Here is a 52441-nt window from a genome sequence, read left to right as displayed (position 1 = left end):
TTTCAAATTTTGGAGCGGGAAACGAGACTCGAACTCGCGACCCCGACCTTGGCAAGGTCGTGCTCTACCAACTGAGCTATTCCCGCAAATCTGTACTGCTTTTGTTGCTGTCGTAACGTGTAATTCTCTGTCGTTACGGGAGGCGCATTATACGAGAAATCCGTTTAGCTGCAACCCCCCTCAAAGCGATTTTTTTGAAATTCAGTTCAAGTGCTTATTTAATCGGCAAGCTGAACAATTTAGCGACAAAAACCCGGCCACGCAAGGCGCCGGATCGCAAAATCAGAGCTTAATAAAGTTTTCGCGATAGTACGCCAGCTCCGCAACAGACTCACGGATGTCGTCCATCGCCTGGTGCGTCCCCTGCTTTGTGAAGCCGTCGAGAATTTCCGGTTTCCATCGGCGGGCCAGCTCTTTCAGGGTGCTCACATCCAGATAGCGGTAGTGGAAGTAGGACTCCAGCTCCGGCATGTACTTAAACAGGAAACGACGATCCTGACCGATGCTGTTGCCACAGATAGGCGATTTTCCTGCCGGCACCCACTGCTTCAGAAATTCAAGCGTCGCCAGCTCCGCTTCGCGGTCGCCCAGGGTGCTGGCCTTCACGCGTTCCACCAGCCCGCTGCCGGTATGGGTACGCACGTTCCACTCATCCATCAGCGCAAGCTGGTCATCGGACTGGTGAACGGCAATCGTTGGGCCTTCCGCCAGAATATTGAGATTGGCATCGGTGACCAGTGTGGCGATCTCAATAATGCGATCGCGCTCGGGATCCAGGCCGGTCATCTCCAGATCGATCCAAATCAGGTTGTTTTCGTCCGCGCTCATGTTATTTTCCACCCTTCTCGCATAACCGGCAGTAGCAGGTTAACTAGTATTAATTAGAGTGTATCATAGAGGTTTTGCCCGCTACGGGCGACCAGGAGCCAGCGCGATTGAGTAAAAATAAACTCTCCAAAGGGCAGCAGCGCCGCGTGAATGCAAATCACCAGCGCCGTCTTAAAACCACTACGGAGAAGCCCGATTACGACGACAACCTGTTTGGCGAAGCGACAGAAGGCGTTGTGATTAGCCGCTTCGGCATGCACGCCGATGTCGAATCCGCCGACGGGGATATCCACCGTTGCAATATCCGTCGCACCATCCGTTCCCTGGTGACCGGTGACCGCGTGGTCTGGCGTCCAGGTAAAGAGGCGGCGGAAGGGGTAACGGTTAAAGGCATCGTAGAAGCCGTGCATGAACGCACGTCGGTTCTGACCCGTCCAGATTTCTACGACGGCGTGAAGCCCATTGCCGCCAACATTAACCAGATCGTGATCGTTTCGGCGATTTTGCCTGAGCTTTCGCTCAATATTATTGACCGTTATCTGGTGGCCTGCGAAACGCTACAGGTTGAGCCGCTCATCGTGCTGAATAAAATCGATCTGCTGGATGACGAGGCCATGGCCTTTGTAAATGAGCAGATGGATATTTACCGCAACATTGGCTATCGCGTGTTGATGGTTTCCAGCCGCACCAAAGATGGCCTGAAGCCGTTAGAAGATGCGCTGACCGACCGCATCAGCATCTTTGCGGGGCAGTCCGGCGTAGGTAAATCGAGCCTGCTTAACAACCTGCTCGGCCTTCAGCAGGAGATCCTGACCAACGATGTGTCTGACGTCTCGGGCCTGGGCCAGCACACCACCACCGCCTCACGTCTCTATCACTTCCCGCACGGTGGCGACGTAATTGACTCCCCGGGCGTGCGTGAATTTGGTCTCTGGCACCTCGAGCCGGAACAAATCTTTAACGGATTTGTCGAATTCCATGACTATTTAGGCGCTTGCAAATACCGCGACTGTAAACATGACAACGATCCGGGCTGCGCTATCCGCGAAGCGGTAGAGAACGGAGAAATTGCGGAAACCCGTTTCGAAAATTACCACCGTATTCTCGAAAGCATGGACCAGGTAAAAACGCGTAAAAACTTTTCTGATTCTGATAACTGACAACTAAGCTAAGCGTCGCTAAAATCGTCCCCTTTTTTCAGGTTCCGGCAGCGTAATGCCGGATCAGGAACGACAAAACAATGGCCTGGAGGCTACCTTGTTAAACTCATTTAAACTTTCGCTTCAATACATTCTGCCGAAACTGTGGCTCACTCGCCTGGCGGGCTGGGGCGCGAGCAAACGAGCGGGCTGGCTGACCAAACTGGTCATCGACCTGTTCGTGAAATACTACAAGGTCGACATGAAAGAAGCGCAGAAGCCGGATACGGCAAGCTACCGCACCTTCAACGAATTTTTTGTGCGTCCGCTGCGCGACGAAGTGCGCCCGCTGAATACCGACCCGAACGTGCTGGTGATGCCAGCGGACGGCGTGATCAGCCAGCTGGGTAAAATTGAAGACGACAAAATTTTGCAGGCGAAAGGCCATAACTACAGCCTTGAAGCGCTGCTGGCCGGTAACTACATAATGGCCGATCTGTTCCGTAACGGGACTTTCGCGACCACCTATCTCTCCCCACGCGACTACCACCGCGTGCATATGCCGTGTAACGGTATTCTGCGCGAGATGATCTACGTGCCGGGGGATCTGTTCTCCGTAAACCACCTGACGGCGCAAAACGTTCCTAACCTGTTTGCCCGTAACGAGCGCGTCATCTGCCTGTTTGATACTGAATTTGGCCCAATGGCGCAGATTCTGGTGGGTGCTACCATTGTAGGCAGCATCGAAACCGTCTGGGCGGGCACCATTACGCCGCCGCGCGAAGGCGTGATCAAGCGCTGGACCTGGCCTGCCGGCGAAGAAGAAGGTTCTGTGGCCCTGCTGAAAGGTCAGGAAATGGGCCGCTTCAAGCTGGGCTCAACGGTCATCAACCTGTTCGCACCGGGCAAAGTTAACCTGGTCGACGAGCTGGAAAGCCTGTCCGTGACCAAACTCGGCCAGCCTCTGGCAGTATCGACGGAGGTCTTTGTGACGCCAGAGGTTGCGCCTGCCCCGTTGCCGGAAGAAGAGATCAAAGCCGAGCACGACGCCAGCCCGCTGGTTGACGACAAAAAAGACGAAGGCTAACAACAGAAGGATCGCTGACGTGCGCCCGATTATCGTATTACTGATGGCCTGGTGCCTCAGCATGGGGGCGTACGCAGCGACGGCCCCCGACGCCAAACAGATAACCCAGGAGCTGGAGCAGGCAAAAGCGGCGAAACCCGCTCAGCCGGAGACCGTTGAGTCACTCCAGTCTGCACTGAACGCGCTTGAGGAACGAAAGGGTTCCCTTGAGCGCGCGCAGCAGTATCAGCAGGTTATCGACAACTTCCCCAAACTCTCTCAGACCCTGCGCTCGCAGCTAAACAACCTGCGCGATGAACCACGCCAGGTCCCCGCGGGGATGACGTCCGAGGCGCTTAATCAGGAGATCCTGCAAGTCAGCAGCCAGCTGCTGGAAAAAAGCCGTCTGGCGCAGCAGGAGCAGGAACGGGCGCGTGAAATTGCCGATTCCCTCAGCCAGCTTCCACAGCAGCAAACCGATGCCCGCCGTCAGTTAAATGAGGTGGAACGTCGCATCGGGACGCAGACAGGCAGCACACCGCAGAATCAGGCGCAAAATCTTGGGTTGCAGGCGGAATCCGCCAGACTAAAAGCGCTGGTTGATGAACTGGAGCTGGCGCAGCTTTCCGCTAACAACCGCCAGGAGCTGTCGCGGATGCGTTCTGAGCTGGCGCAGAAGCAGAGCCAGCAGCTGGATGCATATCTCCAGGCGCTGAGAAATCAACTCAACAGCCAGCGTCAGCGTGAAGCTGAACGTGCGCTGGAAAGCACCGAGTTACTGGCCGAAAACAGTGCTAACCTGCCCGACAGCATCGTCGCCCAATTTAAGGTTAACCGCGAGCTTTCTGCCGCGCTGAATCAGCAGGCGCAGCGCATGGATTTGGTGGCCTCGCAGCAGCGTCAGGCCACCAATCAAACCCTCCAGGTTCGTCAGGCGCTTAACACGCTGCGTGAACAGTCCCAGTGGCTTGGCTCGTCTAACCTGTTGGGCGAAGCGTTACGCGCGCAGGTGGCTCGTCTGCCAGAGATGCCAAAACCGCAGCAGCTTGATACGGAGATGGCGCAGCTGCGCGTTCAGCGTCTTCATTATGAAGATCTCCTCAACAAGCAGCCGCAAATCCGCCAGATCCGTCAGGCTGACGGACAGCCGCTCACCGGCGAGCAAAGTCGTATTCTGGAAGCGCAGCTGCGCACCCAGCGCGAACTGCTCAATTCCCTGTTGCAGGGAGGCGATACGCTGATCCTTGAGCTGACCAAGCTGAAAGTCTCGAATAGCCAGCTGGAGGATGCGCTGAAAGAGGTCAACGAAGCCACTCACCGTTACCTTTTCTGGACGTCCGACGTGCGGCCGATGACCTTCGCCTGGCCGATTGAGATTGTGCAGGATCTGCGCCGCCTCATTTCATTGGACACCTTCAGCCAGCTGGGCCTCGCCAGCGTAATGATGATAACCAGCAAGGAGACCATCTTCCCGCTGCTGGGGGCGCTGATTCTGGTGGGCTTCAGTATTTATTCCCGTCGTCACTTCACCCGTTTCCTTGAGCGCTCCAGCGCCCGAGTGGGAAAAGTAACCCAGGATCACTTCTGGCTGACGTTGCGTACGGTGTTCTGGTCAATTCTGGTCGCGTCTCCGCTGCCGGTGCTGTGGATGACGCTCGGATACGGCCTGCGTGAAGCCTGGCCCTACCCGCTTGCCGTCGCGATTGGCGATGGCGTGACCGCCACCGTTCCGCTGCTGTGGGTGGTGATGATTTGCGCCACGTTTGCGCGGCCAAATGGTCTGTTCATCGCTCACTTTGGCTGGCCGCGTAATCGCGTTGCGCGGGCGATGCGTTACTACCTGATGAGTATCGGGCTGATTGTGCCGCTGATTATGGCGTTGATCATGTTCGATAATCTCAATGACCGGGAGTTCTCCGGCTCGCTGGGACGGCTGTGCTTTATGCTGATCTGCGGAGCGTTAGCGGTAGTGACGCTCAGCCTGAAACGCGCCGGGATCCCGCTCTATCTCGACAAGACCGGCAGCGGCGATAACATGTTTAACCGTCTGCTGTGGAACCTGCTGCTCAGCGCGCCGCTGGCGGCGATGCTGGCGGCAGCGGTCGGTTATCTCGCCACGGCGCAGGCGCTGCTCGCCCGACTGGAAACGTCGGTGGCTATCTGGTTCCTGCTGCTGGTGGTCTACCATGTTATTCGCCGCGGCATGCTGATCCAGCGTCGTCGTCTGGCGTTTGACCGTGCCAAACACCGTCGCGCAGAAATTCTGGCCCAGCGCGCTCGGGGTGAAGAAGAGCCGAACCACGTCAACAGCACCGAAGGGACCACAGACGCCGATGACGTCGAACTGGATCTGGATGCGATCAGTACCCAGTCCCTGCGGCTGGTACGCTCAATTCTGATGCTGGTTGCCCTGCTGTCGGTGATCTTCCTGTGGTCGGAAATCCACTCCGCGTTTGGCTTCCTGGAGAACATCTCTTTATGGGATGTGACGTCCACGGTGCAGGGGGTCGAAAGCCTGGAGCCCATCACCTTAGGGGCCGTGCTGATTGCGATTCTGGTGCTGATCATCACCACGCAGCTGATCCGTAACTTCCCTGCCCTGCTGGAGCTGGCGCTGTTGCAGCATCTGGATTTAACCCCCGGCACGGGCTATGCGATCACCACTATCACCAAGTATTTAATCATGCTGTTTGGTGGGCTGGTTGGCTTCTCGATGATTGGTATCGAATGGTCAAAACTGCAATGGCTGGTTGCCGCCCTGACCGTAGGCCTGGGTTTTGGTTTACAGGAGATTTTTGCCAACTTCGTTTCTGGTCTGATCATTCTGTTTGAAAAGCCGATTCGAATTGGCGATACGGTGACCATCCGCGATCTCACCGGCAGCGTCACCAGGATCAACACCCGCGCCACCACCATCAGCGACTGGGACCGTAAAGAGATCATCGTCCCGAACAAGGCGTTTATCACCGAGCAGTTTATCAACTGGTCGCTGTCCGACTCCGTCACGCGTGTGGTGCTGACCGTCCCCGCTCCGTCGGATGCCAACAGCGAAGAGGTAACGCAGATCCTCTATACGGCTGCTGAACGCTGTTCGCTGGTAATCGACAACCCGCCGCCGGAAGTGTTCCTGGTTGATTTGCAGCAGGGGATCCAGATTTTCGAGCTGCGTATCTACGCCGCCGAGATGGGACACCGTATGCCGCTGCGCCATGAGATCCACCAGTTGATTCTGGCTGGCTTCCGCGAGCACGGTATTGATATGCCGTTCCCACCGTTCCAGATGCGTCTGGAAACGCTGGACGGACGTAAGACGGGAAGAACGTTGACGTCAGCGGCGCGTACGCGCCCGGCGGGAAGTTTGTAATCCTTTCCCCCTCCCCGTCGGGAGGGGGTCAATCCTTTACGCCACTTCTGCTACACAGGCCGTCGAGCGACGACGGTAATGCTCATAAATCCCCATTGCCAGCAGCGAGAAGAAGATCGGTCCGCCAACCATCCACAGCGTGCTGTTCCAGTCATTTGCCTCAACCACGGGCTGAATGACGGTAAAGATGTTGGCGAACGCGACGACCAGCACCACAACAGTGGTCGCCAGCAGCGTCGCCGCGCGGGTTTTGAAGATCACAAACGGCCGCTCCAGATCCCGCTTCGCCTTAAAGAACGGGAACGCCAGGGTCAGGAACAGATACGGAAGCGTCATCGATACGTTCGCCATCAGGGTCAGCTTGTTATAGAACGCCGACGCGGTATCACCGCCGAAGGACACCAGCAGAATGAACACGCACACCAGCAGGCACTGCATCCACATCGCGTTGGCAGGCATACCGGCAGCGTTCAGCTGCGTCATACGTGCGGGCCACAGCGCCTTTGGCGTCCCCTGAATAATCGCTTTCAGCGGCGAGTAGATCAGCGTGAAGAATGCGCCAGTATAGGCGAGGAACATCGACAAGCCGGTAATCCGCGCAAACCAGATCCCCAGGGTGGCCGACGTTTCCGGCGCGAGATCCATGGCGTTGCCCAGCGTCACCCCCAGGCTTTTCATCAGCACGTAGGTAATGTTGCCGAGGTTGGTGGTGTTATTACTTAACATCTGCTGCCAGTTGGTGCTGACGCCCCAGAGGAAAATCGCCAGTGAGTAGCCAATGGAAATGACGATGGCGGCAAAGATAATGCCTTTAGCGAAGTTCTTTTCCGGATTTTCGGTTTTGTCGACCAGCCCGCCCACGGCTTCAATTCCACCGTAAGCAAAGATGGCAAACACCACGAAGGAGAGCATGGCCAGCCCGGACTGGTAACCCGGATTAGGCGATGAAACGAAGTTGACTTCCTGTGCGAAATGCCCGCCGTTCAGGCACAGAATGGCGATGCTGACCAGCAGCAGCACCAGGTTCAGGCACATCACGGAAATACCGCCAACGGCAGTGATACGGGCAATTTTGTTGATGCCTTTCGAGGCCACCAGGGTGACCACCACCATCCAGCACACTGCCAGAATACCGACCACCTGCGTGGAGCTCAGCCCCGCCAGAGACCAGACCTGCGTTTTATCCGCACCGAAGAGAAACGTTGAGAACGGCACCCAAACCTTGGCCGCCGTGCTGACCATCCAGACGACGTAGGATGAAAACCACATGAACGTACCGATAAACGCGTAACGCGGACCGACGCTGTTGTTCATCCACGAATAGATGCCGCCCTCTTCTTTCCGGTACGCCGAGCCCATCTCCGCCATCATCAGCGCAAACGGGATAAAGAAGAACAGAGCGGAAACGATATAAAACGGCGTCGCGCTGTAGCCCATCAGATAAAACGCGGACGGGCTATTGGCAAAGCCAAAGACTGACGTAAAAATCATCAGAATGAGCCCGGTAAGGGTCATTTTTTTGAGTGAGTGAGACATATAACCATCCGAAACGGAATTAAACTGCGCGGATGGTAGCAGATGACCAGACAAACAATGTGGCTATCCGAGTCAAATTAAGAAAAAGACCCGTATAGAGAGAAATGAGCAGTTTTTAATGTGGCAGAGTTAAATGACCGAGTAGGCCGGGTAAGCGCAGCGCCACCCGGCATTTTTTCAGGCGCGATCGACCGTAAAGGCAATCACATCGCCCAGGTGCTCGGCACCCAGCGCCAGCATGACCAGGCGATCCACACCCAGCGCCACGCCGGAGCAGTCCGGCAGACCGGCTTTAAGCGCTTCCAACAGATGAGTATCAATCGGCTGCTGCGGCAGACCGCGCGCGTTGCGCTTGCGGTTATCCTGCTCGAAACGCTGCTGCTGTTCGCGCGCGTCGGTCAGCTCGTGGAAACCGTTCGCCAGCTCGATGCCTTTGAAATACACCTCAAAACGCTCCGCCACGCGGTGATCTTCGGTGCTGATCTGCGCCAGTGAGGCCTGGCTGGCCGGGAAGTGATAGACAAACGTCGGACGATCTTTGCCAATCTGCGGTTCAACACCAAAGGTGAACAGCAGTTGCAGCAGCGTGTCGCGATCCTCTTCGTTATCCGCCACGTTGCTCAGATCCAGTTTTGCCGCCACTTCACGCAGCTGTGTTTTATCAGCCGACAGTGGATCGATTTCCAGATGGCGCTGGAAGGCCTGCTGATAGGAGAGCGTTTCAGCTTCCGCGCAATCCAGCACCTGTTGCAGCAGATCGTCAACTTCGTTCATCAGACGATACATGTCGTAGTGCGGGCGGTACCACTCCAGCATGGTGAATTCCGGATTATGGTGTCGGCCCATCTCTTCATTACGGAAGCTACGGCACAGCTGATAGACCGGACCACACCCGGCCGCCAGCAGACGCTTCATATGGTATTCCGGGCTGGTCATCAGATACAGATTCATGCCCTGAGAGTGGCCTGGGCCAACAAAACGGGTTTCAAACGGGACCAGATGAATATCCGTGACCGTCGCCTGACTCATGCACGGCGTTTCCACCTCCAGGACGCCGCGATCGGCAAAGAAACGGCGGATCTCCGCCATAATTGCTGCGCGCTTTAGCAGGTTTGGAATGGATGCGCTCGGCTGCCAGGTGGCCGTTTCGCTCATGAGTTATTTCTCCGTTTTCAGACAAGGGCACGAAGTCTACTCGTAAGCCGGGGCAGAGACAAATTTTGCACAGTAAAAGTCCTTTTTCATTGCACAGAGAAATACTGTGACGCCATTCATTAATCACGATGATAAATCACCGCACAGAACAGCAAAAAAATCGAACACGTCAAATTTCCCTCACTTCTACGCGGTTATACTGTTTTACCCATAAAGGAGCAGTGGAATCGCTTCCGCAATCGCCCGTTCGGGCAGGTGAACGTCCTTTAGTTCATCCCGTTGCGGGAAAACAAAAATCTGGAGGAATGTCGTGCAAACTTTTCAAGCCGATCTTGCCGTAATAGGCGCTGGCGGGGCTGGATTACGCGCTGCAATTGCTGCGGCACAAGCCAATCCGAACGCTAAAATCGCATTGATTTCAAAAGTCTATCCGATGCGCAGCCACACGGTAGCCGCAGAAGGAGGATCCGCCGCCGTCGCGCAGGATCATGACAGCTTCGAATACCATTTCCACGACACGGTTGCAGGGGGCGACTGGCTTTGCGAACAGGATGTCGTTGATTACTTCGTGCACCATTGCCCAACGGAAATGACCCAGCTGGAACAGTGGGGATGCCCGTGGAGCCGCCGTCCGGACGGGAGCGTCAACGTCCGCCGCTTCGGTGGCATGAAGATCGAACGCACCTGGTTTGCCGCCGATAAGACCGGCTTCCACATGCTGCACACCCTGTTCCAGACCTCCCTCCAGTTCCCACAAATCCAGCGCTTTGACGAACATTTCGTTCTCGACATTCTGGTCGACGACGGTCATGCGCGCGGACTGGTGGCGATGAACATGATGGAAGGCACGCTTGTCCAGATCCGCGCTAAGGCGGTGGTGATGGCAACGGGCGGTGCGGGTCGCGTATACCGCTACAACACCAACGGCGGCATCGTCACCGGTGACGGTATGGGCATGGCACTCAGCCACGGCGTCCCGCTGCGTGATATGGAGTTCGTCCAGTATCACCCAACCGGCCTGCCGGGCTCCGGCATACTGATGACGGAAGGCTGCCGCGGTGAAGGCGGTATTCTGGTCAACAAAAACGGCTATCGCTATTTGCAGGATTACGGCATGGGTCCGGAAACCCCGCTTGGCGAGCCGAAAAACAAATACATGGAACTCGGCCCACGCGACAAAGTTTCTCAGGCTTTCTGGCACGAGTGGCGCAAAGGCAACACCATCTCAACGCCGCGCGGCGACGTGGTGCATCTCGACCTGCGTCATCTCGGCGAGAAGAAACTGCTGGAGCGTCTGCCGTTTATCTGCGAGCTGGCGAAAGCCTATGTGGGCGTCGATCCGGTGAAAGAGCCGATCCCGGTGCGTCCAACCGCGCACTACACCATGGGCGGTATCGAAACCGACCAGCAGTGCGAAACCCGCATCGAAGGGCTGTTTGCGGTGGGCGAGTGTTCCTCCGTCGGTCTGCACGGCGCAAACCGTCTGGGCTCGAACTCGCTGGCTGAGCTGGTGGTCTTTGGTCGCATGGCGGGCGAACGTGCGATGGAGCGTGCCGCAACGGCAGGTGAAGCTAACAGCGCGGCGCTGGATGCGCAGGTTGCAGACGTCGAAAAACGCCTGAAAGACCTGGTGAACCAGGAAGGTAACGAAAACTGGTCGAAGATCCGCGACGAAATGGGGCTGTCGATGGAAGAAGGCTGCGGGATCTACCGTACGCCAGAGCTGATGCAGAAAACCGTCGACAAGCTGGCTGAGTTGCAGGAGCGCTTCAAACGCGTGCGCATCACCGACACCTCCAGCGTCTTCAATACCGATCTGCTTTATACCATTGAACTGGGCCACGGCCTGAACGTCGCAGAATGTATGGCCCATTCCGCCCTGGCGCGTAAAGAGTCCCGCGGCGCGCACCAGCGCCTGGATGAGGGCTGCACCGAACGTGACGACGTCAATTTCCTTAAACACACTCTCGCCTGGCGCGATGCGGATGGCACTACGCGACTGGACTACAGCGACGTGAAAATCACCACGCTGCCACCGGCGAAACGCGTGTACGGTGCAGAAGCAGAAGCCGCCGATAAGAAGGAGAAGGCGAATGGCTGAGATGCAAAAACTGAAAATTGAAGTGGTGCGCTACAATCCGGAAGTGGACGCCGCGCCGCACAGCGCTTTCTATGAAGTCCCTTACGACGAGCAAACCTCCCTGCTGGATGCGCTCGGCTATATCAAAGATAACCTGGCCCCAGACCTGAGCTACCGCTGGTCCTGCCGCATGGCAATTTGCGGCTCCTGCGGCATGATGGTCAACAAGGTGCCAAAGCTGGCGTGTAAAACCTTCCTGCGTGATTACACCAAAGGTATCAAGGTTGAAGCGCTGGGCAACTTCCCGATTGAGCGCGATCTGGTGGTCGACATGACCCACTTTATCGAAAGCCTCGAAGCGATTAAGCCGTACATCATCGGCAACCCGCGCACGCCGGATCAGGGGCCAAACACCCAGACGCCCGCGCAGATGGCGAAATACCATCAGTTCTCCGGCTGCATCAACTGCGGCCTGTGCTACGCCGCCTGTCCGCAGTTTGGCCTGAACCCTGAGTTTATCGGCCCGGCCGCCATTACCCTGGCGCACCGTTATAACGAAGACAGCCGGGACCACGGCAAAAAAGAACGTATGGCCCAGTTGAACAGCCAGAACGGGGTCTGGACCTGCACGTTTGTCGGTTACTGCTCCGAAGTCTGTCCGAAGCATGTCGACCCGGCCGCCGCCATTCAGCAGGGAAAGGTGGAAAGCTCGAAAGACTTTCTTATCGCTACCCTGAAACCACGCTAAGGAGTGCATGATGACGACTAAACGCAAAGCCTACGTGCGACCAATGCCGTCCACCTGGTGGAAAAAACTGCCGTTTTATCGCTTCTATATGCTGCGTGAAGGCACGGCTGTTCCCGCGGTCTGGTTCAGCCTCGAACTGCTGTACGGGGTTTATGCCCTCAAGCACGGCCCGGAAGCCTGGGCCAGTTTTGTGGGCTTCCTGCAAAACCCAATCATCGTTGTGCTGAACCTGATTGTGCTCGCCGCCGCGCTGCTTCATACCAAAACCTGGTTTGAACTGGCGCCAAAAGCAGCGAACATCATTGTAAAAGGCGAAAAAATGGGGCCAGAGCCGGTCATTAAAGGGCTCTGGGCAGTGACGGCAGTTGTCTCTGTGGTCATTCTGTTTGTCGCACTGTTCTGGTAAGGAGACTACTGTGATCAATCCAAATCCAAAACGTTCAGACGAGCCGGTCTTCTGGGGGCTGTTTGGCGCAGGCGGCATGTGGAGCGCCATTATTGCCCCGGTCATTATCCTGCTGGTCGGGATAATGCTGCCGCTGGGGCTGTTCCCGGGCGATGCGCTGAGCTATGAGCGCGTACTGGCCTTTGCGAGCAGCTTTATTGGCCGCGTGTTCATCTTCCTGATGATCGTCCTGCCGCTGTGGTGTGGTCTGCACCGTATCCACCATGCGATGCACGATCTGAAAATCCATGTGCCAAGCGGTAAATGGGTCTTCTACGGTCTGGCGACCATTCTGACGGTCGTCACGTTGATTGCCGTGGTCACCATCTGACTGAACAGGCCCGCCATCCGGCGGGCTTTTTACTTTTTCATCTTCTCCACCAGCCACCGGGAAAATTCGCGCATGGCTGGCGTTTCTGCCCGGGACTGCAATCGGGTCAGCCAGTAGCTGCCAAGCTCAATCTGCGTCGCAAAGGGCTGCACAATGCGCTCGCTGGCTAACAGATGGGTAAACATATCGACAGGCGCAATAGCAATACCCACCCCTGCCTGAGCGGCCTCCAGCATGGTCACGGACGAATCAAATACCATCACGCGGTGCGTTGGCGAAGGGGGATGCTCGCCGGCCGCCTGCATCCACGCGGTCCACTCGTCGCGTCGGTAGGAGCGCAGCAGCGTAAACCTGAGGATGTCGGCCGGACTGTGCAGACTGGCGGCAATATCAGGCGTACACAGCGGCGCGAGCGGCGCATGACAAAGAAATTCAGCCTCGGTACCGTGCCACGCCCCGCCACCGTAGCGGATCGTATAGTCAAGCCCTTCGGCAGCCGGATCAACGCGGTTGTTATGGGTGGAAAGCTGAAGATCGATGTGTGGGTAGCCACGGCGAAAATCCTCCAGCTGCGAGAATAAGACCCCGGTGGCAAACGTACCCACCACGCCGATTTTCAGCTTCTCCTGCGCACGATGGTTAGCGAAGCGATCCAGCATTCCGGCTATACGATCGAACGAATCATTCAGCACCGGCAGTAAATTTTCGCCCTCGGTAGTCAACATCAGCCCGCGCGACACGCGAACGAACAGCTGACAGTTCAGGTGCTGCTCCAGCGTTTTCACATGCTGGCTAATAGCCGAATGCGTCACGTTCAGTTCAATGGCCGCATGCGTAAAGCTGAGATGTCTTGCGGCGGCCTCAAAAGCCCGAAGCGAATTGAGGGGGAGATAGCTTCGCGTCATGGTCGCTTCCGTTAGAAAAATTAACAGCTAATGCTAAATTTAACCGTTTGTCAGGCACAGTCAAATCCAACAGACTACGCCTGTCTGACGGGCCCGGACATCCCCTTGACTCGCTATTACGGAAGATTACTGATGATGAAAAAATCCCTTTGCTGCGCCCTGCTGCTCGGCATCTCTTGCTCTGCTCTCGCCACGCCAGTGTCAGAAAAACAGCTGGCGGAGGTGGTCGCGAATACGGTTACCCCGCTGATGAAAGCCCAGTCTGTTCCAGGCATGGCGGTGGCCGTTATTTATCAGGGAAAACCGCACTATTACACGTTTGGCAAGGCCGATATCGCGGCGAATAAACCCGTTACGCCTCAGACCCTGTTCGAGCTGGGTTCTATAAGTAAAACCTTCACCGGCGTTTTAGGTGGGGATGCCATTGCTCGCGGTGAAATTTCGCTGGACGATCCGGTGACCAGATACTGGCCACAGCTGACGGGCAAGCAGTGGCAGGGTATTCGTATGCTGGATCTCGCCACCTACACCGCTGGCGGCCTGCCGCTACAGGTACCGGATGAGGTCACGGATAACGCCTCCCTGCTGCGCTTTTATCAAAACTGGCAGCCGCAGTGGAAGCCTGGCACAACGCGTCTTTACGCCAACGCCAGCATCGGTCTTTTTGGTGCGCTGGCGGTCAAACCTTCTGGCATGCCCTATGAGCAGGCCATGACGACGCGGGTCCTTAAGCCGCTCAAGCTGGACCATACCTGGATTAACGTGCCGAAAGCGGAAGAGGCGCATTACGCCTGGGGCTATCGTGACGGTAAAGCGGTGCGCGTTTCGCCGGGTATGCTGGATGCACAAGCCTATGGCGTGAAAACCAACGTGCAGGATATGGCGAACTGGGTCATGGCAAACATGGCGCCGGAGAAGGTTGCTGATGCCTCACTTAAGCAGGGCATCGCGCTGGCGCAGTCGCGCTACTGGCGTATCGGGTCAATGTATCAGGGTCTGGGCTGGGAGATGCTCAACTGGCCCGTGGAGGCCAACACGGTGGTCGAGGGCAGCGACAGTAAGGTAGCGCTGGCACCGTTGCCCGTGGCAGAAGTGAATCCACCGGCTCCCCCGGTCAAAGCGTCCTGGGTCCATAAAACGGGCTCTACTGGCGGGTTTGGCAGCTACGTGGCCTTTATTCCTGAAAAGCAGATCGGTATTGTGATGCTCGCGAATACAAGCTATCCGAACCCGGCACGCGTTGAGGCGGCATACCATATCCTCGAGGCGCTACAGTAAAACATTGCCGGGTGGCGCTGCGCTTACCCGGCCTATACAACGCGTGAACTTTGTAGGCCGGGTAAGGCGAAGCCGCCACCCGGCAAAACACCCTACACAATCTCCCGCATTTTCCCTGCTGTCATCTACACTTAACAAAAAACAGTAAGGAAACTCCTATGCGCATTCTGCCTGTTATTGCCGCAGTAACAGCCGCGTTTTTAGTGGTTGCTTGCAGTTCCCCTACTCCTCCGCCTGGCGTCACGGTAGTCAGTAATTTCGACGCACAGCGCTTCCTCGGCAACTGGTATGAAATCGCCCGAATGGACCATCAGTTCGAACGGGGCTTAGAAAAAGTCACGGTCAGCTACAGCGCGATGGATGACGGCGGGATCCGGGTCATTAACCGCGGCTATAACCCGGATCGCCAGATGTGGCAGCAGTCAGTTGGTCAGGCCTATTTCACCGGCGCGTCTAACCGCGCGGCCATGAAAGTCTCTTTCATCGGCCCATTCTACGGCGGGTATAACGTCATTGCGCTGGACAGAGAGTACCGCCATGCGCTGGTGTGTGGGCCGGATCGCAACTATCTGTGGCTCCTCTCCCGCACGCCAACGATCTCGACGGAAATGAAACAGCAGATGCTGGACATAGCGACCCGGCAAGGGTTTGACGTGACGAAATTAATCTGGGTAAAACAGCTGCATTAGTGCGTACTGAGTTTTAACCCGATGATACCCGCGACGATTAACGCGAGGCTGGCGATGCGCGCCAGACTCGCAGACTCCCCCAGCAGCAGAATGCCGGTAATGGCAGCCCCTACCGCGCCAATTCCAGTCCAGACAGCGTAAGCCGTTCCGACTGGCAAGGTTCGCATCGCCCATGACAGCATGACGATACTGACAATCATTGCGGCGATAGTGATGACGCTGGGCGTCAGGCGGGTAAAACCGTGGGTATATTTCAGGCCAATTGCCCATACCACTTCGAGCAAACCGGCAATAACAAGAACGATCCAGGACATATCAGGCTCCTTAACTTAACGACAAGTTGGGGCCGTCCCCGATGAATGAAGCGCTTACGGGTCGTCCCGCAAGGCTGAGGTTGCGCCTTATATTTTGGTTAGCATGGAATTTTTTTTCAAACTTTTTCTGCTGAACACGTTAAGGCAAGAAATAGCCTCAGTAAGGCACGGAGTTCAGGCATTTATGACTCATCCGACTTCTCTATGATGATAGGCTTTCTGATGGCAGGAAGCCAAACCACTAGCCGACTGCGAAAATTATATGTTCAAAATTCTTTTGATTGACCGTTGTCACTTCACCCGCACGGGATTTGAAGCCTGGCTCAATCATTCAGACCTGTTTTCGGGTCATTTCGTCGTAACCGGGGTAAATAATCTTTTCCTCGCCAGAGAGCATATCCTGCAATGGAAACCTGCGCTGGTCATCGCTGATTTATCGGGCTTCCGGCAGGATTTACACCATTTTCAGCAGCTGTCTTCCCTGCTTATTGCCAGCGAAACATTGCCTTTTATTATGCTGCAATCGGGGCAGGAGCAGGAGATGACAGATTATCTTGCGCAGTTCCCGATATGGTCTTCACTCTCCAAAAATACCGATCTGGAAAAACTGGCGGCGGTGATAAACGACGCGCTAACGACATGCGTAAGCGCGGAGCTTCCGGAAATGGCGGCACCGTTACTGACGCGTCAGGAAGAGAGAGTACTGACCCTGTGGATGGATGGTGCGAGCAACCAGAAAATTGCCAGCAATCTGCGCATTAACGGAAAAACGGTGTATACGTACAAACGCAATATCCGCATGAAGCTGCATATGGATACGCGTTACTCCCCGTTTTTATCGCTACAGGAAGTGGAAAATTGACGGTACGGTGAAGTTAGCTGCCGTACCGTCGCTTTCATTAGTTCTGAGCTTTAGTTGCTGCGCCAGAAATCGCGTTACCACCGTCGGAGATATCTTCCCCTACGCCACGGGTGGTGTTACATGCAGTCAGTACCGAAGAAAGCACCAGAACAGAAAAGATCGCTGCAATTGTTTTCTTAACCATAATATCTTCCTTTTATAGCCAAAGTTATTTTGTGTATAGCAACTTAAGAATAGACAAGATCTTGTCGTTTGACGGAAAAGGAAGAATTTTTAGGAAAATTAGACGGAATTAGCTGGCCGCATGGGAAATGATATGGCCGAGATCCTGAATATCTTCGCCCACGCCACGCGCGGTGTTGCAACCGGAGAGAATTGTGCTGGAGAACGCTAACAGAAGCAGAATTTTAACGGTACGTTTCATCTTCCCTGCCTGCAAAATCAGGCGCAGCGGGCGCTGCGCCTTTAATCATGACGTAAATTACTTCACGCGGGATACGTATTCGCCGGAGCGGGTATCCACTTTGATCACTTCACCGATCTGTACGAACAGTGGCACTTTAACCACCGCGCCGGTAGACAGGGTGGCAGGCTTGCCGCCAGTACCTGCGGTATCACCTTTCAGACCTGGATCGGTTTCAACGATTTCCAGCTCAACGAAGTTCGGAGGCGTAACCGCGATAGGCTGACCGTTCCACAGAGTAACGATGCACTCAGCCTGATCCAGCAGCCACTTGGCGTTGTCGCCAATCGCTTTCGCGTCCGCAGACAGCTGCTCGAAGGTTTCGTTGTTCATGAAGTGCCAGAACTCACCGTCGTTGTACAGGTAAGTCAGGTTCATATCGACAACATCAGCGCCTTCAGCGGAGTCAGTAGATTTGAAGGTTTTCTCAACACGGGTACCGGTCAGCAGGCGGCGCAGCTTAACGCGTGCGAATGCCTGGCCTTTACCTGGTTTAACGAATTCGCTGGCTTCAACCGCGTACGGTTCGCCGTCCATCATGATTTTAAGACCAGCACGAAAATCGTTGCTATAGTACGTTGCCATAAGGCCCTCTAAATTTGTTAACTGGTAGCTAAGCCACAAAATGGCGCATATTGTAACCCTAAACACCCCGTCCAGAGAAGATTGGTTATCGCAACTTGCCGATGTAATCACCAGTCCTGATGAATTGCTGCGTCTTTTAGACCTCGAACAGCACGAAGCGTTGCGTGCAGGTCGTGAGGCGAAGCGCCTTTTCGCCCTGCGCGTTCCCCGCGCGTTTGTTGCCCGAATGGAAAAGGGTAACCCTGATGATCCATTATTAAAACAGACGCTTACCTCTCAGGATGAGTTTATTACCGCCCCCGGATACAGCACCGATCCGCTGGAAGAGCAAAACAGTGTCGTACCGGGTTTGCTGCATAAATACCGTAATCGCGCCCTGCTGCTGGTTAAGGGTGGTTGCGCGGTAAATTGCCGCTATTGCTTCCGTCGCCACTTCCCGTACGCCGAAAATCAGGGCAATAAACGCAACTGGCAGGTGGCACTGGACTACATCGCGGCGCACCCGGAGCTGGATGAAATCATCTTTTCCGGCGGCGACCCGCTGATGGCAAAAGATCATGAGCTGGACTGGCTGCTGACTCAGCTTGAGACCATCCCGCACATTAAGCGTCTGCGCATTCACAGCCGTTTACCGATCGTCATCCCGGCGCGTATCACCGACGCCCTGGTCACGCGCCTGGATCAGTCCCGTTTGCAGGTGCTGCTGGTGAACCATATCAACCACGCGAATGAAATTGACGCGGACTTTCGTGCGGCGATGGCGCGTATGCGAAAGGCAGGCGTGACGCTGCTCAACCAGAGCGTATTACTGCGCGGCGTGAACGACAGCGCCCGCGTGCTGGCCGATCTCAGCAATGCCTTATTTGATGCGGGCGTAATGCCCTATTACCTGCATGTTCTGGATCGCGTCCAGGGCGCGGCGCACTTCATGGTGACAGATGAAGAGGCCCGGAAGATTATGCGCGAGCTGTTAACGCTGGTTTCGGGTTATATGGTGCCGAAGCTGGCACGTGAGATTGGCGGAGAGCCGAGTAAGACGCCGCTGGATTTGCAGCTGCGGCAGCAGTAAAAAGGCAGGTGGCGCTACGCTTACCTGCCCTGGAGATAAAGCGGCAGCGCCATCAAAAAGTTATATCAGTTCGGGCACTTATAGACCTGGCCGTTCATCTGGCTGGCGGTTGGCACAAAGCTGGACAGCATCCCCTGCGTCGGGCTGCTCACCCCGTAAATGACGTTGCCGCCCATTGCCGCAGCCTGATTACGCAGGGCATTGGCCGCACCGCGCATAGAGCCGCCCTCTTCGCCGTGCTGCCCCGACATCCAGTTGCTTTGCTCGCCAGTGGCGGTGCCTAACAGCTGGCATTCGCTGCCCGGCTTATCTTCCACAAAGCGAACGCTCTGGCCCGCTGCCGTCAGCTCATTGCTGGTGCTACAACCCGCCAGCAGCAATGCTGCACCTACAATCCCTGCACAGACTTTTATGCGCATGTTATTCCTCGTTTTCAATAAGCTGGACAGTAGTTGTCCGCGTGTAAACCTTATACTAAAAAGATGACCAAAAGAAAAATGCTGAGCATTTCTGCGAGCCAGATTCCGCTCGCACTCCTCCGACATCTTAAATGAATTCTGATAATAACCTTTGGGATATCGTGTTTTAGCCCCCGATCGTTTTTAGTGATGCGACGTACAACTTTTGTACGCGACTCAAAAAAGGGGGTTTCATGAGTGCATCATCCTCAGGAGAGGAAAAAGTAACCTGGGTGGGCTATCTGGCGTTCGTGCTCACCATCGTATTTTTCTCAGGTTTTTTCGCCAAAAGTACCGAATGGTGGCGCGTGCTGGATTTCACCGTGCTGAACGGCAGCTTTGGACCGGTGAACGGCGCGCTGACGTTTCGCGGCGAGGGCGGCACAGGAGCGAAAGACGGTTTTTTATTTGCCCTTGAACTGGCGCCCTCGGTCATTTTATCGCTCGGGATCATTGCCGTTACCGAGGGGCTGGGCGGGCTGCGCGCCGCACAACAGCTCATGACGCCCATTCTGCGCCCGCTGCTCGGCGTGCCGGGCATCTGCTCTCTGGCGCTTATCGCCAACCTGCAAAATACCGATGCAGCCGCAGGGATGACCAAAGAGTTGACTGACGAAGGGGCGATTACTGACCATGAACGCGCCATTTTCGCCACCTTCCAGACCAGCGGTAGCGCCATTATTACCAACTATTTTTCTTCCGGTGCCGCACTCTTTACCTTTATTACCGTCCCGGTGATCACGCCGCTTGCCGTCATTCTGGTGTTCAAATTTGTTGGCGCGAACTTCCTGCGACTGTGGATCGCCCACATGGAAGTTCGCCGCGTTCAGGAGGAAAAATGATCGCCCAGCCGCGTAAAAATATCATGGACCTGTTTATTGATGGCGCCCGCCGCGGCTTTACCATCGCCACCACCAGCCTGCTGCCGAACGTGGTCATGGCGTTTGTCATCATTCAGGCGCTCAAGGTAACCGGCCTGCTGGATATTGTCGGCAGGGTATGCGAGCCCATCATGGCCCTGTGGGGGCTTCCGGGTGCGGCGGCAACGGTTCTTCTGGCCTCGGTAATGAGCATGGGCGGCGGTGTGGGGGTCTGCGCCAGTCTGGTCGCTGCCGGCACGCTCAACGGTCACGATGCCACCATCCTGCTGCCCGCCATCTATCTGATGGGTAATCCGGTGCAAAACACGGGCCGTTGCCTTGGCACCGCAGGCGTCAACCCGAAGTATTATCCGCACATCATCACTATCTGCGTCATTAACGCCCTGCTCTCAATGTGGGTGATGCAGCTACTCTTCTGAGGAGATAAAAATGGATTTTTCAGTGCTGGAACCGCACCTTTTCCGCAATGCGCAGCTTTACGCTCCCGAGGATCTTGGGCATTGCGATCTGCTGATTGCCGGAGGAAAAATCGTCGCAGTCGAAAAAGCGGGCCACGCCACAACGAGGCCAGACTGTCCTGAAAGCGATCTCGCCGGAGCGGTGGTTTGTCCGGGGTTTATCGATCAGCATGTACACCTGATTGGCGGCGGCGGTGAAGCCGGTCCCCACACCCGGACGCCAGAGGTGCGATTGTCTGCGCTGGTGGCGGCTGGCATCACCTCCGTTGTTGGCCTGCTGGGCACCGACGGCGTGACCCGCCATCCCGAGTCGCTGCTGGCGAAAACGCGGGCGCTTGAGCATGAAGGGATCAGCGCGTGGATGCTGACAGGCGCGTATGGCCTGCCTTCTCCGACGATTACCGACAGTATCGAAAAGGATGTGGCGCTGATTGATAAAATCATTGGCGTGAAATGCGCGATTTCCGACCATCGCTCTTCCGCTCCGGCAGATGACCAGCTCGCGAATATAGCCGCCCAGTCACGCGTCGGCGGGCTGCTGGGTGCCAAAGCGGGGATATCCGTGTTTCACCTCGGCAACAGCCCGAAACTGCTGGAGCCGCTGCTTAACATCCTGAATAACGCCGACGTGCCCCGCACGAAGCTGCTGCCAACTCACGTCAACCGCGCCCAGGCACTGTTCCACGCCGCACTGGACTATGCCCGCGAAGGGGGGTACATCGACATCACCACCAGCATCAGCGAGCCTGTTGATGCCGCCACCGCTATCGCGACGGCCCGTGAAGCACAGGTGCCGTTTAACCGGCTCACGCTCAGCTCGGATGGCAACGGCAGCCAGCCGAATTTTGACGCAAATGGTAATCTTGTTGGCATTGGCGTGGCGGGATTTGAATCCCTGCTTGAGACGCTACAGCAGCTGGTCGGCCGGTATCACCTGCCGCTGGAGGAGGCGCTTCTGCCGTTTACGCGTAACGTGGCGGAATTTCTCGGCCTGGAGCATAAAGGGCGGATCGCGCCCGGATGCGATGCCGACGTCCTGGTGCTGACCGATGATCTGAAGATCCGCGAGGTCTGGGCGAAAGGCCGCCAGATGGTGAGTGGAGGCGTTGTGTGCGTGAAAGGCACGTTTGAGTAGAAGACAATAAAAAACCCCGGGCATTGCTGCCCGGGGTTCGTTCTGAGAGGTTCAGAACAACATGATTACATCATGCCGCCCATGCCACCCATGCCGCCCATACCACCAGCAGCACCTAAGTCAGGCGCGTCGCCTTTAGGCAGGTCGGTCACCATGCACTCGGTCGTGATCATCAGACCAGCTACAGATGCCGCGTATTGCAGTGCAGAACGGGTCACTTTAGTTGGATCCAGGATACCGAAGTCGATCATGTTGCCGTATTCTTCAGTTGCCGCGTTGTAACCGTAGTTACCTTCACCCGCTTTCACGTTGTTCGCAACCACAGACGGCTCTTCACCGGCGTTGGACACGATCTGACGCAGAGGAGCTTCCATCGCGCGCAGCGCAACTTTGATACCCACGTTCTGGTCTTCGTTCTGAGCAGTCAGGCCAGCCAGTTTAGCGGCTACACGCACCAGCGCGACACCACCACCAGCAACCACGCCTTCTTCTACCGCAGCACGGGTCGCGTGCAGGGCGTCGTCAACGCGTGCTTTCTTCTCTTTCATTTCAACTTCGGTAGCCGCACCGACTTTGATTACCGCTACGCCGCCTGCCAGTTTCGCTACGCGCTCCTGGAGTTTTTCACGGTCGTAATCGGAAGTTGCTTCTTCGATCTGCTTACGGATCTGACCAACACGGCCCTGAATAGCAGCTTCTTCACCCACACCGTCGATGATGGTGGTGGTGTCTTTGTTGATCACAACGCGTTTCGCCTGGCCCAGGTCTTCCAGGGTCGCTTTTTCCAGCTCCATACCGATCTCTTCGGAGATCACGGTACCGCCAGTCAGGGTAGCGATATCCTGAAGCATCGCTTTACGACGATCGCCGAAGCCAGGTGCTTTAACCGCTGCCACTTTCACGATGCCACGCATGGTGTTAACCACCAGAGTCGCCAGCGCTTCGCCTTCAACGTCTTCAGCAATGATTACCAGCGGCTTGCCTGCTTTCGCAACGGCTTCCAGCACTGGCAGCATTTCGCGGATGTTGGAGATTTTCTTGTCAGCCAGCAGGATGAACGGGCTTTCCAGCTCAACAGCGCCAGTTTCTGGCTTGTTGATGAAGTATGGAGACAGGTAACCGCGGTCGAACTGCATACCTTCAACCACGTCCAGTTCGTCTTCCAGACCAGTACCGTCTTCAACGGTGATCACGCCTTCTTTACCGACTTTATCCATCGCTTCAGCGATCAGTTTACCTACGGTTTCGTCGGAGTTAGCGGAGATAGTACCAACCTGAGCAATGGCTTTAGAGTCAGAGCACGGTACGGACAGCGCTTTCAGTTCTTCAACAGCAGAGGCGACAGCTTTGTCGATACCACGTTTCAGATCCATTGGGTTCATGCCCGCAGCAACGGCTTTCAGGCCTTCGGTGATGATCGCCTGCGCCAGTACGGTCGCGGTGGTGGTACCGTCACCGGCAGCGTCGTTCGCTTTAGAGGCAACTTCTTTCACCATCTGTGCGCCCATGTTTTCGAACTTGTCTTCCAGCTCGATTTCACGTGCAACAGAAACACCATCTTTGGTGATGGTTGGCGCGCCGAAGGATTTGTCCAGCACTACGTTACGGCCTTTCGGGCCCAGAGTGACTTTCACTGCGTCTGCCAGTACGTTTACGCCGCGGAGCATTTTTACACGAGCGTCGTTACCGAATTTTACGTCTTTAGCTGCCATGTTCTTATTTCCTCAAATTCGTACAGTTTCGTGCGTTAATTACGCTTCAACAATTGCCAGAATGTCGCTCTCGGACATGATCAACACTTCTTCATTGTCGATCTTCTCGGATTTCACGCCGTAGCCATCGTTGAAAATGACGATGTCACCAACTTTAACGTCCAGTGGCTGCACAGTTCCGTTTTCCAGGATGCGGCCCTTACCGACAGCGATGATTTCGCCACGCGTTGATTTTGCTGCTGCTGAACCGGTCAGAACGATGCCGCCAGCAGACTTGGTTTCAACTTCTTTACGTTTGACGATCACACGATCATGTAACGGACGAATACTCATTGATAGCTCTCCTTTGAGAAAGTCATTATCAGTTATGGATGACGCCGGTCCGCATGCGGTTTTCCGGCTAGTGCCCTGAGAGATGGGGATAGCTTTTTACCCCTTCAAGGGGTAATCGAAAAAAAATTTGCGAAAGTGTTACCATCCACTCTCTTTTGATGGTGGCGGGACGAGGTAAATGAGTGGACTCAGGCAGGAGTTGGGGCTGGCGCAGGGCATTGGCTTACTCTCAACGTCTTTATTAGGCACGGGGGTATTTGCGGTTCCCGCGCTGGCGGCGTTGGTTGCCGGCAATAACAGTCTTTGGGCATGGCCGGTGCTGATCGTGCTGGTGTTTCCGGTGGCGATTGTCTTTGCCATACTCGGGCGGCACTTCCCGAGCGCAGGCGGCGTAGCGCATTTTGTCGGCATGGCGTTTGGGCCGCGGATGGAGCGCGTCACCGGCCGGCTATTTTTGTCGGTGATACCCGTTGGCCTTCCGGCAGCCCTGCATATCGCAACCGGCTTCGGACAGGCGCTGTTTGGCTGGCACGATGAACAGCTGCTGCTGGCTGAACTCGGTACGCTGGCGATTGTCTGGTGGGTAGGCTCACGCGGGGCCAGCTCCAGCGCCAATCTGCAAACGCTGGTCGCCGTGTTAATTGTCGCGCTGATCGTCGCCATCTGGTTTGCGGGTGACATTACGGTGGCGGATATTCCTTTCCCCGCGATTAACGACATCGACCACGCACAGCTTTTCGCTGCACTATCCGTTATGTTCTGGTGTTTCGTCGGTCTGGAGGCGTTCGCTCATCTGGCATCCGAGTTTAAACAGCCCGAGCGTGATTTCCCCCGCGCCCTGATGATTGGCCTGCTGCTGGCGGGTACCGTGTACTGGGCCTGTACCGTACTGGTGCTGCACTTCAACGCGTTCGGTGAAGAGAAAGCCGCCGCCGCGTCGCTGCCGGGCATCGTGGTGCAGCTGTTTGGCGTTAAGGCCCTGTGGGTAGCCTGCGTGATTGGCTATCTCGCCTGCTTTGCCAGCCTCAACATCTATATTCAGAGCTTCGCCCGGCTGGTGTGGTCTCAGGCACTTTATAAACCGGATAGCCCCCTCTCACGCCTGTCAAAGCGTCAGCTTCCGGTGAATGCGCTGAATACCGTACTGGGCTGCTGCGTGGTGAGTTCCCTGGCCATTTATCTCCTCGACATCAACCTTGACGCGCTGATTGTCTACGCCAACGGTATTTTCATCATGATCTACCTGCTGTGCATGCTGGCGGGCTGTCGGCTACTGAAAGGACGCTTTAAGGCGCTGGCGGCTGTCGGGTGTGTCCTGTGCCTGATGCTGCTGGCGATGGTGGGATGGAAGAGTGTGTACGCCATCGTCATGCTGGCGGGGCTGTGGGTGTTTTTACCGAAGCGGCAAAAGCCGCAGGCCCGGTGAGCGAGCGCCACCGGGCCACAAACTCACCGATCGTCTTTATGATCTAATCGGTCGCGCTGCTCATCCTTACGCTGATATTCCCCTTCAAAGGTATCCCCCGGGCCGGTGCTGAAACCACCGCCTGGCATACGGCTGAAACGCAGGTGCGGCAGCAGCTTCATGGTCAGATGCTTCTGCACCGGCGGCAACAGCAACAGCAGGCCGAGGAAGTCGGTGAAGAAACCAGGCAGGATCAGCAGCAGGCCAGCAATAATCAGCGACACGCTTTTGATCATCTCGGCTGCCGGGCTTTCGCCTGCGGCCATCTTCTGCTGCATTAACAGGAAATTTTTGAAACCCTGATTGCGCACCAGCGACATGCCGATGACGGAGGTGAAGATCACCAGAATCAGCGTCAGCAGGACGCCCAGCACATGGGCAACCTGGATGAAAATCGAAATCTCAATGTAAACATAAAGAAAGAAAGCAATAAATGGTATCCAGCGCACTGGCATCTCCTGTGTGGCAGGTGCCTTCCGGCCCCTGACTGAATGTGTTCGCGAAGCGCGTAGATAAGAAATGGTGACGGTTAGCCAAAATTCAATCGGTTTGCACGGATATTTTTTCTGGAAATATTAAAGCGGTGACATATTTCACAGATTAATAATTATCATGAAATCGGGTCGATAATAAGTGATCCAGCTTACGGCAATTCGCTATCATCAGCATATGATCTCGAACATCTGGCCGATTGAGGGAATAATCGTCGGTCATAAAATATTCAAAACCACATATATACTGTGTGTTTAGTACAATCCATCGGCAGCTTGAAAAGAAGGTTCACATGTTAAACAACATTCGTATCGAAGAAGATTTGTTGGGTACCAGGGAAGTTCCAGCGGATGCCTACTATGGTGTTCACACTCTGAGAGCGATTGAAAACTTCTACATCAGCAACAGCAAAATCAGCGACATCCCTGAATTTGTGCGTGGCATGGTGATGGTAAAAAAAGCCGCGGCTCTGGCGAACAAAGAGCTGCAAACCATTCCTAAAAGCGCTGCAAATGCGATTATCGCCGCGTGCGATGAGGTGCTGAACAACGGTAAATGCATGGATCAGTTCCCGGTTGACGTCTATCAGGGCGGCGCGGGCACCTCCGTCAACATGAACACCAACGAAGTTCTGGCAAACATCGGCCTGGAGCTGATGGGTCATCAGAAAGGTGAATACCAGTACCTGAACCCGAACGACCACGTTAACAAATGTCAGTCCACCAACGACGCCTACCCAACCGGCTTCCGCATCGCGGTGTATGCCTCTATCGTCAAACTGGTCGACGCGATTAATCAGCTGGGCGATGGCTTCCAGCGTAAAGCCGTTGAGTTCCAGGATATCCTGAAAATGGGCCGTACCCAGTTGCAGGACGCGGTGCCAATGACCCTCGGACAGGAATTCCACGCGTTTAACGTGCTGCTGAATGAAGAGACGAAAAACCTGCTGCGCACGTCCGAACTGTTGCTGGAAGTTAACCTGGGCGCAACCGCCATCGGTACACGCCTGAACACGCCAGATGGCTATCAGCAGCTGGCAGTACAGAAGCTGGCTGAAGTGTCCAACCTGCCGGTTGTGCCTGCGGAAGACCTGATTGAAGCCACCTCAGACTGCGGCGCCTATGTGATGGTACACAGCGCCCTGAAACGTCTGGCGGTGAAACTGTCCAAAATCTGTAACGACCTGCGCCTGCTCTCCTCCGGTCCGCGCGCTGGCCTGAATGAAATCAACCTGCCAGAGTTGCAGGCGGGTTCATCCATCATGCCAGCTAAAGTGAACCCGGTGGTGCCAGAGGTGGTGAACCAGGTGTGCTTCAAGGTTATTGGTAACGATACGACCGTCACCATGGCCTCCGAAGCCGGTCAGCTCCAGCTGAACGTGATGGAGCCGGTGATTGGCCAGGCAATGTTTGAATCTATCCATATTCTGACCAACGCCTGCTACAACCTGCTGGAAAAATGCATCAACGGCATCACCGCGAATAAAGAAGTGTGTGAAGGCTACGTCTATAACTCCATCGGCATCGTCACCTACCTCAACCCGTTCATCGGCCACCACAACGGCGATATCGTCGGGAAGATTTGTGCCGAAACCGGTAAGAGCGTGCGTGAGGTTGTTCTCGAGCGAGGATTGTTGACCGAAGCCGAACTGGACGATATCTTCTCCGCCCAGAACCTGATGCACCCGGCATATAAAGCGAAACGATATACCGATGAAAGCGAACAGTAACCGTTCAGGCTAAGCTTCCGAAAGGCACGTCACTTGTGACGTGCCTTTTTTCTTTATGGGCGTTACCAAAACACAACAATTCAATATCAACTTGTTAATGAGCAAGGCAGGTCTTTATGTTTGGAGCAGAACTCGTCATCGTCCTGTTGGCGATTTATTTGGGCGCACGACTCGGGGGTATCGGCATCGGTTTTGCCGGCGGTCTCGGGGTGCTTGTACTTACCCTGATCTTTCAGATTAAACCCGGCGCAATCCCTTTTGACGTTATCGAAATCATCATGGCGGTTATTGCTGCTATCGCGGCTATGCAGGTCGCAGGCGGTATGGACTACCTGGTGAGCCTGGCGGAGCGAATGCTGCGTCGCCATCCGAAATACATCACCTTCCTTGCCCCACTGGTGACCTGGTTTATGACCATTCTCGCCGGTACCGGCCATACCGCTTTCTCCACGCTGCCGGTAATCACCGAAGTGGCGAAAGAGCAGGGTATTCGCCCGTCTCGCCCTCTTTCTATTGCCGTGGTCGCCTCCCAGATTGCGATTACCGCCTCGCCTATTTCCGCGGCGGTAGTCTTCTTCGCGGGTATCCTTGAGCCGATGGGCGTAAGCTACCTGACGCTGCTGGCAATCTGTATTCCGGTCACGCTGATTGCGGTAATGATCACTGCCGTACTGTGTAACTTCCTTGGCGCCGAGCTGAAAGACGATCCGGTTTACCAGGAGCGTCTGGCAAAAGGTGAAGTGAGCCTGCGCGGTAGTCAGGTCTTCGAGCTGAAGCCGCATGCAAAACGCTCCGTGCTGCTGTTCCTGATTGGTATCGTCGCCGTGATGTTCTACGCGACCGCCATCAGCGATACGGTAGGTCTGATCCAGAACCCGGTTCTGCCGCGTAACGAAGCCATTGTGGTATTTATGCTGACCATCGCGACGCTGATCAGCATCACCTGTAAAATCGACACCAGCGAAGTGCTGAACGCCAGCACCTTCAAATCCGGCATGAGCGCCTGCGTGTGCGTGCTGGGCGTGGCGTGGCTCGGTGATACCTTTGTGAAAGCGCACATTAGCGATATCCAGACCGTTGCAGGCGACCTGCTGCACAACTATCCGTGGCTGCTGGCGGTAGTGCTGTTCTTTGCCGCGACGCTGCTGTACTCCCAGGCTGCGACTACCAAAGCGCTGATGCCTGCGGCACTGATGCTGGGCGTAACGCCGCTGACGGCGATTGCCTCTTTTGCAGCAGTTTCCGCCCTGTTCGTTCTGCCCACCTACCCAACCCTGCTGGCCGCGGTTGAGATGGATGACACCGGCTCAACCCGTATTGGTAAATACGTGTTTAACCACGCGTTCCTCATCCCGGGCGTGGTGGCGATTACGCTCTGCGTGATCCTCGGCTTTATCATCGGCGGCATTGTGCTGTAAACGATTAGCCGTTGTAAAAATAGTTAAAAACGGGCCGCTCTGCGGCCCGTTTCATTAATGACCAACCGCCTTGCGTGATATAGTGAAGACTTTCGTGATGAGGAGGTCGACTTGTGAACACGCCTGATGCTGTTGTTGTACTGTGCACCGCCCCTGATGAAGCTTCTGCCCAGGATCTGGCCGCCAAAGTGCTGGCCGAAAAACTGGCTGCCTGTGTCACACTTCTTCCCGGTGCCACCTCCCTTTATTACTGGGAAGGTAAGCTGGAGCAAGAGTACGAAGTCCAGATGTTGCTCAAAACCAACCTGACAAACCAGCAGGCGCTCCTCGACTGCCTCAAGTCTCATCATCCATACCAAACCCCGGAGCTGCTGGTTCTGCCAGTGGTCCACGGCGATAACGATTATCTCTCATGGCTCAACGCTTCATTACGCTGATCCTGCTGCTGTGCAGCACGTCAGCTTTTGCCGGATTGTTTGACGCACCCGGCCGTTCGAACTTTATTCCTGCCGACCAGGCGTTCGTTTTCGACTTTCAGCAAAACCAGCACGATCTCAGTCTCACCTGGCAGGTGAAAGAGGGTTACTACCTCTATCGCAAGCAGGTCAGCATCACGCCGGCAAAGGCGAACGTCGGCGCATTGCAGATGCCCGCTGGCGAGTGGCACGAGGACGAGTTCTACGGTAAGAGTGAAATTTATCGTCAGCGCTTAAGCGTGCCCGTCACGGTGAATCAGGCGGATAAAGGCGCCACATTAACGGTCACCTATCAGGGCTGCGCCGATGCTGGATTCTGTTACCCACCTGAAACAAAGGTCGTTCCGCTTAGCGAAGTGAAAGCGGCGGCCTCCCCTCACCCCTCAGGGGAAATGGCCAGTGTGAGGGGTGAAGGCGTAGCCGCTTCAGACCTTCCGTTCTCAGCGCTTTGGGCATTATTGATTGGTATCGGCATCGCCTTTACGCCCTGCGTGCTGCCCATGTACCCGCTTATCTCTGGCATCGTGCTGGGCGGTAAACAACGCCTTTCCACTGCCCGCGCGCTGGTACTGGCCTTTATCTATGTGCAGGGCATGGCGTTAACCTATACGGCGCTCGGCCTCGTGGTCGCTGCTGCCGGATTGCAGTTCCAGGCCGCCCTTCAGCACCCTTATGTGCTTATCGGTCTGTCAGCGGTGTTTATTCTGCTGGCGCTGTCGATGTTTGGCCTGTTCACCCTGCAACTGCCCTCTTCCCTGCAAACCCGTCTGACGCTAATGAGCAACCGTCAGCAGGGTGGCTCTGCGGGCGGCGTGTTCGCCATGGGTGCCATCGCCGGGCTGATTTGCTCCCCCTGCACCACTGCGCCGTTGAGCGCCATCCTGTTATACATTGCTCAGAGCGGCAACCTGTGGCTCGGCGGCGGCACGCTGTACCTCTACGCGCTCGGCATGGGCCTGCCGCTGATCCTGGTGACGGTGTTTGGCAATCGTCTGCTGCCGAAGAGCGGACCGTGGATGGAGACGGTGAAAACCGCGTTTGGTTTTGTCATTCTGGCGCTACCGGTATTCCTGCTTGAGCGCATCACTGGTGATGTGTGGGGTACACGTCTGTGGGCGATGCTCGGCGTGGCCTTCTTCAGTTGGGCGTTTATCGTGAGTCTGGGGGCGAAGAAACCGTGGATGCGCCTGCTACAGATCCTTCTGCTGGCGGCCGCGCTGGTGAGCGTCCGTCCACTACAGGACTGGGCGTTTGGCACCCCGGCAGGTCAAACGCAGGCTCATCTGAATTTTATACAGATTAAGAACGTGGATGACCTTAACCGCGCCCTGGCGCAGGCGAAAGGCAAACCGGTCATGCTCGATCTCTACGCCGACTGGTGCGTGGCCTGCAAAGAGTTTGAAAAATACACCTTCAGCGATCCGCAGGTACAACATGCGCTGAGCGATACCGTTCTGCTCCAGGCGAACGTTACCGCCAACAGCGCGCAGGATAAGGCTCTACTGAAGCAACTTAATGTGCTCGGGCTGCCTACCATCCTGTTCTTCAATGAACAGGGGGAAGAACAGCCGACGCAGCGTGTAACCGGGTTTATGGACGCGACGACATTCAACGCGCATTTGCGCAATCGCCAACCGTAAACAACACTTTAGACGGGACAAACCGTTGGGAATAGCGGAGGAGATAACCGTGCAACGCGAAGACGTACTGGGACAAGCCCTGCAATTGCTTGAGATTCAAGGGATCGCCAGCACCACGCTTGAGATGGTCGCCGACCGTATCGATTACCCTCTGGATGAACTTAAGCGCTTCTGGCCGGATAAAGAGGCGCTGCTGTACGATGCCCTGCGCTATCTCAGCCAGCAGGTGGATATCTGGCGCAGGCAGCTGATGCTGAATGAAGAGCTGACCACCGAGCAAAAGCTGCTGGCGCGCTATACCGCACTGACGGAGTGTGTAACCAACAACCGTTACCCAGGCTGTCTGTTTATCGCCGCCTGCACCTACTATCCGGATCCCGGGCACCCCATCCATCAACTGGCAGATCAGCAAAAACGTGCCGCGCACGAGTTCACACACGAGCTGCTGACCACGCTTGAAGTGGATGACCCGGCAATGGTCGCGAAGCAGATGGAGCTGGTGCTGGAAGGTTGCCTGAGCCGCATGCTGGTGAACCGTAGCCAGGCGGATGTGGATACGGCGCACCGTCTGGCGGAAGATATTTTGCGGTTCGCGCAGTGTCGTATGGGTGGTGCACTGACCTAAGCCAGCATTCCCGTCCAGGCGGAAATAAACAAACACAGCGCCATCGCGCGCTGAAATCGCACCATCGCCACGGTGGTGCGGAAAATCCGGTTCACCGCCTTCCCCAGCCACGCCCAGCACAACAAACAAGCCACGGAGATCGCCAGAAACCATAGCGCCATCAGCGCAATATCCCGAAATGCATGGTCGCTTGCCGGAGCAAACAGGCTGACAACTGCCAGTGCCATCATCCACGTTTTTGGGTTTACAACCTGTAATAACGCCGCCGCCCGCGCGGTAAACCGGACATGGCGTCTGGAGGAGAGATTCGCGGCCGGGGCGCTAAACAGCTGCCAGCTCATCCAGGAAAGCCACAGCACGCCCGCCCAGCTCATTACCTGACGTATCAGCGGATACTGGCGTAACACTTCTCCTGCCCCTGCGCCTGAAACCAGAACAATAGCGCTGGCGGCAATACACCCGCCCAGGATCGCAGGAAACGTATTTTTTACGCCAAAGTGCTGACTGTTAGCCAGTACCAGAATATTGGTTGGCCCCGGTGTAATCGAGGCGACAAATGCAAACAGCAGGAAGGGTAATAAATTCACAGGTGACTCCTTTTTTATTAGAGCCACGAATGTGCCGTTATTTTCTGGAAACGTCTGGAAGGTTTGTGCACAACCGACGGTAGTGTGCCGGAGAAATACGGTATGCCCGCTGGAACCAGCGACCAAGATGGCTTTGATCGGCAAAACCCACTACCGCCGCAACATCAACAGGCAGTTCCCCACACGCCAGCATCTGTCGGGCCTTTGCCAGGCGCAGCTGGATAAGCCAGGCGTGCGGTGCCAGGTGAAATTCGCGCTTAAAACAGCGGGTGAGCGTAAAGCGGTCCGTACCCGTCTCACGGGCAAGGTCTGACAGCCCCACGTTCTCGCCGATATGCGCATAGAGATAGTCGCGGGCACGATGCGCCACGGCGGAGCTTTGTAACTGAGACGGGAGTTTCTTACGCCAGTGGCAGTGGGCAGTGATCTGAGAGAGCAGGTTATCCATTGTGCTCTGTTGGACGATCTTCATTTCATCGTTATGCAACGAGGCAAATGTATCACCGATAGCGCGCACCAACTGAGGCTCTCGCGTCAGCGTTTGGGCAAAGTGGAGGGTGTAGCTCCCGGGAGTAGAGTCGTACAGCCCTTGAAGCGTACGGGTGAGCCAGTGTTCATCCAGATAAAAGGTCAGATAAGTAAAGCCCCCCTCTATCGGCGCATCACCGTCATGGATCTCCCCGGGCTCAAGTAAAAAAGCATCGCCCGGCTGGCTACGGTGGCGTTCACGGCGACAGTGGAACTGCTGCGTGCCGGAAAGGGTTATTCCGACCAGATAGCTATCATGCCAGTGGGGATCAAAGGCATGTCCTTCGAAATGCGCCTTAATTGTCTCAATACCTGTTTCTGCATGCTGACGCAGCTCAAGCCAGTCGTTTGCCATACTGCCCTCCTCTTACCGTCAGCATTGTCACATCTTGCCTGAACTGTCTGGAAGATTTGTGCAATTCCAGGGCACAAACGGACAGATTGCCGCAAACTTAAGCAGTTGAACAGCTTTTCCCGAAATAATGTTGACGATCGCGCGCGATTGCGGTTTAATGCGCTCCGTTGCCCGGATAGCTCAGTCGGTAGAGCAGGGGATTGAAAATCCCCGTGTCCTTGGTTCGATTCCGAGTCCGGGCACCACTATTTAAAGAACCCAGCCTACGGCTGGGTTTTTGCTTTTCTGTATCCGCTACGCATTGAATTTTCCCTTCTGTCAGGTAATAGTGATTTTTTCCCCTGACAATGAAATTGATATGACCTTATCTGCTTTAAAAGTCGGGTCACTGCTCCTGCTGTTGATCCTGTTTTATACCGGCCTGTTCACGAGCGATCGCATCACCTGGCTGATGGAGGTGACGCCCGTCATTATCATCATCCCACTTCTGCTTGCCACGCACCGGCGATACCCCCTGACTCCCCTTCTCTATACCCTGGTTTTCTTCCACGCCATCATTCTGATGGTTGGTGGTATGTACACTTATGCAAAGGTTCCGGTTGGTTTTGAGGTTCAGGAGATGCTCGGGCTTAGCCGAAATCCGTATGACAAGCTCGGTCACTTCTTCCAGGGGCTGGTTCCCGCACTGGCAGCGCGAGAAATTCTGCTGCGCGGTGGGTATGTTCGTGGACATAAGATGACGGGATTTCTGGTGTGCTGTGTTGCTCTGGCCATTAGCGCCACCTATGAACTCATTGAGTGGTGGGCAGCTTTGGCAATGGGACAGGGTGCGGATGATTTTCTGGGGACGCAGGGCGATCCATGGGATACCCAGTCTGATATGTTTTGCGCGCTGCTTGGTGCGTTAACGACGGTGCTGACCCTTGGGCGTTTCCATCAGCGGCAATTGCTTCGTTTGAATGTTTGTCAGGGATAGTACGCTCTGAGTTGCCGGGTGGCGGCTTCGCCTTGCCCGGCCTGCCGTTTTTCAACAAACAAACGCAAAAAGGCCATCCTTGCGGATGGCCTCTTCACTTGTTTGATGCCTGGCAGTTCCCTACTCTCACATGGGGAGACCCCACACTACCATCGGCGCTACGGCGTTTCACTTCTGAGTTCGGCATGGGGTCAGGTGGGACCACCGCGCTAAAGCCGCCAGGCAAATTCTGTTAATCTGTATCAAAGCTGAAATTTGATTGTCTGTCTCTTCGCCAAAACACCTTCGGCGTTGTAAGGTTAAGCCTCACGGTTCATTAGTATCGGTTAGCTCAACGCATCGCTGCGCTTACACACCCGACCTATCAACGTCATCGTCTTTAACGTTCCTTCAGGAGACTTAAAGTCTCAGGGAGAACTCATCTCGGGGCAAGTTTCGTGCTTAGATGCTTTCAGCACTTATCTCTTCCGCATTTAGCTACCGGGCAGTGCCATTGGCATGACAACCCGAACACCAGTGATGCGTCCACTCCGGTCCTCTCGTACTAGGAGCAGCCCCCCTCAATTCTCCAGCGCCCACGGCAGATAGGGACCGAACTGTCTCACGACGTTCTAAACCCAGCTCGCGTACCACTTTAAATGGCGAACAGCCATACCCTTGGGACCTACTTCAGCCCCAGGATGTGATGAGCCGACATCGAGGTGCCAAACACCGCCGTCGATATGAACTCTTGGGCGGTATCAGCCTGTTATCCCCGGAGTACCTTTTATCCGTTGAGCGATGGCCCTTCCATTCAGAACCACCGGATCACTATGACCTGCTTTCGCACCTGCTCGCGCCGTCACGCTCGCAGTCAAGCTGGCTTATGCCATTGCACTAACCTCCTGATGTCCGACCAGGATTAGCCAACCTTCGTGCTCCTCCGTTACTCTTTGGGAGGAGACCGCCCCAGTCAAACTACCCACCAGACACTGTCCGCAACCCGGATTACGGGTCTACGTTAGAACACCAGCCATTAAAGGGTGGTATTTCAAGGTTGGCTCCACGCAGACTGGCGTCCACGCTTCAAAGCCTCCCACCTATCCTACACATCAAGGACCAGTGTTCAGTGTCAAGCTATAGTAAAGGTTCACGGGGTCTTTCCGTCTTGCCGCGGGTACACTGCATCTTCACAGCGAGTTCAATTTCACTGAGTCTCGGGTGGAGACAGCCTGGCCATCATTACGCCATTCGTGCAGGTCGGAACTTACCCGACAAGGAATTTCGCTACCTTAGGACCGTTATAGTTACGGCCGCCGTTTACCGGGGCTTCGATCAAGAGCTTCGCGTTGCCGCTAACCCCATCAATTAACCTTCCGGCACCGGGCAGGCGTCACACCGTATACGTCCACTTTCGTGTTTGCACAGTGCTGTGTTTTTAATAAACAGTTGCAGCCAGCTGGTATCTTCGACTGATTTCAGCTCCGCCCGCAGGGGCTTCACCTACACATCAGCGTGCCTTCTCCCGAAGTTACGGCACCATTTTGCCTAGTTCCTTCACCCGAGTTCTCTCAAGCGCCTTGGTATTCTCTACCTGACCACCTGTGTCGGTTTGGGGTACGATTTCGTGTTACCTGATGCTTAGAGGCTTTTCCTGGAAGCAGGGCATTTATCACTTCAGCACCGTAGTGCCTCGTCATCACACCTCAGCGTTAATAAGGTACCGGATTTACCTGGAACCTCCGCCTACATGCTTAAACCGGGACAACCGTCGCCCGGCTGACATAGCCTTCTCCGTCCCCCCTTCGCAGTAACACCAAGTACAGGAATATTAACCTGTTTCCCATCGACTACGCCTTTCGGCCTCGCCTTAGGGGTCGACTCACCCTGCCCCGATTAACGTTGGACAGGAACCCTTGGTCTTCCGGCGAGCGGGCTTTTCACCCGCTTTATCGTTACTTATGTCAGCATTCGCACTTCTGATACCTCCAGCATGCCTCACAGCACACCTTCAACGGCTTACAGAACGCTCCCCTACCCAACAACACATAGTGTCGCTGCCGCAGCTTCGGTGCATGGTTTAGCCCCGTTACATCTTCCGCGCAGGCCGACTCGACCAGTGAGCTATTACGCTTTCTTTAAATGATGGCTGCTTCTAAGCCAACATCCTGGCTGTCTGTGCCTTCCCACATCGTTTCCCACTTAACCATGACTTTGGGACCTTAGCTGGCGGTCTGGGTTGTTTCCCTCTTCACGACGGACGTTAGCACCCGCCGTGTGTCTCCCGTGATAACATTCTTCGGTATTCGTAGTTTGCATCGGGTTGGTAAGCCGGGATGGCCCCCTAGCCGAAACAGTGCTCTACCCCCGAAGATGAGTTCACGAGGCGCTACCTAAATAGCTTTCGGGGAGAACCAGCTATCTCCCGGTTTGATTGGCCTTTCACCCCCAGCCACAGGTCATCCGCTAATTTTTCAACATTAGTCGGTTCGGTCCTCCAGTTAGTGTTACCCAACCTTCAACCTGCCCATGGCTAGATCACCGGGTTTCGGGTCTATACCCTGCAACTTAACGCCCAGTTAAGACTCGGTTTCCCTTCGGCTCCCCTATACGGTTAACCTTGCTACAGAATATAAGTCGCTGACCCATTATACAAAAGGTACGCAGTCACCCCATAAAGAGGCTCCCACTGCTTGTACGTACACGGTTTCAGGTTCTTTTTCACTCCCCTCGCCGGGGTTCTTTTCGCCTTTCCCTCACGGTACTGGTTCACTATCGGTCAGTCAGGAGTATTTAGCCTTGGAGGATGGTCCCCCCATATTCAGACAGGATACCACGTGTCCCGCCCTACTCTTCGAGTTCACAGCATGTGCATTTTCGTGTACGGGACTATCACCCTGTACCGTCGGACTTTCCAGACCGTTCCACTAACACACAAGCTGATTCAGACTCCGGGCTGCTCCCCGTTCGCTCGCCGCTACTGGGGGAATCTCGGTTGATTTCTTTTCCTCGGGGTACTTAGATGTTTCAGTTCCCCCGGTTCGCCTCGTTAACCTATGTATTCAGTTAACGATAGTGCAACGGATTGCACTGGGTTTCCCCATTCGGACATCGCCGGGTCAAGGGTTCATATCACCTCGCCGGCGCTTTTCGCAGATTAGCACGTCCTTCATCGCCTCTGACTGCCAGGGCATCCACCGTGTACGCTTAGTCGCTTAACCTCACAACCCGAAGATGTTTCTTTCGATTCACCATCGACTTGCGAAAATTTGAGAGACTCGAACACACATGAGCTGTGTGTCGTTTCAATTTTCAGCTTGATCCAGATTTTTAAAGAGCAAATATCTCAAACATGACTCGCAAGTCAGTTTTGAGATATGACGGCAGGTGACTTTCACTCACGAACCAGCAAGTGGCGTCCCCTAGGGGATTCGAACCCCTGTTACCGCCGTGAAAGGGCGGTGTCCTGGGCCTCTAGACGAAGGGGACGTACAGTCTCAATCGCAAGACGCCTTGCTATTTACTTTTCATCAGACAATCTGTGTGAGCACTGCAAAGGCAGGTTCTTTAAGGTAAGGAGGTGATCCAACCGCAGGTTCCCCTACGGTTACCTTGTTACGACTTCACCCCAGTCATGAATCACAAAGTGGTAAGCGCCCTCCCGAAGGTTAAGCTACCTACTTCTTTTGCAACCCACTCCCATGGTGTGACGGGCGGTGTGTACAAGGCCCGGGAACGTATTCACCGTGGCATTCTGATCCACGATTACTAGCGATTCCGACTTCATGGAGTCGAGTTGCAGACTCCAATCCGGACTACGACGCACTTTATGAGGTCCGCTTGCTCTCGCGAGGTCGCTTCTCTTTGTATGCGCCATTGTAGCACGTGTGTAGCCCTACTCGTAAGGGCCATGATGACTTGACGTCATCCCCACCTTCCTCCAGTTTATCACTGGCAGTCTCCTTTGAGTTCCCGGCCTAACCGCTGGCAACAAAGGATAAGGGTTGCGCTCGTTGCGGGACTTAACCCAACATTTCACAACACGAGCTGACGACAGCCATGCAGCACCTGTCTCAGAGTTCCCGAAGGCACCAATCCATCTCTGGAAAGTTCTCTGGATGTCAAGAGTAGGTAAGGTTCTTCGCGTTGCATCGAATTAAACCACATGCTCCACCGCTTGTGCGGGCCCCCGTCAATTCATTTGAGTTTTAACCTTGCGGCCGTACTCCCCAGGCGGTCGACTTAACGCGTTAGCTCCGGAAGCCACGCCTCAAGGGCACAACCTCCAAGTCGACATCGTTTACGGCGTGGACTACCAGGGTATCTAATCCTGTTTGCTCCCCACGCTTTCGCACCTGAGCGTCAGTCTTTGTCCAGGGGGCCGCCTTCGCCACCGGTATTCCTCCAGATCTCTACGCATTTCACCGCTACACCTGGAATTCTACCCCCCTCTACAAGACTCTAGCCTGCCAGTTTCGAATGCAGTTCCCAGGTTGAGCCCGGGGATTTCACATCCGACTTGACAGACCGCCTGCGTGCGCTTTACGCCCAGTAATTCCGATTAACGCTTGCACCCTCCGTATTACCGCGGCTGCTGGCACGGAGTTAGCCGGTGCTTCTTCTGCGGGTAACGTCAATCGACAAGGTTATTAACCTTATCGCCTTCCTCCCCGCTGAAAGTACTTTACAACCCGAAGGCCTTCTTCATACACGCGGCATGGCTGCATCAGGCTTGCGCCCATTGTGCAATATTCCCCACTGCTGCCTCCCGTAGGAGTCTGGACCGTGTCTCAGTTCCAGTGTGGCTGGTCATCCTCTCAGACCAGCTAGGGATCGTCGCCTAGGTGAGCCGTTACCCCACCTACTAGCTAATCCCATCTGGGCACATCCGATGGCAAGAGGCCCGAAGGTCCCCCTCTTTGGTCTTGCGACGTTATGCGGTATTAGCTACCGTTTCCAGTAGTTATCCCCCTCCATCAGGCAGTTTCCCAGACATTACTCACCCGTCCGCCACTCGTCAGCAAAGCAGCAAGCTGCTTCCTGTTACCGTTCGACTTGCATGTGTTAGGCCTGCCGCCAGCGTTCAATCTGAGCCATGATCAAACTCTTCAATTTAAAAGTTTGATGCTCAATGAATTAAACTTCGTAATGAATTACGTGTTCACTCGTTGAGACTTGGTATTCATTTAGTGTCCGAAGACATTAAGAATCCATGTCACTTTGAGTGCCCACACAGATTGTCTGATAAATTGTTAAAGAGCAGTTGCGACGCGCTTCAGCGCTCTGTCGCGAGGTGGCGTATATTACGCTTTCCTCTTTCAGAGTCAACCCGTTATTTCAGGATTTTTTCTCTTCAACCGACCGGGTTGTTTGTGAAGTGATTCACATCCGCCGTGTCGATGGAGGCGCATTATAGGGAGTTCCCGAGCGACCGCAACAGAAAAGTTGCAAAAAAATGACTGACTGCTGTATTCCCCAGCAAAACCCCGCCTTATACCTTTTTACGCACAGACTTATCCACAATCTATTGACGATCCCGGTGTGATCCAGCGATTTGAACACTATACTAGCGGCAAATATTTCTCTCGCGGGCCAACCTCATGACGACACAACGACTTCAACGTGACTGGCGTACCCCAACCGCCGGGCTCGCCATGCTGGTGTTACTTATGGCAGGTTTTGCACTGCATACGCACTGGAATGCTTTTATTCAGTGGTGCCTCGCCACCCAGATCACCCTGCACCGATATCTGGTGATGTATCTGCTGCAACTTAATAATCATCAGTACAGCGGTGGGCTATGGTTGTTAACCGGTGCGTTTCTTTATGGTGTACTCCATGCCGTTGGACCTGGGCACGGCAAATTTATCGTTACCACGTATCTCACCACCAATAAAGAGAGCCAGCTCGCGGCGCGCGTCGTACCGTTTATCGGTAGCATGATGCAGGGCGTCAGCGCGATCGTCTTTGTCTTTATCCTGGCGGTTGGATTGAACCTCGCGTCAGGAGATATCAGCACCAGCCGTTGGTACGTCGAGAAAATCAGCGCCGTGCTGATTGCCGTCTTCGGCGCGTTTATCATTTATCAGGCGCTCAGCAGCCTGCGTCCGCGCAAAATGGCGATTAGCGCCATCAAGCCGCTTCACCAGCATAATGAACGCTGTGGCTGCGGCCATCACGGCGTAGGGGTGGATCTGACTAAAAGCGACTGGAAAACCCGTCTGGGCGTGGTGCTGGCCATTGGCGCACGCCCGTGCAGCGGGGCAATTATGATCCTGATGTTCTCGAATGCGCTCGGTATTATTAGCTGGGGGATTGCTGCTGTGATGACAATGTCGCTGGGCACGGCGCTGTCGATTATGGGGCTGTCGCTGGCAGTACGTTACGCGCGTGAACGCACAGTAACCTGGTTTGGCGGCGGCACGTCCCTGAACTGGGTAATGCCGATGGTCAAAATTGCCGGAGGGGTTGTTCTGATACTGTTCGCGACGATCCTGTTCCTGACGGTGATCCCCGTCAGCGCCGGCGGCGACTATATTGCCGCAGGATGCTAATAAAAGAAAACCCGCCAGCGGCGGGTTTTTTTATCACTCGTTAATTCGCGGATGCTGATCGACAAGGCGAGAGCGTTTTGTCTGGAGCGCCTCAATCTCTGCGTCAATATCTTCAATCTTCTGCTCTACATTATCGTAGTGCTCACGCAGGATCTCTTTCGCTTCCTGAATATCAGACGCCGCAGGCGTTGCCCCTTTCAACGGACGATTCGCCGTCTCCTTCATGGTAATACCGGTAATCAGGCCGATCACCGCAATGACCATCAGATAGTAAGCAGGCATCATCAGGTTCTGCGTGCTCTCCACCAGTGAAGCAGCAAGCGTCGGCGTCAGGCCCGCAATCAGAACGGAGATATTAAAGGCTGCCGCCAGCGCACTGTAGCGAATATGCGTCGGGAACATTGCCGGCAGCGTAGAAGCCATCACCCCGATGAAGCAGTTGAGGATCACCGCCAGCATCAGCAGACCGGCGAAAATCAGCCCCAGCACATTGCTGTTAATCAGAATAAAGGCCGGGATTGCCAGTGCGAACAGGGCGACGCTGCCGAGAATAATGAATGGCTTACGGCCAAAGCGGTCGCTCAGCAGACCCATAATCGGCTGCACAAACAGCATACCCACCATGATGGCGATAATAATCAGCACACCGTGGTCTTCCGAGTAGTGCAGGTTATGCGACAGGTAGCTCGGCATGTAGGTCAACAGCATGTAATAGGTCACGTTGGTGGAAATCACCAGACCAATACAGGTCAGCAGGCTGCGCCAGTGTTTGGTCGCAATCTCCTTGAACGACACTTTCGGGCCATCCTGTAACCCTTCACGGTCACCCTGCTCCAGCTTTTCAACGTGCTGCTGGAACGCAGGCGTCTCTTCCAGGGCGTGACGCAGATAAAGCCCAATGATGCCCAGCGGCAGCGCCAGGAAGAACGGAATACGCCAGCCCCAGTCAAGGAAGTTCTCTTCACCCACTACGGTTGAGATCAGAACCACAACCCCCGCGCCCATGACAAAACCGGCAATCGAACCAAAGTCCAGCCAGCTGCCCATAAAGCCACGTTTACGGTCCGGAGAATATTCAGCGACAAAAATCGATGCGCCGGTATATTCGCCACCAACGGAGAAGCCCTGCGCCATCTTACAGATCAACAGCAGAATCGGCGCCCATATACCAATAGTTGCATACGACGGAATAAGGCCGATACAGAATGTACTTATCGACATGATGACAATGGTAATAGCCAGGATCTTCTGGCGACCATATTTATCACCCAGCATGCCGAAGAAAAGGCCACCGAGAGGACGAATCAGGAAGGGAACGGAGAACGTACCCAGCGCAGCAATCATCTGCAAGCTGGGATCGGCACCAGGGAAGAACACTTTACCAAGTGCATAGGCCACAAAGCCGTAAACACCAAAATCGAACCACTCCATCGCATTACCGAGCGAGGCCGCTGTAATCGCTTTGCGCAGTTTCGCGTCATCAATAATGGTGACATCGCGCAGCGTGATGGGTTTTACTTTTTTCCTTCTAAGCATAGCTTTCCTCGTAGACTCAGCCCTGTCCGTTTCACAGCGCATTTTGCAAGCTGTGAACCAGAGACCCGCTCCATGCGAATCTCCTTATTCAAGCGTAGCAGGTTTACTTACATTGACGTTTTACCTCAATACAACCGAACCTGTTGACGCCTGTCTGGGCAGTTAAAGACCTTTTTACCCTACCAGCGTTTATATATGTGATCAACTTCACACATATTTTTCCTGTTCGTAAGCTGCCTTCAGCTTTTGTCAATTCATGATAAATAAGGTCATTCTAAACCCCCTTATCAAACAGATCTTAACGCCCGTTATTATTCCTCCCCAAACAAAATGCAAGCACATTTCTTCACAGCGAATTTACACAAAATTCAATTATTAACAGTGGGCAATCCTGTTTACATTCAATATGTGACGAAGATAACTAAAACAGTGTTTTATTTTCGTTGAATCACAATTCCAAAGATCGCATGATAAATCCGAACACGATATCCCAGCAGCTTTCAAATGAAGGAATGCTGAACACCTGAATTTCGCTCTACAGCATAAATAACGAATCGATTGGCCCCAAAAAAGGCAATCGTTTGAATTTGTTGATCTATTTTTTGAGCTTTCCGCCAGCCATGCGGACGAGATGTGAGGGTTAATGATGAAGATTAAAGCAACAATAGAACGCATCCCGGGCGGGATGATGCTGGTCCCGCTGGTACTTGGCGCGATATTAAATACGCTAGCCCCGAATACCGGTGCTTATTTTGGCGGTTTTACAAAAGGTATGATTACCGGAACGGTACCGATTCTGGCAGTCTGGTTCTTTTGCATCGGCGCATCAATTAACTTGCGTGCAACAGGTACGGTATTACGTAAATCAGGGACGCTGGTCATTACTAAAATTGCGGTCGCCTGGGTTGTTGCCATGATCTGTGCAATGTTCATTCCGGAGAATGGAATTCAGACCGGCTTCTTCGCCGGATTATCCGTTCTGGCCATAGTCTCAGCAATGGATATGACCAACGGCGGTCTCTATGCCAGCCTGATGAATCAATATGGCACCAAAGAAGAATCGGGCGCGTTCGTGCTGATGTCCCTGGAGTCGGGTCCGCTGATGACGATGTTGATTCTGGGTTCTGCCGGCCTTGCCTCTTTTGAACCACACCATTTTGTCGGGGCGATCCTGCCGTTCCTGATTGGTTTTGCGCTGGGCAACCTCGATCACGATCTGCGTGATTTCTTCAGCAAAGCCACCCCGGTACTGATCCCGTTCTTCGGCTTCGCGTTGGGCAATACCATCAACCTGAACGTGATTCTGGAAACCGGCCTGCTGGGCATTGTGCTGGGTGTTGCCGTCATCGTCATCACGGGTATTCCACTGATTATTGCAGACCGCGTCATCGGGGGCGGCAACGGAACCGCGGGCGTGGCCGCCTCTTCGGCCGCAGGCGCTGCGGTAGCCAACCCGGTGATTATCGCCCAGATTAACCCGGCCTTTGAACCCGTGGCCGCTTCCGCCACGGCTCTGGTTGCCGCCAGCGTGATTGTGACGGCAATTCTGGTCCCTGTCATCACGGCACTGTATGCCAGACGCTTTGGGCATGTGCCTGAGTCCCAAACAGAACCTGAAGCGGTAGAAATGCACCACTAACCCTTTCGCCCCCTCCTTAAAAAGAGGGGGCAATCACGTACCAAATATCTCTTCCACCATGCCATCCACCAGCCGTTTTGCCGAACAGAGTCTCGGCATCCCCAGCGCGACCGTTTGCCAGCTCTGCGTCACTGACCAGCTCACCGGATGTTTATCCGCCTGACACCAGTCCCCCAGCCAGCCCAGCATATCTTTATAATCAATCAGACCGGGAGAAGCGGGCGTCGTCAGCCACTGATGGTAAAAATGCCGGGTGGTGGGAGAAGCATTAATTCCCTGTGCCAGATAGTTTGCGGCCATGCTGCGCAAATTATCTTTCAGCATGGCCGCCACATCGCTATTCGCCAGACGACAGGCATCGCCAAACGCCCCCCAGCGCAACTCTTCCAGCACGATAAAGCAGCGGCCAGCCAGCGACCAGCCGTCATACTGCCCGGCTCGCCAGCGGGTAAAAATTTGCTCGCTGTGCTCACCCGCCTGAACCGTCAGGCCGCGCTGCGCGAGCGCTTTCTCTTTATAGGCGGCACGCTGGTTGAAATGTGCGGAGAGCTCCTCGTACTGTTGCAACAATCCGGGCGGTTGAGGGAGGCGTGGATTCACCTGCTGGCGCAGGGCTACCAGCCTGTCGGACATACGGGTCAGCGCAAGGTGTCCGGGGTCGAGCATACCGGCCAGTTTCTCCGCCAGACCCAGCCGCAGCGCTGCATTTTCGTTGAGCATTCCCGCCATTGCCCACGGCCGCAGCCGGGTCTGCGTAATGATCTCCTGCGTCAAACGCTCACGAAATTGCAGTTGCTGTGGCCCCAGGAGGGAGTGACGTGCAGCATCCGCCCCCTGGACCAAATCGACCATAAATTTTGGATGAATACACTCCAGCGTCCGCCCGGGACCGTCCAGTAGCTGTGTTGTCATGGTTGCTCTGCCGCGAATAAGGTTTGAATATCATCGCGTAACAGTCGGGTATCTTCCTGAATCCACGCCGCAGTAGTCATACTTTGCTTCAACAACTGGCTAAGCGCCCGGGTTGAATGTTCATTCTGCTGCCGCACGGCAAGGCTATCACGCAAGCTTTCCTGTAACCCGGTCAGGCACAACGAAAACTCTGCAAAGAACGTTGCCATACCTGCCGTAACAGAGACATCGACCTGCGCGGCCAAAGCTTTACGTATTTGATCGCAAAACTGATCGATATGTTGCGTAAATTTGCCATGAAGCTGAACGATGTCGATGACATAGCGTGTGCGCGTCACGACATACTCTTCCCAGCCCCAGCCGGGATTATTGAGCCAGCGCGAGACGGTATTACGTACGCTGCCTGCCCCTGCTGGTTGACTGGCGGGAGGGGTGTCCTGCACAATGGCATCATTAAATAAGCCGCGCGTATTGAAATTAAGCTGGTTTGCCTGAAACGCCGGGAAGCTAATCCGCGCCCGAAATCCGGCATGACTGAGCTGCTCCTTAATTCGCGTCTCGATGGGTCGCATCGCCTCATTCAACGATCGGGCGAGCGTAGACTCCAGCTGATCGAAGCGTAACGCCAGCTCCCGGCCAATTCTGCTCTGCGCATTCAGCATAATCTGCTCGCATGACGATCGGATCTTGCTCAGGACAATCTGCGCCTGCCCTTCATCGTCAAGCACCAGCTGCTGGATCGCATCCGCGTCGTCTGCACGCAAACTGGATGGCTCGCGCCCTGCTAAATCAAGAATAGACGGGCGGCTAAAAATGTCGCCCAGCGCCTGGTGAAGTTCCCCTTTCTGGCGAAGCAGGAATGCATCCGTTGCGTTAAGCGCCTCTTCAACTTCATGCTGGACCTCATCGCTCACCACGCTCTGCCGCTGACGCAGCATCGTCATATCCTCTTCCAGGCGCGCAATATTCAGCTCCAGCTCATCAAAAGCGACCGTCAGTCCCTGATGGCGAAAATCCAGGTATTCTCTGGCATTTTGCGCATAGTTCAGCAGCTTATGCGATGCCGACCGCAAAGCGAACAGCGAGGCGTTGGCGTAAGCCGCGTAAATCAGTTTGCGGATGGGCTGTTCGAACAGCGAATCCTCCCACAGCAGATCCGCCGCATGGCGAATATGGTCAATATCGTCCAGGTCGGCCGTTCGCCAGCGGCGGCCCAGCGCGGCCTCGGCAAAATCCTGTACCCAACGCTGATCCTGATGATCGGGAAGGCGCCCATGAACGTTCATCTCATAGCGGGCGCGGTTTGCCAGATAGGCCCACATGGAAGAGACCGGATAAATTTGCCCCGGAGAAATATTTCCTTTCATCAGCGTGCCGGAAATCATCGCCCGCACCTGCTCTTCATCGTCGCTGTTACGATCTTTCTGATCGAATTTGTTGACCAGGGCGTAAAGCGGCACGGATTTGCCGGCGGCCGAAATTGCCTGACGAACCTCCGCATCAGAAATAGATTTAAGCTGTGTATAGTCCATCACCGCCAGCACGGCGGAGGCGCGCGCCAGCTGCTCGCTGAGCATTTTTTGCAGGTGCGGCTGACCGGCCTCGTTCGGCCCCGGCGTGTCGAGCAGCGTCAGTTGCCCCAGGTGCGCATCCAGACCGGCGAGATGCACAAACTCCACCTCAATCACCGGAATATGTTCTATCGCGGCATACTCAGAGAACGGAAACTCCACGCCCAGCGCCTGAGACAGCCGCACCAGATCGTTCAGGCTTTTCAGACAATGAAAGATGGGCTCCGCGCCCAGGTGATGTTTTTCAAACGCCTCACCTCTTTCTATGCGCTCCAGCAGCGTATTCATGTCCTTGTCGATTTCCAGACGCCGCGCCAGCTTGCCGCGATCTTTATCGCACAGTTTTTTCTGCAACTGGGTAATCAGGGTATCGATGGGCGAAACGTGCAAAAAATGCAGCACCGGCTCCTTCTGGCCCGGCGTATGGCGGATCAGCGTGGGAAGTGCCGTCATCGGACGATTGCGGTTCGGCAGCACTTCCGTGCCCACAATCGCATTAATGGTGGTCGATTTTCCCGCTTTCATGGTACCCACAATCGCCAGCACCATTTCGAGGCGGGTTATTTTGCGTAATTCGTTATTCAGCATCGCCTGCTGAGCGTCGACACCCCGTGCGCTAAAATGTAACGGCAAAACGTTGTTATTAACGCCGCTCATCGCAGCGGCTGTGCTATCCAGCTTTGCAATCGGCATAGATTTTAATGAATCAAGATTGTTCAGAGCGAGCTGTAACAATCGTTCAGCTTCCTGGCTTAATTCAAATATGGTCTGTGTGTGCATGATAAAAGCCTTCCCTTAACGCAAATTTATTACTTTTATTAAGCCACGATGTTTTAATTATACTTTTCAGGCTTATATGATCACGTATGGAAAACATGTTCATTTAATACAACTAACTGAAGATAATGAGAATTTAAAAACCACCCTCGTAATACGTTTAAAACATCCCCTGGCCAGAAAGCCAAAAGTGAATAGACAAAACGCATTTTCAGGAAACATCAGGATATATCATCGTTATTTACCCACCAAAAAAGAGAGGTATTCCCTGGCGCCAAAAGATGTATGGCGTCAGAAAAGGATAGATAAATAACGGCTTGTTCCTTCACCTTATCCGAAATGGCACAACGTAGCAATTTGCTGTAATAAAATATTCGATACATTTAGCATGATTACGATCTCTGCCGTTCAGGGCTTAAGCTTCCCTTAATTCACTGACAGTTCGTGTCATCGCTTGCGCATTTATGCGCTATTTTTATAAAACAATATCACCGACAAAAGTGGGGATTTGCGTTATACTCGCTGCCTTTTTCGGCACACTGCCGTCATTTAGCTGGCGTTTTCCAGCGTGTTAACACTTTTGAGGATACCAACATGCAACTTCCACACTGCCCGAAATGCAATTCTGAATACACCTATGAAGACAATGGCATGTTCGTTTGCCCGGAATGCGCCCATGAATGGAACGATGCGGAGCCTGCACAGGACAGCGATGCGCTGATCGTGAAAGACGCGAACGGCAACCTGCTGGCAGACGGCGACAGCGTTACCGTTGTGAAAGATCTGAAGGTAAAAGGCAGTTCCTCCATGCTGAAGATCGGCACTAAAGTCAAAAATATCCGTCTGGTTGAAGGCGATCATAATATCGACTGCAAAATTGACGGCTTCGGTCCGATGAAACTGAAATCTGAGTTCGTGAAAAAGAACTGATTGTCCCGCCCGGTGACGCTTCGCTTACCGGGCGTTCGGGAACTACACTTAACGGGCTTTTCTTACGTGAGGTAAAGATTATGCCGTTAAGTCCCTACATCTCTTTCGCCGGCAACTGTGCGGAGGCGACCGCCTTCTATCAGCAGGCCATCGGCGCAGAACTCCTCTACAAAATCACCTTCGGCGAAATGCCCAAAGACGAAAACAGCGAAGAAGGCTGTCCGTCAGGCATGAACTTCCCGGATACCGCCATCGCCCACTCTAATGTCCGCATTGCCGGCAGCGATATCATGATGAGCGATGGTCTGCCACCCGGTAGCAGCACGCAGTACGCCGGATTTACGCTGGTGCTCGACACGCAGGACGTGGATGAAGGCAAACGCTGGTTCGACAACCTCTCTGATGGTGGCAATGTCGAAATGGCCTGGCAGGAGACTTTCTGGGCGCACGGATTCGGGAAAGTCACCGATAAATACGGCGTGCCGTGGATGATTAACGTCGTTAAATCCTAGGCCACATAAGCGCAGCGCATCCGGCAACAGCGCCCGGAGACGCTGCGCTGACCGGGCCTGCGGTGATTGTCATCAAACTCCCCCTCAACTCTTCAAACTCCCGCAACCAACACTTAACCTGAATGTCATATTGATGCGCCAGCATGAGGCCACATTTATCGTGAGGCCCGGCACATGCAAACTGTCATTCGCGTCGAGAAACTGAGCAAAACCTTCCATCACAACAAGGCGCTGCATGCCGTTGATCTGACCGTCCAGCAGGGCGAAATGGTGGCGCTGTTGGGGCCGTCTGGTTCAGGTAAATCAACCCTTCTTCGTCACTTGAGCGGCCTGATTACCTGTGACAAAACGCCGGAAAGCCGCGTCGAACTGTTGGGGAACACCGTGCAACATGCGGGGCGTCTGGCGAGCGATATTCGCAAAAGCCGCGCTCAGACGGGCTATATCTTTCAGCAGTTCAACCTGGTGAACCGCCTGACCGTGCTCGAGAACGTGCTGATTGGCGCGCTCGGCAGCACCCCGTTCTGGCGCACCTGCCTGCGCTGGTTCTCCCCATCCCAGAAGCAAGAAGCCTTACAGGCGCTGACCCGCGTCGGCATGGCGCATTTCGCCCACCAGCGCGTCTCCACGCTCTCCGGCGGACAGCAGCAGCGCGTCGCCATCGCCCGCGCCCTGATGCAGAAAGCCAAAATCATTCTGGCCGATGAACCTATCGCCTCGCTGGACCCGGAATCGGCCCGCATCGTGATGGAAACCCTGCGCGACATCAATCAGAACGACTGCATCACCGTGGTGGTGACGCTGCATCAGGTGGATTACGCCCTGCGCTACTGCGAGCGCATCGTCGCCCTGCGTCAGGGCCATGTGTTCTTCGATGGCGCAAGCCACCAGTTTGATAACGAACGTTTTGATCATCTCTACCGCAGCGTAAACCGCGTCGAAGAGCGCGCGCAGGCTGCTTAACGTCCCCATAACGAGGAATGGACATGAACTACAAAGCCGTTGCCGCGCTGGCCTTCACCAGCATGTTCAGCATCAGCACCCTGCTAAGCCCTGCTTACGCTGAGGAACAGGAAAAAGCGCTGAACTTTGGCATCATTTCAACGGAATCACAGCAAAACCTGAAGCCGCAGTGGGAACCGTTCCTGAAAGATATGGAAACCAAACTGGGGATCAAAGTAAACGCCTTCTTCGCCCCGGACTACGCGGGCATCATTCAGGGAATGCGCTTCAACAAAGTCGACATCGCCTGGTATGGCAACCTCTCTGCTATGGAAGCGGTAGATCGCGCGAACGGCCAGGTCTTCGCCCAGACCGTTGCGGCAGACGGCTCACCGGGCTACTGGAGCGTGCTCATCGTTAACAAAGACAGCCCGATCAACAATCTCAACGACATGCTCGCCAAACGCAAAGAGCTGACCTTTGGTAACGGCGACCCGAACTCCACTTCCGGCTTCCTCGTCCCTGGCTACTACGTCTTCGCGAAAAACAACGTCTCCGCCAGCGACTTTAAGCGCACGGTCAACGCCAGCCACGAAACCAACGCCCTGGCCGTGGCGAATAAGCAGGTTGACGTCGCCACCAACAACACTGAAAACCTCGACAAGCTGAAGACCTCCGCGCCGGACAAGCTGAAGGAAATCAAGGTTATCTGGAAATCGCCGCTGATCCCGGGCGACCCGATCGTGTGGCGCAAAAACCTCTCCGAGAGCACCAAGGACAAGGTCTACGACTTCTTTATGAACTACGGCAAAACGCCGGAAGAGAAAGCGGTTCTGGCGCGTCTGGGCTGGGCGCCGTTCCGCGCGTCCAGCGATTTGCAGCTGGTGCCGATTCGCCAGCTGGCGCTGTTCAAGCAGATGCAGGGCGTGAAGGACAACAAGGGTCTGAAGGAAGAAGAGAAGACCAGCAAAGTGTCTGAAATTCAGGCGCAGCTGGACGATCTCGACCGCCTGACCGCCGCGCTCGGTGCCATGACCAGCGTGAATAAAGCGGTGCAGTAACGCCTTTCTCCCTCTCCCTGTGGGAGAGGGCCGGGGTGAGGGCATCAACACGCACATTCCCCCCTCACCCTAACCCTCTCCCTCAAGGGAGAGGGGACTAAACCCAAAGGAGCCAACATGCAAACCATCACCCTCCCGCCGCCAAAGCGCAGCTGGTTCTCGCTCATAAGCTGGGCCATTCTGCTGGCGGTGCTCGTTATCTCCTGGAAGGGCGCGGAGATGGATCCGCTGCTGCTCTTCAAAGATTCCGGCAACATGGCGACCTTCGCCGCCGACTTCTTCCCGCCGGACTTCAGCCAGTGGCAGGACTACCTCGGTGAAATGGCGATCACTCTGCAAATTGCCGTCTGGGGCACCGCCCTCGCCGTGATCCTTTCCATTCCGTTTGGCCTGATGAGCGCAGAAAACATCGTGCCGTGGTGGGTTTACCAGCCGATGCGTCGCCTGATGGACGCCTGTCGCGCCATCAACGAAATGGTCTTTGCGATGCTGTTCGTGGTCGCCGTCGGCCTGGGTCCGTTCGCGGGCGTGATGGCGCTGTTCATCCACACCACCGGCGTGCTCTCCAAGCTGCTCTCCGAAGCGGTTGAAGCCATCGAGCCCGGCCCGGTGGAAGGCATCCGCGCAACCGGAGCGAACAAAATCGAAGAGATCCTGTACGGCGTCCTGCCGCAGGTGATGCCGCTGCTCATCTCCTACTCCCTGTACCGCTTCGAGTCCAACGTTCGCTCCGCCACCGTGGTCGGCATGGTGGGCGCAGGCGGCATTGGCGTCACCCTGTGGGAAGCCATTCGTGGTTTCCAGTTCCAGCAAACCTGCGCCCTGATGGTGCTCATCATCGTCACCGTCAGCCTGCTGGATTTCCTCTCTCAACGTTTGCGTAAGCACTTCATCTGAGAAGCGAGGCTTTGATTTGTATGCACTTATCCAGACATCCGACCAGTTACCCCACCCGCTGGCAAGAGATTGCGGCAAAGCTCGAAGTGGAGCTGCGCACGCACTACCGCTGCGGAGACTACCTGCCCGCCGAGCAGCAGCTTGCCGACCGCTACGAAGTGAATCGCCACACCCTGCGTCGCGCCATTGATCAACTGGTGGAGCGCGGCTGGGTCCAGCGCCGTCAGGGCGTCGGCGTGCTGGTGCTGATGCGTCCGTTCGACTACCCGCTCAATGCCCAGGCGCGTTTTAGCCAGAACCTGCTCGATCAGGGCAGCCACCCCACCAGCGAAAAGCTGCTGTCAGTCCTGCGCCCCGCCTCCCGCCACGTGGCGGACGCGCTGGGGATTCAGGAGGGCGACAACGTCGTTCACCTGCGCACGTTGCGCCGGGTGAACGGCGTGGCGGTCTGTCAGATCGACCACTACTTCGCGGACCTCACCCTCTGGCCCGTGCTGCAACATTTCGCCAGCGGTTCCCTGCATGATTTTCTTCAGGACGCGACGGGTATCGCGCTCAAACGCACCCAGACGCGCATCAGCGCCCGCCGCGCGCAGGCGAAAGAGAGCAAGGTGCTGGAGATCCCCAACATGGCCCCGCTGCTCTGCGTGCGCACCCTCAACCACCGTGACGGCGACGTCAACGCAACGGAATACTCCGTCAGCCTGACCCGCGCCGACATGATTGAATTTACCATGGAGCACTGAATGCACTTCGACACCTCCACTCGTCAGCGCTGGATGCGCGTGCTGGCCCACAGCCAGCCTGATGCGCTGGCTGCCCGCATGAGCGCGCTCGGCCTGACGCCGGACTACGACACGATCCGCGCGCCGGAGATCGGCCTGGTGCAGATCCAGGCACGCATGGGCGGCACCGGCGAGCGCTTCTTCGCCGGCGATGCCACCCTCACCCGCGCGGTGATCCGCCTGAAAAGCGGCACGCTAGGCTACGGCTACGTACTTGGGCG

The 52441-nt window shown here is 55.2% G+C and carries 47 protein-coding genes, 3 tRNA genes and 3 rRNA genes (1 of these 53 running past the window's edge); 31 read left to right on the top strand and 22 right to left on the bottom strand.

Going from position 1 to position 52441, the window contains the following annotated elements; translation table 11 throughout:
* Positions 1-10 precede the first annotated feature (10 nt).
* A tRNA-Gly gene (locus L379_RS20585) sits at positions 11-86 on the bottom strand.
* Between the two features lie 196 nt (positions 87-282).
* Positions 283-828 (bottom strand): oligoribonuclease, encoded by a 546-nt coding sequence (orn, locus tag L379_RS20590; protein ID WP_003855965.1) that lies wholly within the window; start codon positions 826-828, stop codon positions 283-285.
* Between the two features lie 107 nt (positions 829-935).
* Between orn and rsgA the strand changes: the two genes are divergently transcribed.
* The 3 genes from rsgA (at position 936) to mscM (ending at position 6397) form a co-directional block, all read left to right on the top strand.
* Positions 936-1988 (top strand): small ribosomal subunit biogenesis GTPase RsgA, encoded by a 1053-nt coding sequence (rsgA, locus tag L379_RS20595; protein ID WP_003855964.1) that lies wholly within the window; start codon positions 936-938, stop codon positions 1986-1988.
* Positions 1989-2085: 97 nt separating this feature from the next.
* Positions 2086-3054, top strand: a complete 969-nt coding sequence (gene asd, locus L379_RS20600) for an archaetidylserine decarboxylase (protein ID WP_026080660.1) — start codon at positions 2086-2088, stop codon at positions 3052-3054.
* A gap of 19 nt (positions 3055-3073) precedes the next feature.
* Positions 3074-6397, top strand: coding sequence for a miniconductance mechanosensitive channel MscM (gene mscM / locus L379_RS20605; RefSeq protein ID WP_017694680.1), 3324 nt, complete (start codon positions 3074-3076; stop codon positions 6395-6397).
* Positions 6398-6433: 36 nt separating this feature from the next.
* On the opposite strand, the gene yjeM is transcribed toward mscM, so the two are convergent.
* Both yjeM and epmA read right to left on the bottom strand, forming a co-directional pair.
* On the bottom strand, positions 6434-7933 hold the full coding sequence (yjeM, locus tag L379_RS20610; protein ID WP_015572460.1) for a glutamate/gamma-aminobutyrate family transporter YjeM: 1500 nt from the start codon (positions 7931-7933) through the stop codon (positions 6434-6436).
* A 177-nt stretch (positions 7934-8110) separates the two neighbouring features.
* Positions 8111-9088: an elongation factor P--(R)-beta-lysine ligase gene (epmA, locus tag L379_RS20615; RefSeq protein ID WP_015572459.1), complete on the bottom strand. Its 978-nt coding sequence runs from the start codon at positions 9086-9088 to the stop codon at positions 8111-8113.
* A 310-nt stretch (positions 9089-9398) separates the two neighbouring features.
* Here epmA and frdA point away from each other — a divergent pair, with 310 nt between their 5' ends.
* Genes frdA through frdD form a run of 4 tightly spaced genes read left to right on the top strand, consistent with a single transcriptional unit; the run spans position 9399 to position 12692 of the window.
* A complete protein-coding gene (gene frdA, locus L379_RS20620; RefSeq protein ID WP_032652278.1) occupies positions 9399-11189 on the top strand; it encodes a fumarate reductase (quinol) flavoprotein subunit in 1791 nt (596 codons plus the stop codon).
* Positions 11182-11916, top strand: coding sequence for a fumarate reductase iron-sulfur protein (frdB, locus tag L379_RS20625; protein ID WP_006810403.1), 735 nt, complete (start codon positions 11182-11184; stop codon positions 11914-11916). The genes frdA and frdB overlap by 8 nt, the downstream gene beginning before the upstream one ends.
* A 10-nt stretch (positions 11917-11926) precedes the next feature.
* Complete coding sequence (gene frdC, locus L379_RS20630; protein WP_017383964.1) at positions 11927-12322, top strand: fumarate reductase subunit FrdC; 396 nt, start codon at positions 11927-11929, stop codon at positions 12320-12322.
* 10 nt (positions 12323-12332) lie between these two features.
* Positions 12333-12692, top strand: a complete 360-nt coding sequence (frdD, locus tag L379_RS20635) for a fumarate reductase subunit FrdD (RefSeq protein ID WP_000609653.1) — start codon at positions 12333-12335, stop codon at positions 12690-12692.
* A 29-nt stretch (positions 12693-12721) separates the two neighbouring features.
* On the opposite strand, the gene ampR is transcribed toward frdD, so the two are convergent.
* Positions 12722-13597, bottom strand: coding sequence for a LysR family transcriptional regulator AmpR (gene ampR, locus L379_RS20640; RefSeq protein WP_003855952.1), 876 nt, complete (start codon positions 13595-13597; stop codon positions 12722-12724).
* Positions 13598-13729: 132 nt separating this feature from the next.
* Here ampR and L379_RS20645 point away from each other — a divergent pair, with 132 nt between their 5' ends.
* Both L379_RS20645 and L379_RS20650 read left to right on the top strand, forming a co-directional pair.
* On the top strand, positions 13730-14875 hold the full coding sequence (locus L379_RS20645; protein WP_032652275.1) for a cephalosporin-hydrolyzing class C beta-lactamase ACT-74: 1146 nt from the start codon (positions 13730-13732) through the stop codon (positions 14873-14875).
* Between the two features lie 158 nt (positions 14876-15033).
* Positions 15034-15564, top strand: a complete 531-nt coding sequence (locus tag L379_RS20650) for a lipocalin family protein (RefSeq protein WP_017694684.1) — start codon at positions 15034-15036, stop codon at positions 15562-15564.
* Here L379_RS20650 and sugE read toward each other — a convergent pair.
* Positions 15561-15878 (bottom strand): quaternary ammonium compound efflux SMR transporter SugE, encoded by a 318-nt coding sequence (sugE, locus tag L379_RS20655; RefSeq protein ID WP_015572453.1) that lies wholly within the window; start codon positions 15876-15878, stop codon positions 15561-15563. The genes L379_RS20650 and sugE overlap by 4 nt on opposite strands.
* A 262-nt stretch (positions 15879-16140) precedes the next feature.
* Between sugE and L379_RS20660 the strand changes: the two genes are divergently transcribed.
* A complete protein-coding gene (locus L379_RS20660; protein ID WP_032104122.1) occupies positions 16141-16740 on the top strand; it encodes a helix-turn-helix transcriptional regulator in 600 nt (199 codons plus the stop codon).
* A 37-nt stretch (positions 16741-16777) separates the two neighbouring features.
* On the opposite strand, the gene ecnB is transcribed toward L379_RS20660, so the two are convergent.
* The 3 genes from ecnB to efp all read right to left on the bottom strand — a co-directional run bounded on the left by ecnB (position 16778) and on the right by efp (position 17788).
* A complete protein-coding gene (gene ecnB, locus L379_RS20665; RefSeq protein WP_003855942.1) occupies positions 16778-16924 on the bottom strand; it encodes a lipoprotein toxin entericidin B in 147 nt (48 codons plus the stop codon).
* A gap of 108 nt (positions 16925-17032) precedes the next feature.
* Positions 17033-17164, bottom strand: a complete 132-nt coding sequence (locus tag L379_RS20670) for an entericidin A/B family lipoprotein (protein ID WP_032652272.1) — start codon at positions 17162-17164, stop codon at positions 17033-17035.
* Positions 17165-17221: 57 nt separating this feature from the next.
* On the bottom strand, positions 17222-17788 hold the full coding sequence (gene efp / locus L379_RS20675; protein WP_003855940.1) for an elongation factor P: 567 nt from the start codon (positions 17786-17788) through the stop codon (positions 17222-17224).
* Between the two features lie 40 nt (positions 17789-17828).
* Here efp and epmB point away from each other — a divergent pair, with 40 nt between their 5' ends.
* Positions 17829-18857 (top strand): EF-P beta-lysylation protein EpmB, encoded by a 1029-nt coding sequence (gene epmB, locus L379_RS20680; RefSeq protein ID WP_032652269.1) that lies wholly within the window; start codon positions 17829-17831, stop codon positions 18855-18857.
* Positions 18858-18922: 65 nt separating this feature from the next.
* On the opposite strand, the gene L379_RS20685 is transcribed toward epmB, so the two are convergent.
* Positions 18923-19276, bottom strand: coding sequence for a DUF4156 domain-containing protein (locus tag L379_RS20685; protein WP_003855938.1), 354 nt, complete (start codon positions 19274-19276; stop codon positions 18923-18925).
* 233 nt (positions 19277-19509) lie between these two features.
* Here L379_RS20685 and L379_RS20690 point away from each other — a divergent pair, with 233 nt between their 5' ends.
* Genes L379_RS20690 through iadA form a run of 3 tightly spaced genes read left to right on the top strand, consistent with a single transcriptional unit; the run spans position 19510 to position 21789 of the window.
* On the top strand, positions 19510-20157 hold the full coding sequence (locus L379_RS20690; protein WP_017694685.1) for a nucleoside recognition domain-containing protein: 648 nt from the start codon (positions 19510-19512) through the stop codon (positions 20155-20157).
* Positions 20154-20615: a YjiG family protein gene (locus L379_RS20695; protein WP_015572448.1), complete on the top strand. Its 462-nt coding sequence runs from the start codon at positions 20154-20156 to the stop codon at positions 20613-20615. Before L379_RS20690 ends, L379_RS20695 begins: the two co-directional genes overlap by 4 nt.
* Before the next feature lie 10 nt (positions 20616-20625).
* The gene (gene iadA, locus L379_RS20700) at positions 20626-21789 is read left to right on the top strand and encodes a beta-aspartyl-peptidase (protein ID WP_032652267.1); all 1164 of its coding nucleotides are present in this window, start codon (positions 20626-20628) and stop codon (positions 21787-21789) included.
* 65 nt (positions 21790-21854) lie between these two features.
* Here the strand turns inward: iadA and groL are convergent, their stop codons facing one another.
* Entirely contained in the window at positions 21855-23501 is a 1647-nt protein-coding gene (gene groL, locus L379_RS20705) for a chaperonin GroEL (RefSeq protein ID WP_015572446.1), read from the bottom strand.
* A 39-nt stretch (positions 23502-23540) separates the two neighbouring features.
* Positions 23541-23834, bottom strand: coding sequence for a co-chaperone GroES (locus L379_RS20710; RefSeq protein WP_003855929.1), 294 nt, complete (start codon positions 23832-23834; stop codon positions 23541-23543).
* A 178-nt stretch (positions 23835-24012) separates the two neighbouring features.
* Between L379_RS20710 and yjeH the strand changes: the two genes are divergently transcribed.
* A complete protein-coding gene (gene yjeH, locus L379_RS20715; RefSeq protein WP_032652265.1) occupies positions 24013-25260 on the top strand; it encodes an L-methionine/branched-chain amino acid transporter in 1248 nt (415 codons plus the stop codon).
* A 23-nt stretch (positions 25261-25283) separates the two neighbouring features.
* Here the strand turns inward: yjeH and L379_RS20720 are convergent, their stop codons facing one another.
* Entirely contained in the window at positions 25284-25748 is a 465-nt protein-coding gene (locus L379_RS20720) for an FxsA family protein (RefSeq protein ID WP_003855925.1), read from the bottom strand.
* Positions 25749-26083: 335 nt separating this feature from the next.
* On the opposite strand from L379_RS20720, the gene aspA reads away from it, so the two are divergent.
* The 5 genes from aspA to L379_RS20745 all read left to right on the top strand — a co-directional run bounded on the left by aspA (position 26084) and on the right by L379_RS20745 (position 31679).
* Complete coding sequence (gene aspA, locus L379_RS20725) at positions 26084-27520, top strand: aspartate ammonia-lyase (protein WP_015572444.1); 1437 nt, start codon at positions 26084-26086, stop codon at positions 27518-27520.
* Positions 27521-27636: 116 nt separating this feature from the next.
* On the top strand, positions 27637-28938 hold the full coding sequence (locus tag L379_RS20730; protein ID WP_003855921.1) for an anaerobic C4-dicarboxylate transporter: 1302 nt from the start codon (positions 27637-27639) through the stop codon (positions 28936-28938).
* A 113-nt stretch (positions 28939-29051) separates the two neighbouring features.
* Positions 29052-29375 (top strand): divalent cation tolerance protein CutA, encoded by a 324-nt coding sequence (gene cutA, locus L379_RS20735; RefSeq protein ID WP_003855908.1) that lies wholly within the window; start codon positions 29052-29054, stop codon positions 29373-29375.
* Positions 29351-31054, top strand: coding sequence for a protein-disulfide reductase DsbD (locus L379_RS20740; protein ID WP_032652264.1), 1704 nt, complete (start codon positions 29351-29353; stop codon positions 31052-31054). Before cutA ends, L379_RS20740 begins: the two co-directional genes overlap by 25 nt.
* A 49-nt stretch (positions 31055-31103) precedes the next feature.
* A complete protein-coding gene (locus tag L379_RS20745) occupies positions 31104-31679 on the top strand; it encodes a transcriptional regulator (RefSeq protein WP_017383972.1) in 576 nt (191 codons plus the stop codon).
* On the opposite strand, the gene L379_RS20750 is transcribed toward L379_RS20745, so the two are convergent.
* Entirely contained in the window at positions 31676-32266 is a 591-nt protein-coding gene (locus L379_RS20750) for a LysE family translocator (protein ID WP_032652261.1), read from the bottom strand. The genes L379_RS20745 and L379_RS20750 overlap by 4 nt on opposite strands.
* A 37-nt stretch (positions 32267-32303) precedes the next feature.
* Positions 32304-33149, bottom strand: coding sequence for an AraC family transcriptional regulator (locus L379_RS20755; RefSeq protein ID WP_032652259.1), 846 nt, complete (start codon positions 33147-33149; stop codon positions 32304-32306).
* Between the two features lie 169 nt (positions 33150-33318).
* On the opposite strand from L379_RS20755, the gene L379_RS20760 reads away from it, so the two are divergent.
* Together L379_RS20760 and L379_RS20765 are read left to right on the top strand one after the other, a co-directional pair.
* A tRNA-Phe gene (locus L379_RS20760) sits at positions 33319-33394 on the top strand.
* A gap of 113 nt (positions 33395-33507) precedes the next feature.
* Positions 33508-34125, top strand: coding sequence for a DUF2238 domain-containing protein (locus tag L379_RS20765; protein ID WP_032652257.1), 618 nt, complete (start codon positions 33508-33510; stop codon positions 34123-34125).
* A 107-nt stretch (positions 34126-34232) separates the two neighbouring features.
* Here the strand turns inward: L379_RS20765 and rrf are convergent.
* The 4 genes from rrf to L379_RS20785 form a co-directional block, all read right to left on the bottom strand.
* Positions 34233-34348, bottom strand: a 5S ribosomal RNA gene (gene rrf, locus L379_RS20770).
* 72 nt (positions 34349-34420) lie between these two features.
* Positions 34421-37325: ribosomal RNA gene (locus L379_RS20775) — 23S ribosomal RNA — on the bottom strand.
* A 192-nt stretch (positions 37326-37517) separates the two neighbouring features.
* Positions 37518-37593 (bottom strand) — tRNA-Glu (locus tag L379_RS20780).
* Between the two features lie 84 nt (positions 37594-37677).
* Positions 37678-39219: ribosomal RNA gene (locus tag L379_RS20785) — 16S ribosomal RNA — on the bottom strand.
* Together the 16S, 23S and 5S rRNA genes with 1 tRNA gene alongside form the textbook arrangement of a ribosomal RNA operon.
* A gap of 485 nt (positions 39220-39704) precedes the next feature.
* Here L379_RS20785 and L379_RS20790 point away from each other — a divergent pair.
* On the top strand, positions 39705-40658 hold the full coding sequence (locus L379_RS20790) for a nickel/cobalt transporter (protein WP_032652254.1): 954 nt from the start codon (positions 39705-39707) through the stop codon (positions 40656-40658).
* Between the two features lie 33 nt (positions 40659-40691).
* Here the strand turns inward: L379_RS20790 and proP are convergent, their stop codons facing one another.
* Positions 40692-42194, bottom strand: coding sequence for a glycine betaine/L-proline transporter ProP (proP, locus tag L379_RS20795; protein WP_015570231.1), 1503 nt, complete (start codon positions 42192-42194; stop codon positions 40692-40694).
* Between the two features lie 646 nt (positions 42195-42840).
* Between proP and kdgT the strand changes: the two genes are divergently transcribed.
* Positions 42841-43833, top strand: a complete 993-nt coding sequence (gene kdgT, locus L379_RS20800; protein WP_017694692.1) for a 2-keto-3-deoxygluconate transporter — start codon at positions 42841-42843, stop codon at positions 43831-43833.
* A 33-nt stretch (positions 43834-43866) separates the two neighbouring features.
* Here the strand turns inward: kdgT and L379_RS20805 are convergent, their stop codons facing one another.
* On the bottom strand, positions 43867-44745 hold the full coding sequence (locus L379_RS20805) for a diguanylate cyclase regulator RdcB family protein (protein WP_023295782.1): 879 nt from the start codon (positions 44743-44745) through the stop codon (positions 43867-43869).
* The gene (crfC, locus tag L379_RS20810; RefSeq protein ID WP_023302944.1) at positions 44742-47096 is read right to left on the bottom strand and encodes a clamp-binding protein CrfC; all 2355 of its coding nucleotides are present in this window, start codon (positions 47094-47096) and stop codon (positions 44742-44744) included. Before crfC ends, L379_RS20805 begins: the two co-directional genes overlap by 4 nt.
* A gap of 591 nt (positions 47097-47687) precedes the next feature.
* On the opposite strand from crfC, the gene L379_RS20815 reads away from it, so the two are divergent.
* From L379_RS20815 to phnG, 7 genes are all read left to right on the top strand, one after another.
* Positions 47688-48023, top strand: coding sequence for a zinc ribbon domain-containing protein YjdM (locus L379_RS20815; RefSeq protein WP_003860206.1), 336 nt, complete (start codon positions 47688-47690; stop codon positions 48021-48023).
* A gap of 80 nt (positions 48024-48103) precedes the next feature.
* Complete coding sequence (yjdN, locus tag L379_RS20820) at positions 48104-48535, top strand: VOC family metalloprotein YjdN (RefSeq protein ID WP_017694695.1); 432 nt, start codon at positions 48104-48106, stop codon at positions 48533-48535.
* Positions 48536-48709: 174 nt separating this feature from the next.
* Positions 48710-49498, top strand: coding sequence for a phosphonate ABC transporter ATP-binding protein (phnC, locus tag L379_RS20825; RefSeq protein WP_032652251.1), 789 nt, complete (start codon positions 48710-48712; stop codon positions 49496-49498).
* Between the two features lie 23 nt (positions 49499-49521).
* Positions 49522-50538, top strand: a complete 1017-nt coding sequence (gene phnD / locus L379_RS20830) for a phosphonate ABC transporter substrate-binding protein (RefSeq protein ID WP_032652248.1) — start codon at positions 49522-49524, stop codon at positions 50536-50538.
* Positions 50539-50655: 117 nt separating this feature from the next.
* The gene (gene phnE / locus L379_RS20835) at positions 50656-51435 is read left to right on the top strand and encodes a phosphonate ABC transporter, permease protein PhnE (RefSeq protein WP_032646912.1); all 780 of its coding nucleotides are present in this window, start codon (positions 50656-50658) and stop codon (positions 51433-51435) included.
* A 20-nt stretch (positions 51436-51455) separates the two neighbouring features.
* On the top strand, positions 51456-52181 hold the full coding sequence (gene phnF / locus L379_RS20840) for a phosphonate metabolism transcriptional regulator PhnF (protein ID WP_006810434.1): 726 nt from the start codon (positions 51456-51458) through the stop codon (positions 52179-52181).
* A protein-coding gene (phnG, locus tag L379_RS20845; RefSeq protein WP_017694700.1) for a phosphonate C-P lyase system protein PhnG crosses the window boundary here: on the top strand, positions 52182-52441 show its 5' portion. It continues 193 nt past the right edge of the window; only the first 260 of its 453 coding nucleotides appear in the window; it begins with the start codon at positions 52182-52184; its stop codon lies beyond the right edge, outside the window.

This window comes from Enterobacter sp. MGH 33, assembly GCF_000534535.1.
Lineage (GTDB): Bacteria > Pseudomonadota > Gammaproteobacteria > Enterobacterales > Enterobacteriaceae > Enterobacter > Enterobacter hormaechei_C.
This window is presented reverse-complemented; position numbering and strand designations above follow the sequence as displayed.

Bases quoted from the DNA above. Each gene is read 5' to 3' on its own strand.
- orn (WP_003855965.1), bottom strand. From the start codon at position 828: ATGAGCGCGGACGAAAACAACCTGATTTGGATCGATCTGGAGATGACC.
- yjeM (WP_015572460.1), bottom strand. From the start codon at position 7,933: ATGTCTCACTCACTCAAAAAAATGACCCTTACCGGGCTCATTCTGATG.
- epmA (WP_015572459.1), bottom strand. From the start codon at position 9,088: ATGAGCGAAACGGCCACCTGGCAGCCGAGCGCATCCATTCCAAACCTG.
- frdB (WP_006810403.1), top strand. From the start codon at position 11,182: ATGGCTGAGATGCAAAAACTGAAAATTGAAGTGGTGCGCTACAATCCG.
- frdC (WP_017383964.1), top strand. From the start codon at position 11,927: ATGACGACTAAACGCAAAGCCTACGTGCGACCAATGCCGTCCACCTGG.
- ampR (WP_003855952.1), bottom strand. From the start codon at position 13,597: ATGACGCGAAGCTATCTCCCCCTCAATTCGCTTCGGGCTTTTGAGGCC.
- L379_RS20645 (WP_032652275.1), top strand. From the start codon at position 13,730: ATGATGAAAAAATCCCTTTGCTGCGCCCTGCTGCTCGGCATCTCTTGC.
- L379_RS20650 (WP_017694684.1), top strand. From the start codon at position 15,034: ATGCGCATTCTGCCTGTTATTGCCGCAGTAACAGCCGCGTTTTTAGTG.
- sugE (WP_015572453.1), bottom strand. From the start codon at position 15,878: ATGTCCTGGATCGTTCTTGTTATTGCCGGTTTGCTCGAAGTGGTATGG.
- L379_RS20660 (WP_032104122.1), top strand. From the start codon at position 16,141: ATGTTCAAAATTCTTTTGATTGACCGTTGTCACTTCACCCGCACGGGA.
- ecnB (WP_003855942.1), bottom strand. From the start codon at position 16,924: ATGGTTAAGAAAACAATTGCAGCGATCTTTTCTGTTCTGGTGCTTTCT.
- L379_RS20670 (WP_032652272.1), bottom strand. From the start codon at position 17,164: ATGAAACGTACCGTTAAAATTCTGCTTCTGTTAGCGTTCTCCAGCACA.
- efp (WP_003855940.1), bottom strand. From the start codon at position 17,788: ATGGCAACGTACTATAGCAACGATTTTCGTGCTGGTCTTAAAATCATG.
- epmB (WP_032652269.1), top strand. From the start codon at position 17,829: ATGGCGCATATTGTAACCCTAAACACCCCGTCCAGAGAAGATTGGTTA.
- L379_RS20685 (WP_003855938.1), bottom strand. From the start codon at position 19,276: ATGCGCATAAAAGTCTGTGCAGGGATTGTAGGTGCAGCATTGCTGCTG.
- L379_RS20690 (WP_017694685.1), top strand. From the start codon at position 19,510: ATGAGTGCATCATCCTCAGGAGAGGAAAAAGTAACCTGGGTGGGCTAT.
- L379_RS20695 (WP_015572448.1), top strand. From the start codon at position 20,154: ATGATCGCCCAGCCGCGTAAAAATATCATGGACCTGTTTATTGATGGC.
- iadA (WP_032652267.1), top strand. From the start codon at position 20,626: ATGGATTTTTCAGTGCTGGAACCGCACCTTTTCCGCAATGCGCAGCTT.
- groL (WP_015572446.1), bottom strand. From the start codon at position 23,501: ATGGCAGCTAAAGACGTAAAATTCGGTAACGACGCTCGTGTAAAAATG.
- L379_RS20710 (WP_003855929.1), bottom strand. From the start codon at position 23,834: ATGAGTATTCGTCCGTTACATGATCGTGTGATCGTCAAACGTAAAGAA.
- yjeH (WP_032652265.1), top strand. From the start codon at position 24,013: ATGAGTGGACTCAGGCAGGAGTTGGGGCTGGCGCAGGGCATTGGCTTA.
- aspA (WP_015572444.1), top strand. From the start codon at position 26,084: ATGTTAAACAACATTCGTATCGAAGAAGATTTGTTGGGTACCAGGGAA.
- L379_RS20730 (WP_003855921.1), top strand. From the start codon at position 27,637: ATGTTTGGAGCAGAACTCGTCATCGTCCTGTTGGCGATTTATTTGGGC.
- L379_RS20740 (WP_032652264.1), top strand. From the start codon at position 29,351: ATGGCTCAACGCTTCATTACGCTGATCCTGCTGCTGTGCAGCACGTCA.
- L379_RS20755 (WP_032652259.1), bottom strand. From the start codon at position 33,149: ATGGCAAACGACTGGCTTGAGCTGCGTCAGCATGCAGAAACAGGTATT.
- L379_RS20765 (WP_032652257.1), top strand. From the start codon at position 33,508: ATGACCTTATCTGCTTTAAAAGTCGGGTCACTGCTCCTGCTGTTGATC.
- L379_RS20790 (WP_032652254.1), top strand. From the start codon at position 39,705: ATGACGACACAACGACTTCAACGTGACTGGCGTACCCCAACCGCCGGG.
- proP (WP_015570231.1), bottom strand. From the start codon at position 42,194: ATGCTTAGAAGGAAAAAAGTAAAACCCATCACGCTGCGCGATGTCACC.
- kdgT (WP_017694692.1), top strand. From the start codon at position 42,841: ATGAAGATTAAAGCAACAATAGAACGCATCCCGGGCGGGATGATGCTG.
- L379_RS20805 (WP_023295782.1), bottom strand. From the start codon at position 44,745: ATGACAACACAGCTACTGGACGGTCCCGGGCGGACGCTGGAGTGTATT.
- crfC (WP_023302944.1), bottom strand. From the start codon at position 47,096: ATGCACACACAGACCATATTTGAATTAAGCCAGGAAGCTGAACGATTG.
- L379_RS20815 (WP_003860206.1), top strand. From the start codon at position 47,688: ATGCAACTTCCACACTGCCCGAAATGCAATTCTGAATACACCTATGAA.
- yjdN (WP_017694695.1), top strand. From the start codon at position 48,104: ATGCCGTTAAGTCCCTACATCTCTTTCGCCGGCAACTGTGCGGAGGCG.
- phnC (WP_032652251.1), top strand. From the start codon at position 48,710: ATGCAAACTGTCATTCGCGTCGAGAAACTGAGCAAAACCTTCCATCAC.
- phnD (WP_032652248.1), top strand. From the start codon at position 49,522: ATGAACTACAAAGCCGTTGCCGCGCTGGCCTTCACCAGCATGTTCAGC.
- phnE (WP_032646912.1), top strand. From the start codon at position 50,656: ATGCAAACCATCACCCTCCCGCCGCCAAAGCGCAGCTGGTTCTCGCTC.
- phnF (WP_006810434.1), top strand. From the start codon at position 51,456: ATGCACTTATCCAGACATCCGACCAGTTACCCCACCCGCTGGCAAGAG.